The sequence below is a fragment of the Pseudomonas sp. GL-R-26 genome, from assembly GCF_019947365.1.
Classification (GTDB): Bacteria; Pseudomonadota; Gammaproteobacteria; order Pseudomonadales; family Pseudomonadaceae; genus Aquipseudomonas.
Genome location: NZ_JAGYGI010000032.1, coordinates 1 through 57,671, shown reverse-complemented (window position 1 = coordinate 57,671; position 57,671 = coordinate 1). Strand labels below are relative to the sequence as shown.

48 protein-coding genes and 1 pseudogene are annotated in these 57,671 nt (G+C 61.8%); 28 read left to right on the top strand and 21 right to left on the bottom strand.

Annotated elements, in window-relative coordinates; genetic code table 11:
• The first annotated feature begins 12 nt into the window (after nt 1-12).
• Complete coding sequence (locus tag KGA96_RS25190) at nt 13-603, top strand: 2-hydroxychromene-2-carboxylate isomerase (protein WP_046040537.1); 591 nt, start codon at nt 13-15, stop codon at nt 601-603.
• Nucleotides 604-761: 158 nt separating this feature from the next.
• On the opposite strand, the gene KGA96_RS25185 is transcribed toward KGA96_RS25190, so the two are convergent.
• From KGA96_RS25185 to KGA96_RS25170, 4 genes are all read right to left on the bottom strand, one after another.
• Nucleotides 762-2,570: an aminopeptidase P family protein gene (locus KGA96_RS25185; RefSeq protein WP_046040540.1), complete on the bottom strand. Its 1,809-nt coding sequence runs from the start codon at nt 2,568-2,570 to the stop codon at nt 762-764.
• Between the two features lie 65 nt (nt 2,571-2,635).
• A complete protein-coding gene (locus tag KGA96_RS25180) occupies nt 2,636-3,793 on the bottom strand; it encodes a cysteine desulfurase family protein (RefSeq protein ID WP_223515289.1) in 1,158 nt (385 codons plus the stop codon).
• A 206-nt stretch (nt 3,794-3,999) separates the two neighbouring features.
• Complete coding sequence (locus KGA96_RS25175; RefSeq protein ID WP_046040543.1) at nt 4,000-4,614, bottom strand: LysE family translocator; 615 nt, start codon at nt 4,612-4,614, stop codon at nt 4,000-4,002.
• Between the two features lie 101 nt (nt 4,615-4,715).
• Nucleotides 4,716-4,985: a lipoprotein gene (locus KGA96_RS25170; protein ID WP_046040546.1), complete on the bottom strand. Its 270-nt coding sequence runs from the start codon at nt 4,983-4,985 to the stop codon at nt 4,716-4,718.
• A 288-nt stretch (nt 4,986-5,273) separates the two neighbouring features.
• Between KGA96_RS25170 and KGA96_RS25165 the strand changes: the two genes are divergently transcribed.
• The 9 genes from KGA96_RS25165 to KGA96_RS25125 all read left to right on the top strand — a co-directional run bounded on the left by KGA96_RS25165 (nt 5,274) and on the right by KGA96_RS25125 (nt 12,263).
• On the top strand, nt 5,274-5,732 hold the full coding sequence (locus KGA96_RS25165; protein ID WP_046040548.1) for a VOC family protein: 459 nt from the start codon (nt 5,274-5,276) through the stop codon (nt 5,730-5,732).
• Between the two features lie 288 nt (nt 5,733-6,020).
• Nucleotides 6,021-7,223 carry a PepSY-associated TM helix domain-containing protein gene (locus tag KGA96_RS25160; RefSeq protein ID WP_046040549.1) on the top strand — a complete coding sequence of 401 codons (1,203 nt, stop codon included), beginning with the start codon at nt 6,021-6,023 and terminating at the stop codon, nt 7,221-7,223.
• Nucleotides 7,220-7,762: a hypothetical protein gene (locus tag KGA96_RS25155; protein ID WP_046040550.1), complete on the top strand. Its 543-nt coding sequence runs from the start codon at nt 7,220-7,222 to the stop codon at nt 7,760-7,762. The genes KGA96_RS25160 and KGA96_RS25155 overlap by 4 nt, the downstream gene beginning before the upstream one ends.
• The gene (locus KGA96_RS25150; protein ID WP_046040551.1) at nt 7,759-8,088 is read left to right on the top strand and encodes a hypothetical protein; all 330 of its coding nucleotides are present in this window, start codon (nt 7,759-7,761) and stop codon (nt 8,086-8,088) included. Before KGA96_RS25155 ends, KGA96_RS25150 begins: the two co-directional genes overlap by 4 nt.
• On the top strand, nt 8,085-8,657 hold the full coding sequence (locus tag KGA96_RS25145) for a DUF6162 family protein (RefSeq protein ID WP_046040552.1): 573 nt from the start codon (nt 8,085-8,087) through the stop codon (nt 8,655-8,657). The genes KGA96_RS25150 and KGA96_RS25145 overlap by 4 nt, the downstream gene beginning before the upstream one ends.
• Before the next feature lie 35 nt (nt 8,658-8,692).
• Complete coding sequence (locus KGA96_RS25140; RefSeq protein WP_046040554.1) at nt 8,693-9,619, top strand: metal ABC transporter substrate-binding protein; 927 nt, start codon at nt 8,693-8,695, stop codon at nt 9,617-9,619.
• A 140-nt stretch (nt 9,620-9,759) separates the two neighbouring features.
• Nucleotides 9,760-10,461, top strand: coding sequence for a metal ABC transporter ATP-binding protein (locus tag KGA96_RS25135; protein ID WP_185754778.1), 702 nt, complete (start codon nt 9,760-9,762; stop codon nt 10,459-10,461).
• Nucleotides 10,461-11,360: a metal ABC transporter permease gene (locus KGA96_RS25130; protein ID WP_046040558.1), complete on the top strand. Its 900-nt coding sequence runs from the start codon at nt 10,461-10,463 to the stop codon at nt 11,358-11,360. The genes KGA96_RS25135 and KGA96_RS25130 overlap by 1 nt, the downstream gene beginning before the upstream one ends.
• Entirely contained in the window at nt 11,361-12,263 is a 903-nt protein-coding gene (locus KGA96_RS25125; RefSeq protein WP_223515287.1) for a metal ABC transporter substrate-binding protein, read from the top strand.
• Between the two features lie 176 nt (nt 12,264-12,439).
• Here KGA96_RS25125 and KGA96_RS25120 read toward each other — a convergent pair whose 3' ends face one another.
• The 4 genes from KGA96_RS25120 to KGA96_RS25105 all read right to left on the bottom strand — a co-directional run bounded on the left by KGA96_RS25120 (nt 12,440) and on the right by KGA96_RS25105 (nt 16,430).
• Nucleotides 12,440-12,667, bottom strand: a complete 228-nt coding sequence (locus KGA96_RS25120; RefSeq protein WP_046040562.1) for an MbtH family protein — start codon at nt 12,665-12,667, stop codon at nt 12,440-12,442.
• Nucleotides 12,668-12,748: 81 nt separating this feature from the next.
• Nucleotides 12,749-14,149: an aspartate aminotransferase family protein gene (locus KGA96_RS25115; protein ID WP_046040564.1), complete on the bottom strand. Its 1,401-nt coding sequence runs from the start codon at nt 14,147-14,149 to the stop codon at nt 12,749-12,751.
• Between the two features lie 278 nt (nt 14,150-14,427).
• Entirely contained in the window at nt 14,428-15,753 is a 1,326-nt protein-coding gene (locus KGA96_RS25110) for an ATP-binding protein (protein ID WP_046040566.1), read from the bottom strand.
• Nucleotides 15,750-16,430 carry a response regulator gene (locus tag KGA96_RS25105; protein ID WP_046040568.1) on the bottom strand — a complete coding sequence of 227 codons (681 nt, stop codon included), beginning with the start codon at nt 16,428-16,430 and terminating at the stop codon, nt 15,750-15,752. Before KGA96_RS25105 ends, KGA96_RS25110 begins: the two co-directional genes overlap by 4 nt.
• 154 nt (nt 16,431-16,584) lie before the next feature.
• Between KGA96_RS25105 and dsbD the strand changes: the two genes are divergently transcribed.
• The 3 genes from dsbD to dsbG are packed head-to-tail and all read left to right on the top strand — an operon-like array spanning nt 16,585 to nt 19,918.
• Complete coding sequence (dsbD, locus tag KGA96_RS25100) at nt 16,585-18,321, top strand: protein-disulfide reductase DsbD (protein ID WP_223515285.1); 1,737 nt, start codon at nt 16,585-16,587, stop codon at nt 18,319-18,321.
• Nucleotides 18,321-19,175, top strand: coding sequence for a TlpA disulfide reductase family protein (locus KGA96_RS25095; RefSeq protein ID WP_046040572.1), 855 nt, complete (start codon nt 18,321-18,323; stop codon nt 19,173-19,175). The genes dsbD and KGA96_RS25095 overlap by 1 nt, the downstream gene beginning before the upstream one ends.
• The gene (dsbG, locus tag KGA96_RS25090) at nt 19,151-19,918 is read left to right on the top strand and encodes a thiol:disulfide interchange protein DsbG (RefSeq protein WP_046040574.1); all 768 of its coding nucleotides are present in this window, start codon (nt 19,151-19,153) and stop codon (nt 19,916-19,918) included. The genes KGA96_RS25095 and dsbG overlap by 25 nt, the downstream gene beginning before the upstream one ends.
• Nucleotides 19,919-20,012: 94 nt before the next feature.
• Here the strand turns inward: dsbG and KGA96_RS25085 are convergent, their stop codons facing one another.
• The gene (locus KGA96_RS25085; RefSeq protein WP_223515283.1) at nt 20,013-20,825 is read right to left on the bottom strand and encodes an alpha/beta fold hydrolase; all 813 of its coding nucleotides are present in this window, start codon (nt 20,823-20,825) and stop codon (nt 20,013-20,015) included.
• Nucleotides 20,826-21,047: 222 nt separating this feature from the next.
• On the bottom strand, nt 21,048-34,046 hold the full coding sequence (locus tag KGA96_RS25080; protein WP_223515281.1) for a non-ribosomal peptide synthetase: 12,999 nt from the start codon (nt 34,044-34,046) through the stop codon (nt 21,048-21,050).
• 373 nt (nt 34,047-34,419) lie between these two features.
• Between KGA96_RS25080 and KGA96_RS25075 the strand changes: the two genes are divergently transcribed.
• Entirely contained in the window at nt 34,420-34,968 is a 549-nt protein-coding gene (locus KGA96_RS25075) for an RNA polymerase factor sigma-70 (RefSeq protein ID WP_046040580.1), read from the top strand.
• 133 nt (nt 34,969-35,101) lie between these two features.
• Here KGA96_RS25075 and KGA96_RS25070 read toward each other — a convergent pair whose 3' ends face one another.
• The 3 genes from KGA96_RS25070 to KGA96_RS25060 all read right to left on the bottom strand — a co-directional run bounded on the left by KGA96_RS25070 (nt 35,102) and on the right by KGA96_RS25060 (nt 37,729).
• Complete coding sequence (locus tag KGA96_RS25070; RefSeq protein ID WP_223466152.1) at nt 35,102-36,115, bottom strand: GNAT family N-acetyltransferase; 1,014 nt, start codon at nt 36,113-36,115, stop codon at nt 35,102-35,104.
• Between the two features lie 75 nt (nt 36,116-36,190).
• Nucleotides 36,191-37,009 carry a substrate-binding periplasmic protein gene (locus KGA96_RS25065; RefSeq protein ID WP_046040583.1) on the bottom strand — a complete coding sequence of 273 codons (819 nt, stop codon included), beginning with the start codon at nt 37,007-37,009 and terminating at the stop codon, nt 36,191-36,193.
• Between the two features lie 93 nt (nt 37,010-37,102).
• Nucleotides 37,103-37,729 carry a TetR/AcrR family transcriptional regulator gene (locus KGA96_RS25060; RefSeq protein ID WP_046040584.1) on the bottom strand — a complete coding sequence of 209 codons (627 nt, stop codon included), beginning with the start codon at nt 37,727-37,729 and terminating at the stop codon, nt 37,103-37,105.
• A gap of 178 nt (nt 37,730-37,907) precedes the next feature.
• Here KGA96_RS25060 and KGA96_RS25055 point away from each other — a divergent pair, with 178 nt between their 5' ends.
• From KGA96_RS25055 to KGA96_RS25020, 8 genes are all read left to right on the top strand, one after another.
• On the top strand, nt 37,908-39,710 hold the full coding sequence (locus tag KGA96_RS25055; protein WP_223515278.1) for an acyclic terpene utilization AtuA family protein: 1,803 nt from the start codon (nt 37,908-37,910) through the stop codon (nt 39,708-39,710).
• A 12-nt stretch (nt 39,711-39,722) separates the two neighbouring features.
• The gene (locus KGA96_RS25050; protein WP_046040587.1) at nt 39,723-40,592 is read left to right on the top strand and encodes an SDR family oxidoreductase; all 870 of its coding nucleotides are present in this window, start codon (nt 39,723-39,725) and stop codon (nt 40,590-40,592) included.
• Between the two features lie 3 nt (nt 40,593-40,595).
• Nucleotides 40,596-42,212: a geranyl-CoA carboxylase subunit beta gene (atuC, locus tag KGA96_RS25045; RefSeq protein ID WP_046040588.1), complete on the top strand. Its 1,617-nt coding sequence runs from the start codon at nt 40,596-40,598 to the stop codon at nt 42,210-42,212.
• A 24-nt stretch (nt 42,213-42,236) separates the two neighbouring features.
• Complete coding sequence (gene atuD, locus KGA96_RS25040) at nt 42,237-43,394, top strand: citronellyl-CoA dehydrogenase (protein WP_046040590.1); 1,158 nt, start codon at nt 42,237-42,239, stop codon at nt 43,392-43,394.
• Complete coding sequence (locus KGA96_RS25035) at nt 43,391-44,188, top strand: enoyl-CoA hydratase/isomerase family protein (protein ID WP_223515275.1); 798 nt, start codon at nt 43,391-43,393, stop codon at nt 44,186-44,188. The genes atuD and KGA96_RS25035 overlap by 4 nt, the downstream gene beginning before the upstream one ends.
• 119 nt (nt 44,189-44,307) lie before the next feature.
• The gene (locus tag KGA96_RS25030) at nt 44,308-46,269 is read left to right on the top strand and encodes an acetyl/propionyl/methylcrotonyl-CoA carboxylase subunit alpha (RefSeq protein WP_223466158.1); all 1,962 of its coding nucleotides are present in this window, start codon (nt 44,308-44,310) and stop codon (nt 46,267-46,269) included.
• A 70-nt stretch (nt 46,270-46,339) separates the two neighbouring features.
• Nucleotides 46,340-46,882 (top strand): exonuclease domain-containing protein, encoded by a 543-nt coding sequence (locus KGA96_RS25025; protein ID WP_046040593.1) that lies wholly within the window; start codon nt 46,340-46,342, stop codon nt 46,880-46,882.
• A gap of 69 nt (nt 46,883-46,951) precedes the next feature.
• Nucleotides 46,952-47,236, top strand: coding sequence for a pyrimidine/purine nucleoside phosphorylase (locus KGA96_RS25020; protein WP_007940055.1), 285 nt, complete (start codon nt 46,952-46,954; stop codon nt 47,234-47,236).
• Nucleotides 47,237-47,307: 71 nt separating this feature from the next.
• Here KGA96_RS25020 and KGA96_RS25015 read toward each other — a convergent pair whose 3' ends face one another.
• Complete coding sequence (locus KGA96_RS25015; RefSeq protein WP_223515273.1) at nt 47,308-48,114, bottom strand: MOSC domain-containing protein; 807 nt, start codon at nt 48,112-48,114, stop codon at nt 47,308-47,310.
• Between the two features lie 170 nt (nt 48,115-48,284).
• On the bottom strand, nt 48,285-49,220 hold the full coding sequence (locus KGA96_RS25010) for a chemotaxis protein CheV (RefSeq protein WP_046040596.1): 936 nt from the start codon (nt 49,218-49,220) through the stop codon (nt 48,285-48,287).
• A gap of 464 nt (nt 49,221-49,684) precedes the next feature.
• Between KGA96_RS25010 and KGA96_RS25005 the strand changes: the two genes are divergently transcribed.
• From KGA96_RS25005 to KGA96_RS24985, 4 genes are all read left to right on the top strand, one after another.
• On the top strand, nt 49,685-50,155 hold the full coding sequence (locus KGA96_RS25005; RefSeq protein ID WP_046040597.1) for a hypothetical protein: 471 nt from the start codon (nt 49,685-49,687) through the stop codon (nt 50,153-50,155).
• Nucleotides 50,156-50,631: 476 nt separating this feature from the next.
• Nucleotides 50,632-51,525: a sensor histidine kinase gene (locus KGA96_RS25000; RefSeq protein WP_046040598.1), complete on the top strand. Its 894-nt coding sequence runs from the start codon at nt 50,632-50,634 to the stop codon at nt 51,523-51,525.
• Complete coding sequence (locus tag KGA96_RS24995) at nt 51,522-52,181, top strand: response regulator transcription factor (RefSeq protein WP_223515270.1); 660 nt, start codon at nt 51,522-51,524, stop codon at nt 52,179-52,181. The genes KGA96_RS25000 and KGA96_RS24995 overlap by 4 nt, the downstream gene beginning before the upstream one ends.
• 294 nt (nt 52,182-52,475) lie before the next feature.
• Complete coding sequence (locus KGA96_RS24985) at nt 52,476-52,790, top strand: hypothetical protein (protein ID WP_223466159.1); 315 nt, start codon at nt 52,476-52,478, stop codon at nt 52,788-52,790.
• A 64-nt stretch (nt 52,791-52,854) separates the two neighbouring features.
• Here KGA96_RS24985 and glp read toward each other — a convergent pair whose 3' ends face one another.
• On the bottom strand, nt 52,855-54,081 hold the full coding sequence (gene glp / locus KGA96_RS24980; RefSeq protein WP_046040602.1) for a gephyrin-like molybdotransferase Glp: 1,227 nt from the start codon (nt 54,079-54,081) through the stop codon (nt 52,855-52,857).
• A complete protein-coding gene (gene moaB / locus KGA96_RS24975) occupies nt 54,065-54,604 on the bottom strand; it encodes a molybdenum cofactor biosynthesis protein B (protein WP_046040604.1) in 540 nt (179 codons plus the stop codon). Before moaB ends, glp begins: the two co-directional genes overlap by 17 nt.
• Nucleotides 54,605-54,685: 81 nt before the next feature.
• On the opposite strand from moaB, the gene mobA reads away from it, so the two are divergent.
• Nucleotides 54,686-55,288, top strand: coding sequence for a molybdenum cofactor guanylyltransferase MobA (gene mobA, locus KGA96_RS24970; protein WP_046040606.1), 603 nt, complete (start codon nt 54,686-54,688; stop codon nt 55,286-55,288).
• A gap of 77 nt (nt 55,289-55,365) precedes the next feature.
• Nucleotides 55,366-55,587 carry a YgdI/YgdR family lipoprotein gene (locus tag KGA96_RS24965; protein WP_223466160.1) on the top strand — a complete coding sequence of 74 codons (222 nt, stop codon included), beginning with the start codon at nt 55,366-55,368 and terminating at the stop codon, nt 55,585-55,587.
• 84 nt (nt 55,588-55,671) lie between these two features.
• Here the strand turns inward: KGA96_RS24965 and KGA96_RS24960 are convergent, their stop codons facing one another.
• From KGA96_RS24960 to KGA96_RS24945, 4 genes and pseudogenes are all read right to left on the bottom strand, one after another.
• Complete coding sequence (locus KGA96_RS24960) at nt 55,672-56,562, bottom strand: pseudouridine synthase (RefSeq protein WP_046040608.1); 891 nt, start codon at nt 56,560-56,562, stop codon at nt 55,672-55,674.
• Between the two features lie 125 nt (nt 56,563-56,687).
• Nucleotides 56,688-57,005, bottom strand: coding sequence for a hypothetical protein (locus tag KGA96_RS24955; protein WP_008020364.1), 318 nt, complete (start codon nt 57,003-57,005; stop codon nt 56,688-56,690).
• Nucleotides 57,006-57,177: 172 nt separating this feature from the next.
• Entirely contained in the window at nt 57,178-57,414 is a 237-nt protein-coding gene (locus KGA96_RS24950) for a glutaredoxin family protein (protein WP_046040611.1), read from the bottom strand.
• 105 nt (nt 57,415-57,519) lie between these two features.
• A pseudogene (locus KGA96_RS24945) lies at nt 57,520-57,671 on the bottom strand (ammonium transporter); the annotation flags it as partial.

The window sequence follows — 57,671 nt, the reverse complement described above, 5'->3', positions numbered from 1 at the left end:
AGTGCACAGAACATGAGCAAAACCGTGGAATTCCTTTTTGACCTGGGCAGCCCCACCACCTACCTGGCGTACACCCAGCTACCGGCAATCTGTGAGCAAACCGACAGCCAACTGATCTACATCCCGATCCTGCTCGGCGGTGTGTTCAAGGCCACGGGCAACGCCTCACCGGCGACCATTCCGGCCAAGGGCCGCCACATGATTCAGGACCTCGACCGTTATGCCCGACGCTACGGCGTGCCACTGAAATTCAATCCGCACTTCCCGATCAACACCCTGTTGCTGATGCGTGCCGTGACCGGCATTCAATTGCACCATCCCGAGCGTTTTGTCGCCTTCATTGACTGCCTGTTCAAGGCCCTGTGGGTCGAAGGCCGCAACCTCAATGACCCGGCAACCGTGGCGGCGGTGTTGAGCGACAACGGTTTCGATCCCAATGAAGTGCTGGCACTGACCGCCGACGAAACAGTCAAGGCAACGCTCAAGGACAACACCGAGAAAGCGGTGCAGCGCGGCGTATTCGGCGTACCCAGCATGTTTGTCGATAACCAGCTGTACTTCGGCCAGGATCGACTGGACTTCGTGCTCGAAGCCTTGAGCTAAGCCCCGACCACCAACCGCCCCGTCGCCGCTCCCGACAAGAGCCGCAGATGGGCGGTTTTTGTGGTTTGCCCCGGCGAATCGTCGCCAATTCGCCAGGGGCAGAGCCTTTGTCGACTAAATAAGCCAAGCGCTGGAGACAGCGCCCGGGCTACAGCCAATCAGATAGCCGCGGTGCGGGTATTGAGCCACTCAAGCGCGGCATCCTCGACCAACGGACTCAGGCGCTCGCGCACTTCGGCGTGGTAGGCGTTGAACCACTGCTTTTCCTCGACCGACAGCAGCGAGGTTTCCAGGCAGCGCGTATCTATCGGGCACAGGGTCAGGGTTTCGAACTTGAGGAACTCGCCGAATTCGCTTTTGCCTGCCTCACGGTTCATCGCCAGGTTTTCGATCCGCACACCCCAACGACCCGGACGATAGGTGCCCGGTTCAATGGACGTGATCATGCCGGGTTGCATCGCGGTTTGCGGTGCAGGTGCGGCCTGATAAGCGATGACTTGCGGACCTTCGTGGACGTTCAGGAAGTAACCGACGCCATGACCGGTGCCGTGACCGTAGTCGACACTTTCCGCCCAGATGGGCGCACGGGCGATGGCATCGAGCAGCGGCGACAGGATGCCTTTCGGGAACTGCGCGCGGGACAAGGCAATCACGCCCTTGAGCACGCGGGTGCAATCACGTTTTTGCTCATCGGTCGGTGTGCCCACCGCAACCATCCGCGTGATGTCGGTGGTGCCGCCCAGGTACTGGCCGCCGGAGTCGATCAGCAGCAGACCGTCCCCTTCGATCACCGCGTGTTCTTCTTCGGTGGCGTGGTAGTGCGGCATCGCGCCATTAGCGTTGAACGCGGCGATGGTATTGAAGCTCAGCGACACATAATCCGGACGGCGCTCACGGGCGGCGGTGAGTTTTTCATCAATGGTCAGTTCGGTGATGCGCTCACGCCCCAACGCCGAGTCCAGCCAGGCGAAGAATTCGCACAGCGCTGCGCCGTCCTGTTCCATGGCCTGACGGATGTGTTCGGCATCGGCCAGGCTTTTTTGCGATTTGGCCAGGGTGGTCGGGTTCAGGCCTTCGATCAGCTTCACCCCGCTGTTCAGGTTGTCCAGCAACCCCGCCGTGACCCGCGCCGGGTCGACTTGCAGGCTCGCACCGCTCGGCACGGCGCGCAGTGCGGCGGCGACCTCGCTGTAATCGCGCAAGGTCACGCCGTCCTGTTCGAGGATGGCGCGCAGCTCGGCGCTGACTTTGCTCAAGGCGACAAACAGCGTGGCCTGCTGTTGATTGATCAGGGCGAAAGAAACAAACACCGGGTTGAACGACACGTCGCCGCCACGCAGGTTGAACAGCCAGGCGATATCATCCAGGGTGGCGATGAAATGCCAGTCGGCACCCCGCGCCTGAAGGGTTTCACGCAGTTTGGCGAGTTTTTCGCCACGGCTGACGGTCGCCTGTGGAGGCAGGTGCTGATAGATCGGTTCGTTCGGCAGGCCTGGGCGGTCGCTCCAGACGCCGCTCAACAGATCGATGTCGGTGCGCAGGCGAGCGCCGCGCTCTTCAAGCTTGGTGCCCAGGGTCCGTGCCGAAGCCACGGCCATGACCGCGCCGTCGACTGCGACAACGCCACCCTCGGGGGTTTGCTCGGCCAGCCATTCCAGTGGCCCGGGTTGACCCGGTTGCAGCTTGACCAGATCAATACCGCTGCCCTTGAGTTCCTTGGTCGCCTGCTCCCAATAACGGCTGTCGGCCCAGACGCCGGCAAAGTCCGGGGTCACGATCAGGGTGCCGACCGAACCATGGAAACCCGACAACCACTGGCGCCCTTGCCAGTAACCCGGCAGGTATTCGGACAGGTGCGGGTCGGCCGACGGCACCAGCAAGGCGTGAATGCCCTCCCGGCTCATCAGTTCGCGGGTTTGCGCCAGGCGCTGGGGCACCGAGCCATTGATCGAAAGCTGCGTATTCATCGTGTCTCCTGCTAATCACTTGTTCATTATTGTTGAGTGCCGATCAACGTCGGCACTTCGTCGCCCTATTGCCAGAATGCCGGAGCACTGGCGCAGGCTGCCTTGATCAGTTGAACCGCCTGGTCGATGTCCTGCTCGGTGGTGAAACGCCCGAGGCTCAAGCGGATGGTGCGGCCGGCCGAGCGGGCATCGAGCCCCAGGGCCAGCAGTACATGGGATGGGGTATTGCTCGCGGAATTGCAGGCCGACGTCGCGGAAAACGCGATCGAGGCCAGCAACGCCGCCGGGTTGAACTCGCCTTCGCTGAAGGTAAGACTCAGGGTATGGGGAATGCGCTGGGTCGGGCTGCCGTTGAGACGCACGCCGGGAATACTCTGCAATTGCTCGAGCAAGCGTTCACGCAAACGCACGATGGTGGCTTTCTCTTCATCGAACGCAGCCGCCGCCAATGCAAAGGCCGCGCCCATGGCCACAATCTGATGGGTCGCCAGTGTGCCGGAACGCAAACCGCCCTCATGCCCGCCGCCATGGATCTGCGCCTGCAAACGCTGTTGTGCACGCGGACCGACGTACAACGCGCCGATACCTTTGGGGCCATAGAGCTTGTGCGCGGAAAACGACATCAGGTCCACCGGCCACTGCCCGAGATCGATCGCCACTTTGCCCGCGCCCTGTGCGGCGTCGACATGGAACAAAGCCCCGCGATCACGCACGACCTGACCGATGGCGGGAATGTCGTTGAGGGTACCCAGTTCGTTGTTGACCAGCATCAGCGACACCAGGAAGGTGTCCTCGCGCATGGCTTCGCTGACCGCTTGCGCGGTGATCCGGCCCTCGGCGTCCGGCACCAGATAGGTCACCGCGACACCGGCATCCTGCAGTTGCCTGGCGGTATCAAGAATGGCCTTGTGTTCGATCTGGCTGGTGATGATATGGCCGCCGCCAGTGCCGCGGGCCTGGGTCACGCCTTTGAGCGCAAGGTTGTTGGATTCGGTGGCGCCGGAGGTCCAGACGATCTGCCCGGGCGTCGCGCCGACCAGTTCGGCGACCTGGTGTCGCGCCTGTTCGACCGATTGCCGGGCCTGCTGGCCGAAGACGTGGGAGCTGGAGGCCGGGTTTCCGAAATTGCCGGTAAAGCCCAGACACTCGACCATCACCTTGATGACCCGCTCATCCACCGGCGTGGTGGCGGCGTAATCGAAATACAACGGACGTTTATTCATAAAAGACTCGCAGAGCGTGTTCCGGGATCAGGAAGCTCGTGACTGCAAACGGCAAAGCGCAGCCTTGTGAGCTGCGCGCTGTTTTCAGAACGCTACCAATACCTGATCGGATGCCGTTAAAGAAGAACTACTTCATTTAATAGTGCGTAGGAACGCTCCTGAAAACTCAGCTTAACAGGCATCGGGCAAGCGGTTGAAGCAATGCGTCAGCTAAAGCTTTCGAGCAACAGCGGATACAGCGAACCCACGAGCAGCGCGGCCATGCCCCAATTGAACAGGCGCAGCCAGCGGCGATCTTTCAGAACATTGCGCAACAGCGTGCCGCAAGCGGCCCAGACACCGACGCTCGGCAGGTTGATGATCGCAAAGACGGCCGCGATCACGATCACATTCGTGAAGTAACCCTGCATCGGTGTGTAGGTGCTGATGGCGCCAATGGCCATGATCCAGGCCTTGGGATTGACCCACTGGAACGCGGCGGCACCCAGATAGCTGATCGGTTTCGCCTCGCCCTGCTGACTCTCCGACATGGGCCCGGAATGGGCGATTTTCCACGCCAGATACAGCAGATACGCCGCCCCCGCATAACGCAGAACGGTGTAGAGCAAAGGGTAAGTCTTGAATACCGCACCAAGGCCAAAGCCGACCGCCACCACCAGTACAAAGAAGCCACAAGTGATGCCGAGCATGTGCGGAATCGTGCGGTTGAAGCCGAAGTTCACCCCGGATGCCAGCAACATGGTGTTGTTCGGGCCGGGTGTGATCGAGGTGACGAGGGCAAACAGGGCGAAGCCCAGCAGCAGGTCGAGTGAGAGCGTCATGGGTGGCAGTCCGTCAGGGTCGGTCAGGTGTTGACCCTATCGCACACCCCGGACGAAACCCATGGACAGTTACGCGAAACTTGGAGCAGTACAGTTTCGCTTCAGCTTGAACGACCGTGAAGCTGTACAGATCGCCCGGCGTTCATTTCACCCTGATTGTCGAAGTTGAACGACTTTTGCGGCTGGCCGAGCAGTTCGGCTTTTTTCGCGTGGTATTCGTCGAAGGACAGACCGCGGCGGTTCAGCGCCTCCAGTGCCAGTTCCTTGCTTTCTTCAGCCGTGTAAGGCCGAAGCTCAGGGGAAACATGGCTGGCACATCCGGTGAGTACTGAGACGGCGAGCATCAGCAAAGTGGCAATCATCGGTTTCATTTTGGCGTCCTGGCGACTGGGTTCAAGGCAATGAACACAGGCTACTCGCGCCTCCCGGCCAGCAGAAATCAACGCTTTCAATAGTGGCTATCAAGAAATGGCGATCATTGTCGATTGCCGGGAGAACGCGGGCCGGGAGCGCACTGGTTGGAGCCGGCCTGATGGCACTTGAATGGCGCTGCTGCTCGTCGGGCAGTCGGTGAGGCGAAAAAGGCTGGCCTATATTTATTCGGTCGTACAACGGCACAGGTACTTTCCATTCACAAAACAACAACAGGGAGATCCATCATGAGCGTCAAACCCATTCCAGAGGGGTATCACAGCGTCACCCCCTATCTGGGCATCAACAAAGCCGCCGAAGCCATCGCGTTCTACAAAAAAGCCTTTGGCGCCGTTGAAATCATGCGCCTGGACATGCCCGGTGGCAGTGTCGGCCACGCTGAACTGCGCATCGGCGATTGCCCGATCATGCTGGGCACACCGTGTGATCAAGGGCCGCTGAGCAACCCGGACAACTCGCCGTCCGTGGGTCTGCATTTGTACGTAACGGATGTCGACAAGTCCTATAAACAGGCGATCGATGCCGGCGCAACCGTTGTATCGGAGGTCAAGGATCAGTTTTACGGCGACCGTTCGGGCACCTTGAAGGATCCCTACGGGCACCTGTGGTTCCTGGCCACGCGCAAGGAAGACCTGACCCAGGAACAGATCGAGCAACGGGCGAAGGAGATGTTTGCCCAAAGTTGAAATCCCAGGTGTTGGAGCGGGCCGCTTCTCGAGCAGGCTCGCTCCAACAGGGACCCCGCCTTCAACAGCACCGCCGACTTGCTGATCACTTGCGCAAGCAAGCCCGCCCACAAATATCGGCAATGAGAAACATTTTCTTTCATTTCCCCTTTCGGGATTTCCCCTGCTCATCCGTCCTACCTAGATGCAGTCCTTTCGCGTAGGCAAAAGCCACGACTGGACCTTCAGGGCGCTCATCCCTGCGAAGCCCGCAGCCGAGCTGCCTCTCATCGAGCCAAGACCTCCAACATGTCAAAGAAGTCCCGTTCAAAAATCTGGTTCCTGGTCCATAGTTGGCTGGCATTGCCGATCTGGTTTTTCGTGCTGATCGTCTGTGTGACCGGAACCCTGGCCGTCATCAGCCAGGAGATCGTCTGGCTGGCCAACCCGCCAATGCGCGCCAGCCAGCCCTCGGACGATGCTCCGCTGCTCAGCTACCAGCAGGTCATCGAGGCCATCAACAGGGCCGAACCGCAGACCGTGGTGCAGAGCATCAGCCGCCCCGACGAGTCGCACTTCGCCCTGGATGTCGAAGTCAGCTACCCCGACGGGCGCTCGGTGGTGATTTATGTCAATCCGTACAGCGGCGTGATCCAGGGTGTCGCGCCGGAGTTCAACTTCCGCGCCTTCACCCGCGCCCTGCACGCTTGGTGGCTGGTGCCGTTCACCAATGGTTACAGTTGGGGCTGGTACCTGGTGTCGTTTCTCGGCTTGCCATTGCTGGCGTCGCTGATCACCGGGCTGGTGGTCTACAAACGCTTCTGGAAAGGCTTCTTCCGTCCGACCCTGCGCATTCGCCACGGCGCGCGGATTTTCTGGGGCGACTTTCACCGCTTGAGCGGCATCTGGTCGATCTGGTTCATCGCGGTGATTTCCGTCACCGGCACCTGGTTCCTGATCCAGGCATTGCTGTCCGATAACCAGATTTCCATTTCCACGGAACAGATCATCCCGGCGATGTCCCGCGAAGCGGTGCCGCTGTCAGCCGATGGCTCGCCCCCACCGCGTATCGACCTTGATCGCGCGATTGAAATCGCCACCCAGGAAATCTCCGGGCTGGAGGCCAGTTTCGTCAGCCTGCCGGGTAATGCCTACAGCCACCTGGATGTCGGCGGACGCGGTTGGTATCCCTTGATGTTCCAGACCGCCACCATCAACCCGTACAACGGCGAAATCGCCGCCTCGCGCCTGATCTCGGACCGTTCGGCCCTGGAGTTCGTCACCGAGTCCATGCGCCCGCTGCACACCGGCGATTTCGGCGGACTGTGGATCAAGCTGATCTGGGCATTCTTCGGCCTTTTGCTGAGCATGATGGTGCTCAGCGGCCTGCTGATCTGGACCAAGCGCACGGCGCTGGCCACGGCCAATGCCTTCAAACGCAACAACAAGAAACAGCTCGACACCGCGATACAACCGGCCACGAATAACGAAGTGTCGGGGGTCGAACTGTGAGCAAAGACATTGCAGCCCCGCAACCCTCGCGCCTGAGTCTGTTCTGGCACAAATGGCGCTTTCACCTGAACGTCCTGTTGCTGCTGATTCCACTTGGTTTCATGCCCAAGTACTTTGCCGACGAGGCATTGATGCGCGGCGACAGTGGCCTTGGCGAACGGGAAGTCGGCGAAGTCCGGGTCGGTCCCTGGAGCCTGCGCCTGGCGGAATTGCGCAATTCAGCCCCGATGCTCGAAGGCCCCGCCGGCTACATGAAGGGTTTCAACGCCGCGCTGTGCGAGGCCTGTATCGGCCAGGTCAAGGCCACTTACCTGCGCATCGGCAAGCCCCGCAGCCTGCGCGCCGCCGGGGTGATTTTCTTCGGCGCCCCGTACCGCATGGGCGCTTCGCTGCCCGTCCCGGAAAAGACCACGGCCGACGCCGAACTGTGGATCACCATGGAAGGCTGGGACGGCGCCATGCATCAGGCATCCATTCCTTTGAGCCAGGCCTCCCCCGCCACCATCGCCTGGTTGAACAAACAAGGAGGCAAACCATGATCAACCCTCTTCGCCCGCTCAACACCCTGTTGCTGGTGCTCTGCGCCGGCTTCAGCCCCAGCGCCCTGGCCCACAACCCGATGTGCGAATGCAAGGCCATCGACGCGGAGCAGATCAAGTGCACCGGCGGTTTTTCCGACGGCAGCGGCGCTCCGGGCGTGACCCTCGATGTGATCGGCTACGACGAAACCATCCTGGTGCCGGGCAAGCTCGGGCCTGATTCGACCCTGACCTTCAAGAAGCCCGGCACCGAGTTCTATGTGCTGTTCGATGCCGGTCCCGGTCACGTCGTGGAAATAGACCAAGCGGACATCGAGGCACCATGAGCACTCCAACGACCCAAGTCGTGCGCCCGGCCGGTGCCGGTCACGAAACCCTCTACGTTCTGCTGTTGTGCCTGATGATCTTGACGGTGGCCGGCTCGGTGGTGCTCTGGCGCGGTGAGTCCCTTGAGGTGAGCAGCGTCAGCAGCCATCAACTGGATGCGCGCCGTGACCTCAGTGCATCCGAGCAAGGTATCTATGCCGATCTGCGGGTGACGCTGGACGAGATCCATTTGCTGCGCCAGGAGCAGCAAACGTTGCCGACTCCCGAGGCCCTCGCCGAGGAAGGTTTTGCCCCGTTTGCCCAGGATGCCAGCTCCGTCAGCCGGGGCGGCCATGCCTGGCAATTGCTCGACGCCAAGGCCTATTTCGGCCAGAGCCAGACGCCGACGGTCACCGGTTCATTCCTGATGCGTCTGGCCGCAGCCAATGGTGCACCGGACATCTGGCTCAACCGCGCCAGCACGCTCACGGCACCGGCCGACCTCAGCGACGTCGCGCTCGAAAGCGCCGGCTGGCAGCAGGTCGTCGCGCAATTCGATGCCGGCGTGACCCGCCAGCACCGGCACTGAACCCTCGCCTTTTTCCGAGAGAAGACCGCTTTCCCATGCCCAATTCATCTCACCGTTGTTTTTTGCGCCTGCTGCTGGTCGGCTTGTTCGCCTGCCTGTTGCCATCACTGGCCAGCGCCGACGAAGCCAAGCGTCTGCGCATCGGCATCACCCTGCATCCTTACTACAGCTACGTGGCGAACATCGTCGGCGACAAGGCCGAGGTGGTGCCGCTGATTCCGGCCGGTTTCAACCCGCATGCCTACGAGCCCCGCGCCGAAGACATCAAGCGCATCAGCGGGCTGGACGTGATCGTGCTCAACGGTGTCGGCCATGACGATTTCGCCGACCGCATGATCGCCGCCAGCGAAACCCCAAAGGTCCCGGTGATCGAAGCCAACGAAAACGTACCGCTGCTGGCCGCCACCGGCGTGGCAGCACGCGGTGCCGGTAAAGTGGTGAACCCGCACACCTTCCTGTCGATCAGCGCCTCGATCGCCCAGGTCAACAACATCGCCCGGGAGCTGGGCAAGCTCGACCCGGCCAACGCCAGGACCTATACCGAAAACGCCCGCGCCTACGGCAAGCGCCTGCGCAAGATGCGCGCCGACGCCCTGGCCAAACTGACCCAGGCACCGAACGCCGAACTGCGGGTGGCCACCGTGCACGCGGCCTACGACTACCTGTTGCGTGAGTTCGGCCTGGAAGTGACAGCTGTGGTCGAGCCAGCCCACGGTATCGAGCCAAGCCCGAGCCAGCTGAAAAAAACCATCGATCAACTGCGTGAGCTGGACGTGAAGGTGATCTTCTCGGAGATGGATTTTCCTTCCACTTACGTCGACACCATCCAGCGCGAGTCCGGGGTGAAGCTGTATCCGCTGTCGCACATCTCCTACGGCGAATACACCGCCGACAAGTACGAAAAGGAAATGACCGGCAACCTCAATACCGTGGTGCGGGCGATTCAGGAGTCGGGGGCATGACATCGAAGGAAACCATCCTGGCCGATGCAGAATCCCCTGTGGGAGAGAGCCTGCTCGCGAAGGCGTCCAGTCAGTCAATATCATCGTTGACTGACACACCGCTATCGCGAGCAAGCTCGCTCCTACAGAGTTCGGGGCCGATGCTGGATTTTGCTGACGTCAGCCTGGCCCTTGGCCGCACGACGATCCTCGACCAGGTGACCTTCAAGGTCCGCCCCGGCAGTGTGCATGCACTGGTCGGCCCCAACGGCGGCGGCAAGAGTTCGCTGATCAAGACCCTGCTCGGGCAAATGCCGCACCAGGGTCGTTTGAGCCTGCAATGGCCCGCCGGGCCGGGGACCATCGGCTATGTGCCACAGGCGCTGGAGTTCGACCGGGGCTTGCCGATGACCGTCGAGGATTTCATGGCCGCCATGTGCCAGCGTCGCCCGGCCTTTCTCGGCTTGAGCAAACACTACGCGCCAGCGATTGGCGAGGCGCTGGAGTGGGTCGGCATGCAGGACAAACGCAAGCGCCGCATGGGCGCGCTGTCCGGTGGCGAACGGCAACGGGTGTTGCTGGCCCAAGGGCTGATTCCGCCTCCGCAATTGCTGGTGCTCGACGAACCGATGTCCGCCCTCGATGAGGCCGGCATCCAGGTGTTCGAACGCTTGCTCGGCGACTGGCGAGCGGCGGGCATTACCGTGCTGTGGATCGAGCACGACCTGGAAGCGGTCGGGCGCCTGGCCGATCACGTCACCGGGCTCAATCGCCGGGTGCTGTTCGACGCCACGCCGCAACAGGCGCTGACACCGGAGCGTCTGTTGACGCTGTTCTCGACTCACCCACGGAGCCCTGCCTGATGAGTTACGAAGCTTTTCGCCTGATGGTCCAGGGCTGGGCGTCGTCGGGTTATCTGCCCGAGGCGCTGGCCTATGGGTTCGTGGTCAACGCCTTGATCGCCGGACTGCTGATCGGCCCGGTGCTGGGTGGCCTGGGCACGCTGGTGGTGGTCAAGCGCTTCGCGTTTTTCTCCGAGGCGGTCGGTCATGCTGCGCTGACCGGCGTGGCCATCGGCATCCTGCTCGGCGAACCCTATACCGGGCCTTACGGCAGCCTGTTCGGCTACTGCCTGCTGTTCGGCATCCTGCTCAACTACCTGCGCAACCGCACCGGCCTGGCGCCGGACACCTTGATCGGTGTGTTTCTCTCGGTGTCGCTCGCCTTGGGCGCGAGCCTGCTGCTGATTCTGGCGGGCAAAATCAACGTGCACATTCTGGAAAACGTACTGTTCGGCTCGGTACTGACGGTCAACGGCAATGACCTGCTGGTGCTGGCCATTGTCGGTTCGCTGGTCATGGCCCTGGCCTTGCCTTTGTACAACCGCATCATGCTCGCCAGTTTCAATCCGCAACTGGCGGCGGTACGCGGGGTGGCGGTGAAAACCCTGGATTATCTGTTCGTGATTCTGGTGACGCTGATCACCGTCGCCGCCGTGAAGGTTATCGGCGCGATTCTGGTGGGCGCCCTGCTGGTGATTCCGGCCGCCGCGGCACGCCTGCTCAGCCAATCGCTGAAGGGCTTTTTCTGGTGCTCGGTACTGATCGCCACCGTCAGCACCCTGTGCGGGATTCTCGCGCCGATCGTCTTCGACCTGCCGATCCCGTCCGGTGCCGCGATCATCCTCGTGGCCGGCATCGCCTTCGCCCTGGCCGCCTTCGCGCGCGGCGTCGTCCCCAGCCTGAAAGGGAACCTTGGATAAATGACTTTTTCACTGCGCCAACTGACCCTCGCCGTCGCCCTGTGCGGGCTGGCGACAACGACCATGGCCGCCGACAACGGCAAACCGCTGCGTGTACTGGCCTCCTTGCCGATTACTTATGGGCTGGGTGAAGTCTTGCTCAAGGGCACCGATGTCAGACTCGAACGCGCCGCGCCGGCCAACCTGCCCGGCAGCCGCCAGACCGCCTACTTCACCGGCCGTGGTGCCCCGGCGCGGGCCAAGCTGGCGAACGATGCCGATGCGGTGATCGGCCTGCGCTCACTGTGGCCGGATGACCCGCTTTACCCGATCTCCCGGCGCAGCAACATCCGCATCGTCGAAGTCGACGCCGCCCGCCCGTTGGACGGCGCCCTGCCCGGCATAGCCGTACAGCCCGACAACAAGGTCGACGGGCTGAACAGTCAGCCGTGGTTCTCCAGCAATAACATGGGGCGCATGGCCGATGTAATGGCGGCGGACCTGGTGCGCCTGGCCCCCGAGGCCAAGCCGAAAATCGACGCCAACCTGGCAGCGCTCAAGCAGCGTTTGCTCAAGCTCAGTGCCGCCAGCGAGGCGCGGCTGGCCAATGCGGACAACCTCAGTGTGATGAGCCTGAGCGATCACTTCGGTTACCTGATCAGCAGTCTCAATCTGGAATTGATCGGCCTGGACCCACGCGCCGATGCCGAGTGGACACCGGAGGCGCTAAAGCAGTTGGGCACAACCCTCAAGGACAATGACGTGGCGGTGGTGCTGCATCACCGGCAGCCGTCAGATTCGCTGAAAGCGGTGATTGCCGGGTCGGGTAGCCGGTTGGTGGTGTTGAGTACCGATGCCGAGGATCCGGTGGCGGAGCTGGAGGGGAATGTGGATCTGGTCATCAAGGGGCTTAGTGGCGTGTAACCTCAGTTGGACCGCGTTATCGTTCTTCGCGAGCAAGCCCGCTCCCACATTGGAAATGCGGTCCCCTGTGGGAGCGGGCTTGCTCGCGAAGGCGGCCTTACAGACAACACAAACTCCAGACCTGAAAAAGCCCGCCGACTGTTACCAGTCCAGCGGGCTTCTTTTGGCGTGACGGATCAGTGCGCCAAAGCCGCCGGCTCGTCCATTTTCTGCCGCAGGCTCAACGGACGCATGTCGGTCCAGGTCTCTTCAATATAAGCCAGGCATTCCTTTTTCAGCCCGCTTTTGCCCACGGTGCGCCAGCCTTGTGGCACGGCTTTGTAGTCGGGCCAGATCGAGTATTGCTCTTCGTGGTTGACCACGACCTGAAAGAGGATGTCCTCGCGGTCGAATACTGACGTCATGGTGTCTCTCCATCGTTTTCGGGCGGGCTGCGCTGTGTGCGCAGCCGCTATGTAGAAAGAACGTTCCGCAGGGCGGAAAATTTAAGGATTGGCAGTGGCGGCGACCAGGGCCCGGCCGAAGATTTCGGCCACGCGATCGATCTGCACAGCGGTAATCACTAATGGCGGCAGGAAGCGCACCACCGCGCCATGGCGACCACCGAGCTCCAGGATCAAGCCACGCTTGAGGCATTCGCGCTGCAGCAGGGGTGCCAGGCGGGCGAAGGCCGGCGGATGGCCTTGGGCATCCAGTGCGCCGGTCGGGTCGACCAGTTCGATGCCGAGCATCAAGCCACGCCCGCGAATGTCACCCAGTTGCGGGAAGTCCCGCTGCAGGATGCGCAGGTGCTCGGCCAGGCGCTCGCCCATCGCGGCGGCATGCTCGCAGACCTTGTGCTCCACCAGATAACGCATCACCGCGGAACCGGCGGCCATGGCCATCTGATTGCCACGGAACGTCCCGGCATGGGCGCCCGGCAGCCAGGTGTCGAGCCAGTCGCGATAGACCACGACCGCCAGCGGCAGACTGCCGCCGATGGCCTTGGACATCACCACGACATCGGGAATGATCCCGGCATGCTCGAAGGCGAACATCTTGCCGGTGCGAGCGAAGCCACTCTGGATTTCATCGACGATCAGCGCGACACCAGCCGCTTCGGTGATCCGCCGCACACCGCGCAACCAGTCCAGATCCGCCGGGATCACCCCGCCCTCGCCCTGCACCACTTCCACGATCACCGCCGCCGGCAATTGCACGCCAGCCTCGGGATCATTGAGCAGGTTTTCCAGGTAACTCAGGTTGGCTTTCACCCCTTGCGCGCCGCCGAGCCCGAACGGGCAGCGGTAATCGTAAGGGTACGGCATGAACTGCACGCCGCTGCCGAGCAAGGCGCCCAGGGGCTTTTTCGGCCCCAGGCTGCCCATCAGGCTCAACGCGCCCTGACTCATGCCGTGATAACCACCCTGGAAAGACAGCACGGTGCTGCGACCAGTGGCGGTACGCACCAGTTTCAGTGCTGCTTCCACGGCGTCGGTGCCGGTCGGGCCGCAGAACTGGATCTTCGCTTCAGCGGCCAGGGCTGCTGGCAGCAAGCCGAACAAGTCCTGGACAAACCGGTCCTTGACCGGCGTGGTCAGGTCGAGGGTATGCAGCGGCAGTTCATCGGCCAGCACTTGCTGGATGGCTTCGATCACCACCGGGTGATTGTGTCCCAGGGCCAGGGTCCCGGCTCCGGCCAGGCAATCGATGAAGGTTCGACCTTCGACGTCTTCGACATACAGGCCCCTGGCGCGCTTGAGTGCCAGGGGAATGCGCCGTGGATAGCTGCGGGCGTTGGATTCCTGCCGGCTCTGACGGGCCAACAGCGGCGATTCGTTGAATTGATAAAGCGTCTCGGCGGGCGTCGCCGGCTGCTCTTCGATAAGGCTGGTAGCGACTGACATCTCTCGACCCCTCAATACGCTGCTGATAGTGACCAAAACTGCACACCGGGCAGGTGCGCGGTCCGGTCACGGGGCGCACTTGTCAGGTTTTCCTGTTCTGGAAACGCATCAGCGCTGGAAGGATTTAGGCGGATGGAGAGAAGTTACAGTCGACGGCAAACACAGTTCCCCGGTGGGAGCGAGCCTGCTCGCGAAAGCGGTGTATCAGGCAACATTGATGTCGACTGACACGACGCCATCGCGAGCAAGCTCGCTCCCACAGGTTTTTTCAGTGCTTTTCAGATCGGTTGCAGTGGCATAGTCAGTTCAACCCGCAAACCGTCCGGCCGGCTATCGAAATGCAGCGTGCAACCGCAACGCTGAACGATGGCCTGGACAATCGCCAGCCCCAGACCACAACCGGTGCTCTGACCGTTGCGCCAGAAGCGCTGGGTCAGGTGTTGCAGATCTTCTTCGGCAATCCCCGGCCCATGGTCGCGCACCACGAACTGCACACGATTGCCGGTGGTTTCCAGGCTCAACTCCACCGTTTTGTCCGCAGGGGTATGGCGCAGTGCGTTGTCGAGCAAGTTGCGCAGCGCGGCAATCGACAGCACGGCGGGCATTTGTACAGGCGCGGCGGAAACCTTACCGGGCGCCTGAAACCTGATGCGCTGGCGATCGCCGCTCGCCGCGTCCTGGATCGCCAGTTTCGCCACTTGCTCGGCGTTGCACTGCACACCATCGTCAAACGACAGACTGCCCTCGACTCGCGCCAGCAACAGCAACTGTTCGAGGGTCCGGTGCATGCGGTCGGCGCCCTCTTCGGCCCGGGCCAGGGACTGATCCCGGGCGCTACCTTCAGTCATCCGCGCCACTTGCAGGTGGGTCTTGATCGCGGTCAGCGGGCTACGCAGTTCGTGGGCCGCGTCACCGGTCAGGCGACGTTCGCGCTCGATGGTCTTGCCGATGCGCTGGAGCAACTGATTCTGGGTTTCCAGCAAGGGCTGCAGCTCGCTGGGCAGCGGCTGGATCTGCAAGGGTTCGAGGGAGTCGGCGCTGCGGCGCATCAAGGCGTCGCGCATGCGGTTGAGCGGCGCCAGCCCCTGGCCGATGCCCAGCCAGAGCAGGCACAGGCAACCGAGCAGCGCCACGCCCACCGGCACCGAAGCGGCCAGCAGGATCGACATGTTCAACGCCTCGCGCTCGATCTGCCGGTCGGCGGTGGTGATACGCAGATCGCCCCGGGCCAGTGTGAAACTGCGCCACGGCGCGCCGTCGATCATCTGATCGTGAAAACCGAGTTTCTCGGCCTCCAGGGTCTGCTGCGGCTCGGTGTGACTGCGGGCGAGGATTTCACCGCGCAACGAACTGACCTGACAGGCCATGCCACCCGGAATGTTCAGTTGTTCGGCGCTGAAATGGGTGCCCTCGCCCTTGCTCGGCACGGGCGGCAGTTGCTCCATCAGGCCGGCGACCATGCGCGCCGAGGCCACCAGGCGCTGGTCGAGGGAAAACATCATTTGATTGCGCAAATCGCTGAGCATCCAGGCCGCGGCCAGGGCCCAGATCAAGGCAAATGCGGCGCCGAGCGTCAGGCTCAGGCGCAAACGCAGACTCATCACTTCGATTCTTCTCCGCCATCAGCCGGCCCCAGGCGATAACCCAGGCCGCGCACCGTCTCGACAATGCCGTTGCCGAGCTTGCGCCGCAGGTGATGGATATGGACGTTGAGGGCGTTGCTTTCCAGTTCGTCGTTGAAACCGTAGACGCTGTCCTTGAGTTGCTCGGTGGACAACACGCGGCCACGGTTATGCAGCAAGGCCTGCAGCAATGACTGCTCGCGACGCGACAGGTCCACCGGCTGCCCCGCGAGCGTGGTTTCGCGGCTGCTCGGGTCGTAGGTCAGACGACCGTGCTCGATCAGATTGACGCTGCGTCCCGCTACCCGCCGTAATAGGGTATGTAAACGCGCGGCGAGTTCGCGCAGGTCGAACGGTTTGAGCAGGTAATCGTCGGCGCCGGCTTGCAGGCCGTCAACCCGGTCGGTGACCGAATCCCGCGCGGTGAGAATCAGCACCGGGATTTCCAGGCCATGGTGACGCAACTGCTGCAGCAACTTGAGGCCATCTTCATCGGGCAGGCCGAGATCGAGCACCATCACGTCGAACTCCGCGACCTTGAGCATCGCCCGGGCGGCGGACGCCGTGGCGACGTGTTCCACGGTCAGGCCTTGGGCGGTCAGGCCGGCGACGATACCGCTGGCGATCAATTCATCGTCTTCGCAAACCAGTACGTGCATGGGGAGCCTCGTAGAAATAAAGCCTATTAAGCCGTTGACCGATTAAGTCGACATTATGCCGCAAGCGCCATCGCTACAAGGCCAGGGCGGTTAATCATCGGTTAATCGCCACCCGCCACTGTGCACCTCATTAGCACAGGGCAAAGGCTTATCCATGCGTCGTCTGTTTTTACTTTTTACCCTCTTGATCGCGGGCCTGGCCCAGGCGGGAACCAATCCGTTCGACACCAAACCTGAATTTCTCCCGGTTGATAAAGCCTTCACGTTTACCTCTGAACGTCTTGAATCCGGTGAAACCCAGCTCTATTGGCAGATCACCGACGGCTACTACCTGTACCAGAAGCGCCTGAAGTTCGACGGATTGCCGGTCGGGCAGCATCCTGCGTTGCCGGTAGGTGAAGCCCACAGCGACGAGTTTTTCGGTGAACAGCAAGTCTACCGCCAGGGCCTGGAACTGAAGATTCCGGCTGGCGCGAGCGGTCAGGTCAAGGTCAGTTACCAGGGCTGCGCCGATGCCGGTTTGTGCTATCCGCCACAAACCAGAGTCGTGGACCTGGGCAATGCCAATGCGCTGAATGCGGCCACTGAAGCACCGGATCAGGCGCTGGCCAGCAGCCTGCAACAACGGGCGCTGGGCTGGAGCCTTTTGCTGTTCTTCGGCTTGGGCCTGTTGCTGGCCTTCACGCCTTGTTCATTGCCGATGCTGCCGATTCTGGCCGGGTTGATCGTCGGCAGCGGCGCCACGCCCAGACGTGGATTCGCCCTGGCCAGCAGCTACGTGATCAGCATGGCGCTGGTGTATGCGGCAATGGGTGTCCTGGCCGCCTCCCTCGGGGCGAACCTGCAAGCCTGGTTGCAGAACCCTTGGCTGCTGGGCAGTTTCGCGGCGATTTTCGTGCTGCTGGCGCTGCCGATGTTCGGCTTCTTCGAACTGCAACTGCCGGTGGCCTTGCGTGATCGCCTGGAAAACGTCTCGCGCAATCAACGCGGCGGCAACCTGATCGGTGCCGGGGTGCTGGGGGCGCTGTCCGGTCTGCTGGTGGGCCCGTGCATGACCGCACCGCTGGCCGGCGCCCTGCTCTACATCGCGCAAAGCGGTAACGCGTTGCATGGCGGATTGATTCTGTTCGCCATGGGCATCGGTATCGGTGTGCCACTGCTGTTGCTGGTGACCGTCGGCAATCGCTTCATGCCCAAGCCTGGCGCCTGGATGAACCTGGTCAAAGGCATTTTCGGCTTCCTGTTCCTCGCCACCGCCTTGTTGATGCTGCGCCCGGTGCTGGACGAATCCCTGTGGGTCGGCTTGTGCGGTGCACTGCTGTTGATCGCGGCCTACAGCGCCTGGAAACAGTCGGAAGGTTTTGGCCGTATCGCGCACCTGTTTGGCGCCAGTTCGTTGCTGCTCGGTTTGTGGGGTGGCCTGTTGGTGATCGGTGCGGCCGGTGGCGGCGATGATCCGTTCAAGCCATTGCAGGTCTACCGCGCCTCGAACCAAGCGGTGGCCGCCGTGCCGGTTGGCCACGATGCCTTCACCACCGTCAAGGATCCACAGGCACTGCAACGGGAACTCGACGCCGCACATGCTCAGGGCCAGTGGGTGCTGCTGGACTACTACGCCGACTGGTGCGTGTCGTGCAAGGTCATGGAAAAACAGGTCTTCGGCAAAACCCGTGTCCTTGAAGCCTTGGGCGATGTGCGCTTGCTCCGACTGGACGTCACCGCCGACAATGCCGCCAGCCGCGAACTGCTCGGCCGTTACAAAGTGCCAGGGCCGCCGAGCCTGCTGTGGATTGGCGCGGACGGTGAAGAGCGGCGCAGCCAGCGCATCACCGGCGAGGTCGATGCCGATACTTTCCTGCAACGCTGGACCATCACCCGAGACGCCCGTTAATGCTGACCTTCACCCTCGGCACCTTTGCCATCGCGCTTAATCACCTGCTGCTGATCAGTGCGCTGGCACTGGCCACTTTTGTCGGCTGGCGGGTTGCCAAGCGTGGTGGTGAAAACCCCGAGTCGGTGCTGTTCAGCCTGTTTCTACTGGGCATGCTGGCGGCCCGAATCAGTTTCGTGGCGGTCTATTGGGTGCACTATCGCAACGACCCGTGGCAGGTCATCGACCTGCGCGATGGCGGTTTCCTCGCCTGGCCGGGGGTGGTCGTGGTTTTGCTCGCCACGCTGTATCGCGGCTGGCGTCGCCCGGGCCTGCGCCGTCCATTGGGCTTTGGCGTAGCTAGCGGCCTGGCGTTCTGGCTGTTGGCGACCTTCTCCCTGTCGATTTATGAACAAGGCACACGCCTGCCGGAAATCACCCTGCGCAACGCCGCCGGCGAAACCGTGCAACTGGCCGACTACAAGGGCGGCCCCTTGGTGATCAATCTCTGGGCCACCTGGTGCCCGCCGTGCCGCCGGGAAATGCCGGTGCTGGAAAACGCCCAGCAACACCGGCCGGACCTGACGTTCCTGTTCGTCAATCAGGCGGAAAGCATGCAAAGCGTCGCGACCTTCCTGGAAACCCAGGGCCTGAGCCTGTCCAACGTGCTGTTCGACGGCAGTGGGCGTCTGAGCCAGGCCGTCGGTTCCATGGCGTTACCGACTACGCTGTTCTACAACCCCGAGGGTCGCCTGCTGGGCAGCCATCTGGGCGAGTTGTCGGAAGCCAGCCTGGCCCGCGCACTGGAAAATTTCGACACCGTACCCGCCACCTCTTCAAGGAAATTGCCATGCCCCGCCTCCGCCACCTGCTGACCCTGAGCCTCGGTGCTGCCCTGTTGCACCTGCCATCGGTGCAGGCCGAAGAGTTGCCCGATGCGATCAAGAAAATCGAGGCCAAGGGCGCGAAAATCGTCGGCCAGTTCGACGCCCCCGACGGCTTGCGCGGTTATGCCGCGCAATACCAGAACCGCGGCATGGCGCTGTACCTGACCCCGGATGGCAAACACGTGTTGCTGGGCAACCTGTATGACGCCGAGGGCAATGACCTGAGCAGCGCACCTTTGCAGAAACTGGTGTATGCCCCGATGGCCAAGGAAGTCTGGGCCAAGTTCGAAACCAGCAACTGGATCGGCGACGGCAAGAAGGATGCGCCACGCGTGGTGTACCTGTTCAGTGACCCGAACTGCCCCTACTGCAACATGTTCTGGGAACAGGCCCGGCCGTGGGTCAAGGCTGGCAAGGTGCAGTTGCGCCACATCATGGTGGGCATCATCCGCGAAGACAGCCCAGGAAAATCCGCCGCACTGCTCGCCGCCAAAGACCCGGAAAAAGCCCTGCAGGACCACGAAGCCGCTGGCAAGGACAGTTCGCTCAAGGCCTTGAAGGAAGTGCCGCCGGCGATTCAGGCAAAATTCGCGGCCAACATGCAATTGATGGAAGAACTTGAGTTGCAGGCGACACCAGCGATTTTCTACATGGACGACAAGGGCAATCTGCAACAGCAGCAAGGCGCGCCGTCGCCGGACAAACTGGCAAAGATTCTCGGGCCGAAGTGACTTCAGCGCCGCCATCGCGAGCAAGCTCGCTCCCACAGGGAAAGGTGATTACCTGTGGGAGCGAGCCTGCTCGCGATGGCGTCGGTAGATTCAACTAAGCCCGGCCGGCCAAAAATGCCAACAAGGTTTGAGTCACAAACGCCGGATTCTCCAGATTGGAAATATGCCCCGCCTCCGGCACCAACACCCACGGGCAGCCAATCAGCTCAGCCATTTCACGGGCTTCACTCGGTGGCCGAGGCTTGTCCTGATCGCCGCACATCACCAGTGTGGTCGTTGCGTCCAGTTCGCCCAGACGCGATAACTGGTCATCCCGTCCAAACGTAATCCGCCCCATCGGCACGATACTTTCACGCAGACGATCCGCAGGCAGAGCCGCGAGGGAAGCATGAAAATCCCGGTAGAGCGCCGACTGCGGATCAATGCCCGGCCGGAAGAAAATCGGCACCACGATATCCAGCAGCGCTGGAGTGATGACACCCGCCTCTTCGATCTGCTTCAACAGTGAAAAGTAATACTGGCGAGTCGGCTCCGGTTCGGCGCCGACGTAGGTGTCCATCAACACCAGGCCATTGAGCCGGTGCGCAGCCGACAGCGCCAGGCGCACGCCCCACATGCCACCGACCGACAGGCCGACCAGCGTGACCCGCTCGATGTCCAGATGGTCGAGCAGGACCAAGGCCTGACGCGCCAAGTCATCCAGCGACGTCGTACCGACAGGCAATGACCCGGATTGGCCGTGCCCCCACAGGTCCAGTGCTATCACCCGATACTGCTGCGACAGCGCAGCAATCTGCGGCGCCCACATGGCCTGGTCCCACAGATAGCTGCCGGCCAGCAGCACCGCCGGGCCGGTGCCTTGATCGATGTAGTGAAGGGGTTGTCCGTCTATCGTTACGAAGGGCATCGACTGTCTCCGCGAGTAAAAATGGAGCCGGAAGACTGAGCGGCAGACAGTCCCTCGTCAATCGCTGGAGTGTGTGCGTTTGTGCCACCGCCTTCGCGGGCAAGTCGGATCGCCGCACCGCCGCTCCCACAGGAATTTATGCTGATCACAGATGATGTGTTCGCCACAAACTACTGTGGGAGCGAGCTTGCTCGCGATGGGGCCATTACTGACGCCAGGGAATCAAAGCCCCTCCAGCTCCGCCATCAGGTCATTCAAGCGATCCACCTTCTCCTCGGTGAGCTCGCTGGCCGCCAACCCGTCGATGTACCCGGCCAATTCTTCCACCGTGCTGCACTCGAACATCGCTCGTAGCGGCACCTCCCGTTGCAGGGTTTTCTGCACCCGCGAGGCGATCTGCGTGGCCAGCAGAGAGTGCCCGCCCAACTCGAAGAAGTTGTCGCGAACGCCCACTTTCTCGACCTTCAATACCTCGGCCCAGATGCCGGCCAGGGTCTGCTCCAGCTCATTGCGCGGCGCCTGGTAATCCTGGCTTTGCAGTTGGCCGATCTCCAGCGCCGGCAGGGCCTTGCGGTCCAGTTTGCCGTTGGCGTTGAGCGGCAGCTTGTCCAGCCATAGCCAATGCAGCGGCACCATGTATTCCGGTAACTCGGCACGCAGGCGCTGCTTGATGCGCTCCAGGCGTTCAGCCGGATTGAGCGCTGAATCGACCGCCACCAGATAGCCCACCAGATGCTTGCCGTTCGCTCCCTCCTGCACACCCACCGCCGCATCGCGGACTTCCGGCTGTTCATGCAGGCGAGCTTCGATTTCACCCAACTCGATCCGATAACCGCGGATCTTCACCTGATGGTCGACCCGGCCGACGTATTCCAGCACACCGTCACTGCGACGGCGGGCCAGGTCGCCGGTGCGATACAGGCGCTCACCCGGTGCGCCGAACGGGTTCGGCACAAACACCGGGGCGGTGCGCAGCGGATCGCTGACATAGCCGCGACCGACCCCGGTCCCCGCAACGCACAGTTCACCCACCGCGCCCAGCGGTACCAGTTCCAGTGCTCCGTCGAGCAGGTACAACTTGTTGTTGTCAGTCGGCGTGCCGATCGGCAGGTAGCTGCCGCGAGTCGAAGCCATATCAACACGGAAGAACGCCACATCATCCGAGCATTCCGCCGGGCCGTAAGCATTCACCAGGCCGATCTGCGGATAGCGCAACAGCCATTGATGCGCCAGCTCAGGCGGCATCGCCTCACCCGTCGGCAGCATCCAGCGCAAGCCATCAAGGCTCATGCGCTCCAGGGCGAGCATGCCCTGGATCAGCGACGGCACGCTTTCCAGCACGCTGATGCCCTGGCTTTGCACATGGGCGAGCAAACCCTGGGGATCGTGGGCGATGGTGTTCGGCACGATGTCCACCCGGGCGCCGAACAACGGCGCGGCGAGGAACTGCCAGACCGAAATATCGAAGCTTTGCGACGCGGTTTGCGCGATCACATCGGCGTCGCTCAGGTTCAGGTACGGCACCTTGCTCAACTGGTTGTTGAGCATGCCGCGCTGTTCGACCATCACGCCTTTGGGCAAACCGGTGGAGCCGGAGGTGTAGATCACGTAGGCGAGGTTGTCCGGGCCGCTGTAGACGCCAGGATTGTCCGCCGACAGCGCAAGGGCCTGGACTTCCTCCCAGACCAGCAGCCGTGGCCGGCTGGCGCAGCCGAATTCGTCGAGCAAGGCCTGCGCCTGTGCATGGCACGCTTGCGTGCACACCAGCAATGGCGTGCGGCTCAGATCGATGATCCGACTCAAACGCTGACTTGGCAAACCCGGATCCAGCGGCAGGTAACCTGCTCCCGCCTTGAAGCTGCCGATGATCATGCCCAGCAAATCGAGGCTGCGTTCGGCCAGCAAGGCTACCGGTTGATCGCGCCCGACACCGGCTGCGATCAACGCATGGCCGAGGCGGTTGCTGCGCTGGTTCAGCTCCAGATAACTGTACTGCCGGTCAAGGCAACTGGCGGCAATCCGCTGCGGGTACCGGGCGACTTGCGTTTCAAACAATGCGACGTAGCTCTGCTCCAGCGGATAATCCTGTTCGCTCTGGTTGCAGCCATGGAGTAGGAAGTCCTGCTCCTCGGCCCCCAGCAACGGCAGGTCGGCCATGTCGCCATGGAAACCCTCCACCAACGCCAGCAGCAGACGCTTGAACTCACCGAGCATGCGCTCGACCGTAGCCTCATCGAAGTAGCGCTGGTCGTAGGACAGGTGCAAGCCCAGGTCATCTCCCGGATAGCACACTGCCGTCAGCGGGAAGTTGGTATGGGTCCGGCCCGAATCCGAGGTCGCGTTGAGGCTCTGCGCACGGTCCAGCACCGAGACCTCCACCGGGGCGTTTTCGAACACGAACAGGCTGTCGAACAGCGGCTGGCCTTTGGGCAGTTCGCTTTGCTCCTGAATGTTCACCAGTGGCAGGTATTCGTATTCACGCAATTGCATGTTGTGGTCGAGCAGACCACTGAGCCACTGGCGCACGCTGCAACGCTGGCCGTCCTCGGGCATTTTCACCCGCAGCGCGATGCTGTTGATGAACAGGCCGACGGTGCGCTGCATCTGCGGCATGTCCACCGGACGCCCGGCCACGGTGACGCCGAACAGCACGTCGCGATCACCGCTCAAGCGCCGCAGCACCAGCGCCCATGCCGCCTGGGCGAAGGTATTGATGGTCAACTGATGGGCCTGGGCCAGTTCGCGCAATCGCGCGCCGTCACGGGCATCGAGCCTTGTATAGCGGTCACCGACTATCATGCCGCCGCTGTCGCCGGCATGTTCGCGCAGCAATGGTCGGTCGCTCGGGATCGGCGTGGTCCGTTCGAATCCCTGCAGGTTGGTTTTCCACCACTGCCGTGCTTCGGCCAGGCTTTGGTGTTGCAGCCAGCCGATGTAGTCGCGATAACGTGGCGGCATCTCCAACTGCGCATCCCGGCCTTCGCCGAGGGCACTGTAGATCTCGAAGAAATCATTCATCAGCAGCGAACGGCACCAGGCATCGATGAGGATGTGGTGGTTGCTCATCATGAACCAGTAGCGCACCTCGCCCACCCGGATCAAACGCAAGTGGAAAGGCGCCTGGTTGAGCAGGTCGAACCCTGCCTCGCGTTCGGTCTTGAGCAAGACTTGCAGCTTCGGCTCTTGCTCGGCTTCGGCGAGATCGCGCCAGTCGAGGTATTCGATCGGCGTGCTGCCCGGTTTGTGGATCACTTGCAGCATGTCTTCGCCCACGTTCCAGCAGAACGACGCACGCAAGGCTTCGTGGCGGGCGATCACTGCTTGCCAGGCCTGGGCGAAACGCTGCGGGTCGAGATCGCTGTTGATACGGTAGCGGTCCTGCATGTAGTACAGGCCGGTGCCCGGCTCCAGCAAGGTGTGCAGCAGCATGCCTTCCTGCATCGGGGTCAGCGGGTAGACATCTTCGATGACGGCGGCCGGGACCGGCAGCGCATCCAGTTGCGTCTGGCTGAGATTCGCCAGCGGGAAGTCCGACGGCGTCAGGCCGCCCGCGTCGTCGCGCAGGCAATGCTCGATCAGGCTGTTCAACTCACCGAGGTAGGCATCGGCCAGCTCGTTGATGGTTTGCCCATCGAAGCGTTCGGCACTGAAAGTCCAGCGCAGTACCAGTTCACCGCCATACACCTGACCGTCGACGCTCAACTCGTTGGGCAACGGGGCATTGCCATCGTGGGCCGCGCCGATGGCTTCATCCAGTGGATGGAACAGTGCGTCCACCCCGAAGCTCTGGTCGAACTGGCCGAGGTAGTTGAAGGTAATCGGCGCCACCGGCAACCTGGCCATGCGCTGACGACTCTGGTCATCGGCGAGGTGGCGCAGCACGCCATAACCCAGGCCTTTGTGCGGCACGGCACGCAGTTGCTCCTTGATCGCCTTGATCGACGCACCCTGCCCCGCGGCTTCTTCGATGTTCGACGGGGTCAGGCGCAGCGGATAGGCGCTGGTGAACCAGCCGACGGTGCGGGTCAGGTCGATGTCGTCGAACAGCGCTTCGCGGCCGTGGCCTTCCAGTTGAATCAGCGCCGATGGCTGACCGCTCCAGCGGCACAGCACGCGGGCCAATGCAGTCAGCAGCAAGTCGTTGACCTGGGTGCGATAGGCACTCGGTGCCTGTTGCAGCAACTGTCGCGTGCGCTCGCTGTCGAGACGCACGCTGACGGTTTGCCCATGCCGGTTCTGCCGCCCGCCCTCGGGATGATCGCAGGGCAAATCGGCAGTGGGGCCGGCCAGTTGCGCCTGCCACCAGCCCAGTTCTTCGCGCAGGGACTCGCTGCCGGCGTAGGCTTGTAAGCGTGCGGCCCAGTCCTTGAAGGCGCTGGTTTTCGCCGGCAGTTTCACCGACTGCTGCGCATCCAGTTGGCGATACACGGTTTGCAGATCGTCCAGCAGCACGCGCCATGAAACGCCATCGACCAGCAAATGATGAATCGCGATGAACAGCCGTTGCTGACCGTCGGGACCATCGACCAGCAACACGCGCAGCAACGGCCCTTCTTCAAGGTCAAGGCTGCGCTGGGCATCGGCGAACAAGGCCGCGCATTTGTCCATGGACGAAACGCGTACCTGCCACAACACCGGCGCGTCGGAAATCCCCTGGTGTGTGGCCTGCCATTGGCCGGCGACCTTGCTGAAACGCAGGCGCAAGGCGTCGTGCTGTTCGATCACCGCCAACAGCGCTTGCTCCAGGCGATGGGGTTCGAGGGCGACAGTCGGTTGCAGCAACAACGCCTGGTTCCAGTGCTGGCGCTGCGGGATGTCGGTGTCGAAGAACCAGTGCTGGATCGGCGTCAGATGCGACTCGCCCATGATCAAACCCTGCTCGGCGCTGACCTGCTCGCTGCGGCTGGCCACGGCGGCGAGGGTCTGCACGGTCTGGTGCTGGAACAGGTCGCGAGGGCTGAAGTGGATGCCCTGCTGCCGCGCCCGGCTGACCACCTGGATCGACAGGATCGAGTCGCCGCCCAGCTCAAAGAAGTTATCGTTGAGGCCGACCTGTCCGACGTTCAGCACTTCGCACCAGATCTGCGCGAGGGTGACTTCAAGCTCGTTGCCGGGCGCCACGTAGTGTTGGCGATTCAGCTCCGGATCCGGTGCCGGCAGCGCGCGGCGGTCGAGCTTGCCGTTGGCGGTCAGCGGCATGCTGGCCAGCAGGATCAGGTGCGTGGGCACCATGTAGTCTGGCAGTTGCGATTTCAGATGCGCCTTGAGGGCTTCGCGCAAGACCGATTGCTGCGCTTCATTCTGTTCAGCGACGTCAGTCACCAGATAGCCGACCAGTTGCTTGCCGCTCGGGGCATCGAGGGCCAGCACCACTGCTTCACGGATCGATTCGTGCTCCAGCAGACGGGTTTCGATCTCGCCGAGCTCGATGCGGAAACCACGGATCTTCACTTGATGGTCAATGCGTCCGAGGTATTCCACCAGGCCGTCAGCGCGCTGGCGCACCAGATCGCCGGTGCGGTAGATACGCCCGCCGCTGGCGGCAAACGGATCGGCGACAAAGCGCTCCGCGGTCATGCCCGGACGCTGGTGATAACCCTGCGCCAGGCCCGCGCCACCGACGTACAACTCACCCGTCGCGCCTTGCGGCACCAACGCCAGGTCGGCGTCGAGAATGTAGGCCACGCGGTCGCCGATCACGCTGCCGATCGGTACGCTGCCGGCGCCCTCTTCCAGTACTTCAGGGGCAAGACTGGCCAGCGGCATGACCACGGTTTCGGTCGGGCCGTAGGCGTTGAAGAACTGGCTCGGCTGGAAGGCTGCGCGAATGCGCGCCAGATGTTCACCAGTCAGCGCTTCGCCGCCGGTGATGATCATGCGCACAGGCAGGGTTTCATTTTGCGTAGCCAGCCATTGCGCCAACTGGCTGCCGTAACTCGGGGTGAAGCCGAGGATGTTGATGTGATGACGACGGATCAGGCCACAGATTTCTTCCGCGTCCCACTGCCCTTGAGCCCGCAGCACCACTTGCGCACCGCTGAGCAACGGCACCAGCAAGCGCTCGGTGGCGGCGTCGAAGTTGATCGAATAGAAGTGCAGTTCGCAGTCGTCGGCGCGCATGGCGAAACGCTCGATCACCGCGCGGCAGTGCATGGCGATTTCGCCGTGGGTCACCACCACGCCTTTCGGTTTGCCGGTCGAGCCCGAGGTGTAGATCAGGTAGGCCTGATGCTGCGGCAGGCTGATCAACGGCAGCTCGGTGTCCGGGTAGCTGGCCAGTGCAGCGGCATCTTCTTCAAGGCACCAGCGGCCGACGGTCGCCGGCAACTCGCCCAACGCCTTGAACATCGCCGCATCACTGAGCAGCAAACCGATACCGCTGTCTTCGATCATGTAATGCAGGCGGTCCAGCGGGTATTCCGGATCCAGCGGCACATAGGCGCCGCCGGCCTTGAGGATCGCCAGCAGGCCGACGACCATCTCCAGCGAGCGCTCCAGCGCCAGGCCCACGCGCACCTGCGGACCGACACCGCGGTCACGCAGCATCCACGCCAGGCGGTTGGCGCGGCTGTCGAGTTCGGCGTAGCTCAAAGTCTGCCCGGCAAAGGTCAGGGCCGGAGCGTCTTGGCGCAGCAAGGCTTGCTCGGCGAACAGGTGATGGATGCATTGATCCAGTCGATGCTCGCCCGGCTCGACGCCGAGGCTGTCGAGCAGGTGTTGTTGTTCACCGCACGCCAGCAGCGGCATTTCGCTCAAGCGCTGCTGCGGATCGGCAATCAGCGCCTCCAGCAGGTTGCGCCAATGCCCGGCCATGCGCGCAATGCGCGGTTCGTCGAACAGATCGGTGCTGTAGGTCAGGCAGCAACCCAGGCGATGGTCGAGGTCGGTGACTTCCAGGTTGAGGTCGAACTTGGTCGCGCGGGCATCGTTGGCCAGGTACTCGACCGTCATGCCGGCCAGGCTGCGACTTTGCTGGAATTCCCAGCGCTGCACGTTGCACATTACCTGGAACAACGGGTTGTAGGCCGCGCTGCGGGGTGGTTGCAAGGCTTCCACCAGATGATCGAATGGCAGGTCCTGATGGGACTGGCCTTCGATCACCGTGTGGCGCACCTGCTCGAACAACTCGCCCACGGACATCTGCCCGTCGAGCCGGCAGCGCAGCACTTGGGTGTTGAGGAATGCACCGATCAGCCCCTCGCTTTCCGGACGAATGCGGTTGGCCACCGGCGCGCCGATGCGCAGATCGGTCTGACCGCTGTAGCGGTACAGCAGCGTGGCCAGGGCGGCGGTCATGGTCATGAACAGGGTCAGGCCGTTTTTCGCGTTGAAGGCGCGAACATTTGCCGCGAGCTCATCACTGAGGTCAAAGCGATACAACTCACCCTGATGGCTTTGCACCGGCGGACGCGGTCGGTCGGCCGGCAGCTCCAGCAGTGGATGTTCACGGCCCAGTTGCGCGGTCCAGTAATCGAGCTGGCGCTGACGCTCGCCGGACTCCAGCCACTGACGCTGCCACACGCTGTAATCCAGGTACTGCACCGGCAATGGCGCCAGCGGTGATTCACGATCATCGACGAACGCTTCGTACAGCGCGCTGAGCTCCCGGGCAAAAATGTCCATCGCCCAGCCTTCGGTGACGATGTGGTGCAGGGTCAGAACGAAGTAGTGTTCCTGTTCGGCGGTCTTGACCAGGCAGGCGCGCAGCAGCGATCCGGTTTCCAGATCGAACGGCTGGTGCGCTTCGTCGTCGGCCAGTTGCTGGACCTGCCACTCGCGGACTTCAGCCTCCAGCGCGGTGAAATCCTTCCACGCCATGCGCACGCCGCTTTGTGCGTGTACTTGCTGGCGGGCGACGCCGTCGATGCTCGGGAACGTGGTGCGCAGGGTTTCATGACGCAGGATCAGGGCTTGCAGCGCCGCCTCGAAACGCGCCACGTCGAGCACGCCGCGCAGCCGCGCCATGCCGCCGACGTTGTAGGCCGGGCTGTCGGGCTCCATCTGCCAGAGGAACCACATGCGCTGCTGGGAATAGGACAGCGGCACTGGCTGGCTGCGGTCGATTTTTTCAATCGGCGGCTGCTTGTTGGTACTGCCGCTGGCCTGGATCAGGCGAACCTGTTCGGCAAAGGCACCGAGTTCGCTGTGTTCGAACAGCGCCCGCAGCGGCAACTCGACGTCGCAGGCCTGGCGGGTGCGGGAAATGATTTGCGTGGCCAGCAGCGAGTGGCCTCCGAGGGCAAAGAAATCATCGCGCAAACCGACTTGCGCCAAACCCAGCACTTCGCGCCAGATGCCGGCGATGCGTTGTTCCAGTTCAGTCACTGGCTCGACGCGTTCGCGAACCTGCCACTGCGGTTCCGGCAAGGCGCGGCGGTCGAGTTTGCCACTCGGGCTGAGGGGCATTTCATCCAGGCGCATCAGTTGCGCCGGCACCATGTATTCCGGCAGTTCGGCGGCCAATGCGCTTTTCAGGCGCGCGGTTTGCTCGGCTTCCTCCCCGGCATTTTCCGTAGTGGTGTAGTAACCGATCAACTGCGCCCCGGCCACGGTGTCGCGCACCAGCACCACGGCTTGCGCAACGCCGTCCTGGGCCAGCAGCCGCGCCTGGGTTTCTTCCGGTTCAACGCGGAACCCGCGCAACTTGACCTGCTGATCGAGGCGACCGAGGTATTCGATCACGCCGTCCGCCGTCCAGCGCGCCCGGTCGCCGGTGCGATACAGGCGTGCGCCCGGCTCGCCCAACGGATCGACCACGAAGCGTTCGGCGGTCATCGCCGGGCGACCGAGGTAACCACGGGCCAGGCCAACGCCGCTGATGCACAGCTCACCCGGCACGCCGGCCGGTACCGGGTTGAGATCGCTGTCGAGTACACGGCAGATCACATTGCCCAGCGGCCGGCCAATCGGCGAGCGTTCACCATCGGCGCTGGAGCAATGCCAGTGGGTGACGTTGATTGCGGTTTCAGTCGGGCCGTAGCGGTTGTGCAGTTGCACCGCCGGCAGCTGCGCCAGCACCCGGTTGCGCAGCTCCGCCGGCAAAACCTCACCCCCGGAGAACACCCGGCGCAGGCTGGTGCATTCAGCGCTCAGCGGTTCGTCGATGAACAGCGAAAGCAGCGGCGGCACGAAGTGCAACGTGGTCACGCCGTACGCTTGCACCAGCTGCGCGATGCGGTGCGGATCGCGGTGTTCGCCGGGACCGGTGATCAGCAAACGCGCGCCAGTGATCAGCGGCCAGAAGCACTCCCACACCGACACGTCGAAACTGATCGGTGCCTTTTGCATCAGCACATCGGTTTCGTTCAGGCGATAGGTGTCCTGCATCCATTGCAGGCGCTCGGCCAGCGCGGCGTGGGTGTTGCCGACGCCTTTGGGCTGGCCGGTGGAACCGGAGGTGTAAATCACATAGGCAAGGTTGTCGCCGTGCAGGTGCAGCCCCGGCGCATGGCTTGGCCAGCTGTCCAGGTGCAGGGTGTCCATGGCGATCACGCTGACGCCGTCAGTCGCTGGCAGGCGCTCAAGCAATCGGGTTTGCGTCAGCAGCAATTCAACACCGCTGTCGCTGAGCATGTAGGCCAGGCGTTCGGCCGGGTAATCCGGGTCCAGCGGCACGTAGGCGCCACCGGCCTTGATGATCGCCAGCAGGCCGATCAGCAGCTGCGGCGAGCGCTCGCAGGCGATGGCCACGCAGACGTCCGGACCGACGCCTTTGTCGCGCAGGTAATGGGCCAGACGGTTGGCCCGGGTGTGCAGTTCGGCGAAGTCCATCTGGCCGCCGTCCCACACCAGCGCAGTGCGTTGCGGGGTCTGGCGTGCCTGCTCGTTGAGCCATTCCGGCAGCCATTGGCTGGCCATTGCGCAGGGTGCAGTGGCCCAGTCCGATTGCTGACGGTGCTCGGCAGCCGTCAACAGAGGCAGGTCACCGATGGCGGTGTCCGCTTGCTCGCAGACAGCCCGCAGCAGGTTGCTGAAATGCTCGGCCAGACGCCCGATGGTCGCGGCGTCGAACAATTCGCTGGCGTAGTCGAAGGACAAGGTCAGGCGACCGTTACGGTCCTCTTCGCTGTGCAACTGCAAATCGAACTTGGCTTCGCGGCTATGCCAGGGCAACTCTTCGGCCAACAGCCCCGGCAAGCGCTTCAAGGCGCCGAGGTCTCGTTGCTGATGGTTGAACATGACCTGGAACAGGCCCTGCTCGCGGGCCTGCGGGAAGGCTTCCAGCAGTTGCTCAAACGGCAGGTCCTGATGCGCTTGTGCACCCAACGCGGCCTGCCGGGTCTGCGCCAGCAGCTCAACGAATGGCAGGCGTGAGTCCACCTCGGCACGCAGCACCTGGGTATTGATGAAGAAACCGATCAGGCCCTGGATTTCCAGGCGCGGACGGTTGGCATTGGGCACGCCGATGCGGATATCTCGTTGGCCGCTGTAGCGATGCAACAAGGTCTGGAACGCAGCCAGCAACAGCATGAAGGCGGTCGATTCATGGGCCTGGGCGGTCTGACGAATCGCATCGCTCAGGGGAGCGCTCAGACGCAGGGTATGGCGAGCGGCGCTGTGCAGTTGTTGCGCCGAACGCGGATGGTCGGTGGCCAGGCTCAGGGTTGGATGCTCATCACCCAAGCGGTCTTTCCAGTAGGTCAGTTGACGTTCGCCCTCCCCTTGTGCCAGCCATTGGCGCTGCCAGTTGCCGTAATCGGCGTACTGCGTCGGCAATGGCGCCAGCAGCGCTTGCTGGCCTTGGGCAGCCGCCGCGTACAACCGGGAGAGCTCATCGATCAACACATTCAGCGACCAGCCGTCAGCGATGATGTGGTGCATCGTCACCAACAACTGATGGTCTTCGTCGTCGAGGCGAACCAGCGTCACCCACAGCAGCGGGCCTTTCTCCAGATCGAATTGGGTCCGCGCTTCGTCCTCGCGGATCTGCTGCGCCCAGGCCTCACGCTCGGCGACCGGCAGATCGCTGATGTCGATCAGTTGCAGGTTGAACTCACCGGCCGCATCCACCTGTTGCAACGCCACGCCGTCACGTTCGAAGAATCGCGTGCGCAGGGATTCGTGGCGCTCGATCAACTGCTGGAAACTGGTGCGCAAGGCGTCCACATCCAGCTCACCGCGCAGGCGCAAGGCACCGGGAATGTTGTAGGCGCTGCTGTGCGGATCGAGTTGCCAGGTGATCCACAGGCGGTTTTGTGCCAGGGATTGCGGCATCGGTTGCTGGCGCGACAGCGCCATGATCGCGCCCTGGGCCAGGCCACCGTCCTGTTGCAGACGCGCCACGACATCGGCGAATGCGCCGAGGGTCGGCGCTTCGAACAGCAGGCGCAGGTTCAACTCCAGCCCCAGTTCTTCCCGCAGGTGCGCCACTACCTGCGTCGCCGCGATGGAGTTACCGCCGAGCAGGAAGAAATGATCGTCGGCGCCCACCTGCGCCACTTGCAACTGCTCACACCAGATCCGGCCGATCAGGCTTTGCAGTTCGGAGCCCGACTCGACCCGGTCTGCACTTTCGGTGGCGGCCGACGGGAACATCGCGTAGCTGTCGAGACTGCCGTCCGCCAGGCGACTGCGGCACGCCGAGCGTTGCAATTTGCCGCTGGACGTCTTGGGCAGCGCGCCCGGATTAAGCAGCACCACCACGCTCGGCGCTTGCTGATATGCCTCGGCAACGGCTTGGCGAATGGCTTTGATCAAGGATTCCGGCGGCAGGATTTTCTGCACACTGCGGCTGATTTCGGCGGCGATGCCGATGCCTTCCTGTCCATCAACCGTGACGGCGAAGGCTGCAACCCGGCCTTTGCGCACCACTTCCACTTCGCGCTCGACGGTCTGCTCGATGTCCTGCGGGTACAGGTTGTGCCCGCGCACGATCAGCATGTCCTTCAGGCGCCCGGTGATGAACAGCTCGCCGCTGCGCAGGAAGCCCAGGTCACCGGTGCGCAACCAGGTCTGGCCGGCGTGCCGGACGAAGGTCTTGGCGGACGCCTCGGGGTTGCGCCAGTAACCGGAGGCGATACTCGGCCCGCTGGCCCAGACTTCACCGACGACGTTGTCGGCCTGTTCGGTGAGGGAGACCGGGTCGATGATCAGCACCGCGTGCGCCGGTTGGCTGATACCGCAACTCATGAGCGGGCTGCCCTCGCCCACTTCGACACGGTTCTGCGCCAAGGCCTGATCGTCCACCCGCAGGTTGCCGATGCCTTGGCCGCGCGCTGTGCCGGCCACGAACAAGGTGGCTTCGGCCAGACCGTAGGAGGCCATGAAACTGTCCGCGCTGAAGCCGCAGGCTGCGAACTTCCCGGCGAAGCGTTCCAGGGTGTCGAGGCGAATCGGCTCGGAACCGGAATACGCTACGCGCCAGCCACTCAGGTCGAGCCGCTCCAGGGCCGACTCGCTGACTCGCTCACTGCACAAGCGATAGGCAAAATCCGGCCCGCCGCTGATGGTGCCGCCGTATTCGCTGATCGCCTCCAGCCAGCGCAACGGCCGGCCGAGGAAATACGCCGGGGACATCAACACGCAAGGCACGCCACTGAAAATCGGCTGCAACAGGCCGCCGATCAGGCCCATGTCGTGGTACAGCGGCAGCCAGCTGACGATGACGTCATCGGGGTTCAGGTCAATGCCGAAACCGTGGCGAATCAGCAATTCGTTGGCCACCAGATTGCCGTGGCTGACTTGCACGCCTTTGGGCAGCGCGGTGGAACCGGAAGTGTATTGCAGGAAGGCGATGTGATCGGCCTGCAAGTCCACCGCGAGCCAGCGCTCGGCCAATGCACCGTCGAGGGTATCGACACACAGCAGCGGCGGCGCCCCTTCGATTTGCTGCAACCCATCGCGCAGCCCGGCACTGGTCAACAGCAAGCGTGGCTGGGCATCGCTGATGATCGACAGCAGGCGCTCCTGATGATGACGGCGCGTCGACTCCGGCGGATAAGCCGGCACCGCGATCACCCCGGCGTACAGGCAACCGAAGAACGCCGCGACGTAATCCGGGCCGCTGGGGAACAGCAACACGGCGCGGTCGCCAACTTCTGCCTGGGACTGCAACGCGCCGGCAATTGTCCGCGCCCGCAGATCCAGTTCGCGATAGCTGAGCACCACCGCCTGGTCCGGGGTCTCGGCGAGAAAGCGCAGGGCCACCCGATCCGGCGTCAGGGCCGCGCGGCGCTGAAGGGCTTGGACCATTGTGCTGGGGAGTTCGAACGCGTCGGTCATGAGGTTTCCTGCCTGAATTCGGCTTGCATGTGGAATCGGTTTTCTGACGTCGCACCCTGGTGGAGGGCGCGCAGGACGCGGTCTTCGCCGACCGCGCAAGGCATTGGCAATGCGGTTGTGACCCGGGCTGCTGCCCGGTTCCATTCACCAATGAGAACGGATGACGTCTGGAAATAATTAGTCGCGAGCCGGAACACAAAGCGGTCTGAAGTGAGTCAGCGTGTCGCAGTTCTCACTCCGCACCTTTAGAGCGCACTAGTTCTTTTTCTCATTTGACAATCATTATCATTAAGCCTAATTTGTCGCTCGATGTGTAGGACGGCCCCCCGGTTTTTCGCCGTCCCACTAACCTTTTGGCAGCAGGGTGATTTCCATGATGGAACCAGTATCCACAAGCAGGTGCGATACACCGCTACTTCAGGCATTCGTCGACAATCGACTGATTCTGGTGAAGATCGCAGCCCGAATTACCGGTTGCCGCTCACGTGCCGAAGATGTTGTGCAGGATGCATTCTTCCGGTTGCAATCGGCCCCGCCCATCACCAGTTCGATCAAGGCTCAGCTCAGCTACCTGTTCCAGATCGTGCGCAACCTGGCGATCGACCACTACCGCAAGCAGGCGCTGGAGCAGAAGTATTCCGGCCCTGAAGAGGAAGGGCTGAATGTGGTGATCCAGGGTGCGTCACCGGAAACGTCGCACATCAATTTCTCGACGCTGGAGCACATTGCCGATGCTTTGACCGAGTTGCCGAGCCGCACCCGCTACGCCTTCGAGATGTATCGCCTGCACGGCGTACCGCAAAAGGACATCGCCAAGGAACTCGGCGTCTCGCCGACCCTGGTGAACTTCATGATCCGTGATGCGCTGGTGCATTGCCGCAAGGTGTCGGGCAAGCGTGGGGATATGGCTGCCCGCCAATAAGATCCGAGATCTGCGGCGCGCCCTTCGCGAGCAAGCTCGCTCCCACAGGGTCCTGCGAACACAGGGCAAATGTAGGAGCGAGCCTGCTCGCGAAGACTGACTCAAGACCACAACGAATCTTGAATCTCAAGCATCAGGCCAGTCTGCACCGATCAAAAAACCGCTCCCGCCCCAACACCATCAAGGCCGCGCGCTTGTGCGGGAAGTCGAACTCTTTCTCGCAGTGAAAGCGCTGCTCCTGCATGTACCTGATCATCTTCGCGTTATCGGCACGCGGCTCGGCAACCACGCGCTGGGTGCGCGGATCATCGAGAAACAGGTAATGCACCAGCGCCGATAACCAGCTCTCCACCTTGTGCGGACCGCGATGGTTTTCTTCGCCCACCAGCATGTGAATGCCACGGTCGTAATTCCCGACCTCGTAGAACGGTGCGATGCGATCTTCCCTGGCCCAGTAGGCTTCAAAATAAGCGAACGGCTGGTCGTCAAAACAACCGATCAGCGTCAGCGTGTGCGGGTCGGCGTCGAGTTTGCTCAGGTATTGGCGATGCTGTTCGAGGCTGCCCTCCTCCTGCCAGAAACTCGCGACGCGCGGGCTGTTCTGCCAGCGGTTGAAATGTGCCAGGTCTTGCTCGATGTCCAACGTGCGAAGAGAAACCCGGGCGCCCAAACGCGCATCGAAACGTCGATACACTTCACCCCGGGGCTTGACCGGCCGCCGTGGATGACGCTTGCCGTCGGTGATGAGCATTTGCTGCGGGTAGCTACCGGTCAGGGAATGCCCCAGCCACGGCTGCGGCAACTGCCAGAACACGGTGCGCTCGCAGAGATACTGGCCACTGACGGGAGCCGGAATCAGCAGACCGCTGGACACGGCTTCGTCCGGCACGTCTTGCAGTTGCCAGGTCAGACGCTGGCAGTCGGGGTCGCGAGCGAACAACCAGTAACAGGCCGCCCACAATGCCGCCCCTTCAGGGCGACTGAAGCGCTCCTCCAATTGCACGTGCAACTCTGGGCCACGACTGAGCCACAGGGCCGGCAACGGCTGCCCTTCCAGGCTGAGGCTCAGGCGGCAATCGGTTTCATCAGCGGCAAGACGACTGCCTGTCGGCAGACACAGGGCAGTCAGGTCATTCAGATTGGGCATGGGTCGGGCTCACGATAGTCGTCGACAGTTCAACGAAGTGACGTGAGCCAGGGCGGGAAATTTAGCCAGAGACCATCAATTGGCGACTTGTGGTTCCGGTGCTTTGTGCGGGATCGGCACCAGCGCAATCTTGTACGGATCGAAAATCCTCAGCATCTGGCCGTTGTCCCGCAAGCCTTGCAACAGCTTGCCGAAGGCTTCGCCAGTGATGGGCGCGGCCGGACGCAGAATGGCGTAGTGGTGATAGACCTGGTCGACGCGTTGGGACGCCAGCAACTCGCTGGCGACTTTTTCATTGCGCAGGAAGTAGTCGCTCAGGTACGAACGCGTGACCAGGGCGATGTCGGCCCGGCCGCGCAATACCATCAGCAGATTACTGTCATGGGAATAGGTCAACGTGGCGTTGTAGTTTTTCGCAAGGTACTGGGGGTCGGCATTGAAGTTGGCGAACTCGTAGTGATAGCCGCTGAACAGTGCCAAGCGCTTGCCGCTCAGGTCGGCAAAATAGCTTTGCTGTCGATCGGGCAGGCGTTGCGCGACAAAAATTTCGGCGTCCTCCAACCCCATGTCGACGGCCGTGTGGGGGATCTCTTCCCAACCCCAGGCGGGATTCTCGAAGATGGCCATGTCGACCCGGCCCTGCTTGAAATCACCGAAGCGCCGGGGAATGGAAGTGGGCACCAGGACAAACTGGTAGTCAGTTTGCGATGCGTTCAGGGCCTCGACCAGTTGCGGCAGCAACCCGGTATCGGCCCCGGATTCCGGGCGCACGGTGTAGGGCGGAAAGTGCGCGGCACCTATGCGCACCAGTTGCGCTGCCTGGGACGGCATCATCGTCGACGCCGCAAGCATCGCCAGCAAAAGCCGCGAGGCTGACCGAATTGGCGAACCCATCAAAACGCCCCCACTCCCCAATAAAACGGTACCAATGCATTCAAGCTAGGCGGTTTCGGCAAGTTAGCCAGTTTAATGCTGGCCAATACAAGCTTATTGCCGGTCTTCGAGCACCAGAATCAACGCCTCATCGGCCAACTGATCGAGGCTCATGCTGCCGCCGGCACGAAACCAGGTGGTGGTCCAGGACAATGCACCGGTCAGGAAGCGGCGGGTGATGAACACATCACCACGGATAAACCCGGCGGTCTTGGCTTCACCCAGCACCTGCAGCCAGATGTCTTCGTAGATGTCCCGCAGCGCCAGGACCTTGGCCTGACCCTCCTCGGACAGCGAGCGCCATTCGTAGACCAGCACGGCCATGGCCTCGCCGCTACCGCCCATGATCGACTGCAACTCACAGCGGATCAGCGCCAGCACCTGCTCGCGCACACTGCTAGCCTCGGCGATGGCCGCACGCATCAACGCGGTGTTGTAGCGGATGGTCTCCTCCATCACCGCCCGCAGGATTTCGTCCTTGCTCTTGAAGTGATGGAAAATACTCCCGGACTGAATACCCACGGCGCCGGCCAGGTCGCGCACAGTCGTGCGCTCATAGCCTTTGTTGCGGAACAGGTGGGCCGCCACTTGCAGCAGCTTGCCGCGGGCGCTGTCCGGGTCGGTCAATTGGCCGTCGTCGACCAATTGGCGCATCACCCTCAGGGCTTTTTGCTCGTCCACCCGTTCTCTCCTACAGTCGTTCAATCAATAACGCCGATCCCCCCGAAAACAGCGGGGTTGCGCGGGCAATTTAAGCGCATGGATGCAGCCAAGCAAGCGCTTGGGCAGAAGATAATCAAGTCATTTACAAACCAAGCGCTTGCTTGGTAATGTCGACGCACTTCGGTTGGAGGTGGCTATGGAATGGACTGCGCCTAAAACAATTCGCATCGGATGTGCCAGCGCCTTCTGGGGCGATACCTCGACCGCTGCCGCGCAACTGGTCGAACACGGGCAACTGGACTATCTGGTCTTCGATTACCTGGCTGAAATCACCCTGTCGATCATGGCTGGCGCACGGATGAAAGACCCCAAGGCCGGCTATGCGGGTGACTTCATCGAAGTGCTGGCGCCCTTGCTGCCGCAGCTCGCACAGCAGAACATCCGGGTCATCAGCAATGCCGGCGGGGTCAATCCCCAAGCCTGTGCCGCCGTCCTGCAAGCGGCCTGCGACAAGGCCGGGGTGGCGCTGAAGATCGCCGTGCTGCTGGGTGACGATCTGCAACCGCAATTCAAACAACTGGGCAACCTGGGCATTCGTGAAATGTTCACTGGCGCGCCCCTGCCATCGATGTGCGTCTCGACCAACGCCTACCTCGGCGCACCCGGCATTGTCGAAGCCCTGCGCCTGGGGGCGGACATCGTGATCACCGGGCGCGTGGTCGACAGTGCGGTGGTCAGCGCTGCGCTGGTACATGAATTCGGCTGGTCGTGGCACGACTACGACAAGCTCGCCCAGGCGGCATTGGCCGGACACATCATCGAATGCGGCGCCCAGTGCACCGGCGGCAACTTCACCGACTGGCGCGACGTACCCGACTACGAACACATCGGTTTTCCCATCGTCGAAGTCAGCGCCGACAGCCAGTTCATCGTCAGCAAACCCGAAGGCACCGGTGGGCTGGTCACGCCGCTGACGGTGGGCGAACAGATGCTGTACGAAATCGGTGACCCCCGCGCGTATCTGTTGCCCGACGTGGTGTGCGATTTCACTCAGGTCAAACTGCTGCAACAGGGCAAGAACGCGGTGCAGGTGCACGGTGCCAAAGGCCTGCCGCCGACCGCTCAATACAAAGTCAGCGCCACGTACCCTGATGGTTTTCGCTGCACCGCCAGTTGCCTGATCGCCGGCATCGATGCCGTCGACAAGGCGCGGCGAGTCGGTGATGCGATCATCAACAAGACCTCGGAAATGTTCCGCCAGTGCGGCTGGGCGCCGTACAGCGATGTGAGTATCGAGTTGCTGGGCAGCGAGGCCACCTACGGTCCCCACGGCCAGCGTCAGGACAGCCGCGAAGTGGTGATCAAACTCGCGGTGCGCCATCCGGACAAACAGGCATTGATCGTGTTCTCCCGGGAAATCGCCCAGGCCGCCACCGGCATGGCGCCGGGGCTGACCGGCATTGTCGGTGGCCGGCCGACGGTGTATCCGCTGATCCGACTGTTCTCGTTCCTGATCGACAAAACCGCCTGCACGCTGGACATTGATTGCATGGGCCAGCGCCACCCGTGTGCCCTGCCCGCCCTCGATGTGCTCGACCCGCTGGACCTGCCAGCCCTGCTCGCGCCACCGAAACCGCTTGGCCTGGCCGACGCCAGCGTGGCCCTGGTCAAACTGGCGGTCGCCCGCTCGGGCGACAAGGGCAACCACAGCAACATCGGCGTCATGGCCCGCGCACCCGATTTCCTGCCATGGATTGCAGAAGCCTTGACCCCGGAAGTGATCGTCGACTGGATGGGCCACGTCCTCGATCCAATCCACGGGCGGGTCGAACGCTGGTACTTGCCCGCCAGCCACAGCCTGAATTTCCTGCTGGAAAACGCCCTCGGCGGCGGCGGTGTCGCCAGCCTGCGCATCGATCCGCAAGGCAAGGCCTTCGCCCAGCAACTGCTGGAAATCCAGATCCCGGTGCCGCAGCGCATCGCCGACCAATTCAACTAGAGGATTGCCGCCATGGCCTACGATTCGATTTTCAAAGCCGATTTGTTTGCCGGCCAAAACATCATCGTCACCGGTGGCGGCAGTGGCATCGGCCGCTGTACCGCCCACGAACTGGCGGCCCTCGGCGCCCATGTACTGCTGGTCGGGCGCAAGGCCGACAAGCTGAAAACCGTTGCGGCGGAGATCGCCGAGGACGGCGGCAAGGCTGATTGGGCAGTTTGCGACATCCGCGAGGAAGAACTGGTGCAGCACCTGGTCAGCGAATTGATCCGCAAGCATGGCCCCATTCACGGCCTGGTCAACAACGCTGGTGGGCAGTACCCGTCGCCCCTGGCCTCGATCAATCAGAAGGGTTTCGAAACTGTGATGCGCACCAATCTGGTGGGCGGCTTCCTGATGGCCCGGGAAGTGTTCAACCAATCCATGAGCAAGCACGGCGGGGCCATCGTCAACATGCTCGCCGACATGTGGGGCGGCATGCCCGGTATGGGCCACTCCGGCGCGGCACGTTCGGGCATGGACAACCTGACCAAGACCGCCGCGTACGAATGGGGTCATGCCGGGGTGCGGGTCAACGCCGTGGCGCCGGGGTGGGTTGCCTCCAGCGGCATGGACACCTACGAAGGCGCCTTCAAGGCCGTGATCCCGACCCTGCGCGAACACGTGCCGCTCAAGCGCATCGGCACCGAATCGGAAGTCAGCGCGGCGATTGTTTTCCTGCTCAGCCCGGCAGCGGCGTTCGTCAGCGGCAGCACCTTGCGCATCGACGGCGCCGCCAGCCTCGGCGGCCGCGCCTGGCCGATCCACAAGGCGACCAACAGCGAGTCGTACAACGGTTTCCACCGCGCCTACATACCAGACGTGTTGAAGGACAAGGAATAACCCATGCCGGTGATTCAGTCGCAACTCGATCCCCACAGCCAGCCGTTCGCCCAGAACCGTGCGGCGATGCTGAGCGCCATCGAGCAAGTTCGCGTGCTCGAACAGAACCTGCTGAACAAGGCGGCCGAAGCCAGGCCGAAGTTCGAAAAACGCGGCCAGTTGCTGCCCCGCGAACGTCTCAATCTGCTGCTGGACCCCGGCGCGCCGTTTCTCGAACTGGCCAGCCTGGCCGGCTACAAGCTGCACGACGACAAGGATGGCAGCTCCGCCGGTGGCGGCTTGATTGCCGGCATCGGCTATGTGTCTGGCGTGCGTGTGCTGGTAGTCGCCAACAACAGCGCGATCAGGGGCGGGACAATCTCCCCCAGTGGGTTGAAGAAATCCCTGCGCCTGCAACAGATCGCCATGGAAAACAAATTGCCGGTGATCACCCTCGCCGAAAGCGGCGGCGCCAACCTCAATTACGCGGCGGAAATTTTCGTCGAAGGCGCGCGCAGCTTTGCCAATCAGGCGCGAATGTCGGCCATGGGCTTGCCGCAGATCACCGTGGTGCACGGCTCGGCAACGGCGGGTGGTGCCTATCAGCCGGGATTGTCGGATTACGTGGTGGTGGTGCGCGGCAAGGCCAAGTTGTTTCTCGCAGGTCCCCCACTGCTCAAGGCCGCCACCGGCGAAGTCGCCACCGATGAAGAACTGGGCGGCGCCGAGATGCACGCACAAACCGCCGGCACCGCCGAATACCTGGCTGAAAACGACGCCGACGGTGTGCGTCAGGTACGCGAGATTGTCAGCCTGCTGCCGTGGAACGAGCAGTTGCCTCCACTACCCGAACGTCGCTGGGAGGAACCGCTCTACCCCATCGACGAACTGCTGGGCTTGATCCCTGATGATCCGAAAAAGCCCTACGACGTGCGCGAAATCATTGCCCGTCTGGCCGACGCTTCGAACTTTCTTGAATTCAAGGGCGAGTTCGATCAGCAGACTGTGTGCGGTCATCTGAAAATCCAGGGCCGCGCCTGTGGCTTCATCGGCAACAACGGCCCGATCACGCCAAAAGGTGCGAGCAAGGCCGCCCAGTTCATCCAGCTGTGCGACCAGAGCCAGACGCCGCTGCTGTTTTTCCACAACACCACCGGGTTCATGGTCGGCACCGAATCGGAACAGCAAGGCGTGATCAAGCACGGCGCGAAGATGATTCAAGCGGTGGCCAACGCCCGGGTGCCGAAGCTGACCATCGTCGTCGGTGGCTCCTACGGCGCGGGCAACTATGCGATGTGCGGACGCGGCCTGGACCCGCGTTTTATCTTCGCCTGGCCCAACAGCCGCACCGCCGTGATGGGCGGCGCGCAAGCGGGCAAGGTGCTGCGCATCGTCACCGAGGCCAAGCAGGCCAAGGACGGCCTGGTGCCCGACCCGAAAATGCTCGACATGCTCGAGCAGGTCACCGCGCAGAAACTCGACAGCCAGTCCACGGCGCTCTACGGCAGCGCCAATTTGTGGGATGACGGTTTGATCGACCCGCGCGATACCCGGACCTTGCTGGGTTACTTGCTGGATATCTGTCACGAGGCCCAGGTGCGGCCATTGCAAGCCAACAGCTTTGGCGTAGCCCGGCTCTAGGCCGGCTCAAGGAGAACAATAAAAATGATCTTCACCCAGGAACACGAAGCACTGCGCCGCACCGTACGCCAGTTCGTCGAGCACGAGATCAACCCCCACGTCGATGAATGGGAAAAGGCCGGGCGCTTCCCCATCCACGAAATCTTCCGCAAGGCCGGCGACCTCGGTTTGCTGGGCATTTCCAAACCGGAAAAATTCGGTGGCATGGGGCTCGACTACAGCTATTCGATCGTCGCCGCCGAAGAGTTCGGCACTATCCGTTGCGGCGGCATTCCGATGTCCATCGGCGTGCAGACCGACATGTGCACCCCGGCGCTTGCACGGTTCGGCTCTGATGAGCTGCGCGAGGAATTCCTGCGCCCGGCCATCAGCGGTGAGCAGGTCGGCTGCATCGGCGTCTCCGAAGTCGGTGCCGGTTCCGACGTGGCCGGGCTGAAAACCACGGCGCGCAAGGACGGCGACGATTACGTGATCAACGGCAGCAAGATGTGGATCACCAACTCACCGAGCGCCGACTTCATCTGCCTGCTGGCCAACACCTCGGACGACAAACCGCACATCAATAAGTCGCTGATCATGGTGCCGATGAACACGCCGGGCATCAGCTTGAGTTCGCACCTGGACAAGCTCGGCATGCGCAGTTCGGAAACCGCCCAGGTGTTTTTCGACAATGTGCGCGTACCGCAGCGCAACCGCATCGGTCATGAAGGCGCGGGGTTCATGATGCAGATGCTGCAGTTCCAGGAGGAACGCCTGTTCGGCGCGGCCAACATGATCAAGGGCCTGGAGTATTGCGTCGACAGCACTATCGAATACTGCAAGGAGCGCAAGACCTTCGGCAACGCGCTGATCGACAATCAGGTGATCCACTTCCGCCTGGCTGAACTGCAGACCGAAATCGAATGCCTGCGGGCGCTGGTCTATCAGGCCACCGAGCAATACATCAAAGGCCAGGACGTCACGCGCTTGGCCTCCATGGCCAAGCTCAAGGCCGGGCGGCTGGGCCGCGAAGTCAGCGACAGCTGCCTGCAGTATTGGGGCGGCATGGGCTTCATGTGGGACAATCCGGTGGCCCGGGCTTACCGTGATGTGCGGCTGGTTTCGATTGGCGGCGGCGCCGACGAAATCATGCTGGGGATCATCTGCAAACTCATGGGCATTCTGCCGGGGAAAAAGAAATGAACAACCTGCCGGTTTGCCAGACCTTGCTGCTGGAGCTGCACAACGGCGTGTTGCACATCACCCTCAACCGCCCGGAATGCCGCAATGCGATGAGCTTGCAGATGGTCGCCGAGTTGCGCTCGGTGCTGGCTGCGGTACGCGATAAACCTGGGGTTCGCGCCCTGGTGATCGGCGGCGTCGGCGGGCACTTCTGTGCCGGCGGCGACATCAAGGACATGGCCAACGCCCGCACTCAAGGCTCGACTGCGCACCGGGACCTGAACCGGGTGTTCGGCGCGCTGCTGCAAGAGGTGCAACACGCACCGCAAGTGGTGATCACGGTGCTGCAGGGTGCGGTACTCGGCGGCGGTCTAGGCCTGGCCTGCGTCAGCGATATCGCCCTGGCCGATCACCAGGCGCAATTCGGCCTGCCGGAAACCAGCCTCGGCCTGTTGCCGGCGCAGATCGCGCCGTTCGTGGTGCAACGCATCGGCTTGACCCAGGCCCGGCGCCTCGCCCTGACGGCGGCGCGTTTTGATGGTCACCAGGCGCGGCGCATGGGGCTGGTGCATTTTGTCGAGCATGATCCGCAGGCCCTGGCCGAACGTCTCGATGAGGTGTTGGCCCATGTGTTGTGTTGTGCGCCGGGGGCGAATGCGGTGACCAAGAAACTCCTGCTGGCCAGTGCTTGGCAGCCCTCGGATGCCCAGCTTGATCAAGCGGCTGAATGGTTCAGCGAAGCGGTGACCGGAGCCGAAGGCATCGAGGGAACGATGGCCTTCGTACAGAAGCGCAAACCGGGGTGGGCCTCCTGAAAAGCATCGCGAGCAAGCTCGCTCCCACCATGGATTTATGTCGTTCATAAACCCTGTGGGAGCGAGCTTGCTCGCGATGAGGCCCGACCAGACACCGCTAAAAATCAGAGAGCCTACCCATGCCCGGACTCAAAAAAATCCTCATCGCCAACCGCGGTGAAATCGCCTGCCGCATCCAGCGCACGGCCCAGGCGCTGGGCTATCGCACGGTCGCCGTGTTCAGCGACGCCGACGCCGATGCACTGCACGTGCAGATGGCCGACGAGGCGGTCAACATCGGCCCGGCCCCGGTGCAACAGTCTTACCTGAACATCCCGGCCATCCTCGACGCGGCCCGGCGCACGGGCGCGGATGCGATCCATCCGGGCTACGGCTTCCTCTCGGAAAACGCCGGGTTTGCCCTTGCTTGCCGGGATGCCGGTATCACCTTCATCGGCCCCAGCCCCGAGGCCATCGAACTGATGGGCAGCAAGCGCCTGTCGAAGATCGCCATGATCGAAGCCGGAGTGCCGTGCATCAACGGTTATCAGGGCGCCGGGCAGGACGACGCCACCCTGAGCTGCGAAGCCGAGCGCATTGGCTATCCGTTGATGATCAAGGCCAGCGCTGGCGGCGGTGGACGCGGCATGCGCCTGGTGCACGACGCCAGCGACTTGCTGGAACAGGTTCGCACCGCGCGCTCCGAAGCCCTGAACGGCTTTGGCAGCGGCGAACTGATTCTTGAACAAGCACTCATCGAACCCCGCCACGTCGAGATCCAGTTGTTCGGTGACCGGCATGGCAACCTGATTTACCTCGGCGAACGTGATTGCTCGGTGCAGCGCCGGCATCAGAAAGTCATCGAGGAAGCGCCCTGCCCGGTGATGACCACTGAGTTGCGTCAGGCCATGGGCGAAGCGGCGCTCAAGGCCGGGCGAGCTGTGAAGTACGTCGGTGCGGGCACTGTGGAGTTTTTGCTGGATGCGCGCGGGCAGTTCTATTTCCTGGAGATGAACACCCGACTGCAAGTGGAGCACCCGGTGACCGAACTGATCACCGGGCTGGACCTGGTGGCCTGGCAGTTGAACATCGCCGAAGGGCAACCACTGCCCTTGCGCCAGGAACAGGTGCAACTCACAGGCCACGCCATGGAAGTACGCCTGTATGCCGAAGACCCGGCCCAGGGCTTCCTGCCGCAAACCGGGCGCGTCGTGGCCTGGGAGCCGGCATTGCAGGACGGCGTGCGGATCGACCACGGCCTGATCGAAGGCCAATTCATCAGCCCCTTCTACGACCCGATGCTTGGCAAGCTCATCGCCCACGGTGCAACCCGCGAGGAAGCCCGGCGCAAACTGCTGCGGGCGGTACAAGACAGCGTGCTGCTGGGCCTGCAAAGCAATCAACGCCTGCTTGCCAGCCTGCTGGAGCACCCGCAGTTCGCCTGCGGTGATTTCAGCACCAGTTTCATCCCGCAGCACTTCGCCGACCACCCCTGCCTGCATCCCGAAACCCCAAGCGCGCAGCACTTGGCCATCGCCGCCGCCCTGTTCTATCAGGCCGCGGCGCAGGCTCACCCGGCCCCGCTTGGCGGTTGGCGCAACAACGCCAGCGTGCCGTTGCACTATCGCATCGGCCTTGAGGATCAGGACTGGCCGGTAGCATTGCAGGCGATCCCGGGCGAGCCGTTGCGCATTCAGGTCGCCGAGCGCAGCCTCGAACTGAAGATCATCCATAGCGACGGACGCTGGGCCACCCTCGAAATCGAAGGCGTTCGCCAACGCCACGCCTACCGTCTGGAGGCCGGGCGTCTCTGGCTGTTTACCCGGCCGGGCAGCCTGCAGTTCGTGGATCGCACTCAGGCGCAGGTTACCGGCCAGGCCAGTGTCAGCTCCGGCACCCTCAAGGCACCGATGGACGGGGCGATTGTCGACGTCCTGGTCAACGAAGGCAGCAAGGTGACCAAGGGCCAACTGCTGGTGGTACTGGAGGCGATGAAAATGGAGCATCCATTGAAGTCGGGCATCGACGGTGTTCTGAAACGCCTGCAAGTCAAAGTCGGGGATCAGGTGAAAAACCGGCAGATTCTATTGGAGGTCGAATAAGCCGCTAGGCGGAACCGCCGGGTTTGGCTACGCTCAAACCCTACAGGACGCGGATACCAGGAACCCTGCAATGCCTCATTGGCTGGTCATTGATCTGGAGGCCACCACCGATGAAGGGGGTTGGCCCGTAACGGATATGGAAATCATAGAAATCGGCGCCACCCTGGTGGACCGCAAGGGTCGCGAACTGGACCAGTTCCAGCGCTTCGTCCGGCCTTTGCGGCGGCCGTTGCTGACGCCGTTTTGCCGGGAGTTGACGCACATCACCCAAGCCAACATCGACGCCGCGCAACCGCTGGGCGAAGTCTGGCCGGCATTTGAACGCTGGCTCGGCCAACACCAAACGCGACTTGAAGGCTGGGTCAGCTGGGGCGATTACGATCGCAAACAACTGCTTCAGGATTGGCAGCAGCTGGGACTCGCCAGCGTGCTGGCCAACGTGCCGCACATGAACCTCAAACAGCGCTTTGCCAAGGCCCGGCGCCTGGAACGCCCGCTGGGGCTCAACGGCGCCCTGCAACTGGCCGGCCTGCAGTTCACCGGCCAGCAACACCGGGCGCTGGAAGATGCGCGCAATACCGCACGCCTGCTGCCGCTGGTTCTTCCGCTTTAGACAGGTGACGACTCCCGGGGCCTTGTGCATACTGGCCGGCCCTTTTTAGCCCTTTTCGAGGAATCGCCCATGTTTAAAGTCAACGAGTACTTCGACGGCACCGTCAAGTCGATCGCCTTTGGCACCGCAGAAGGTCCAGCGACCATCGGCGTCATGGCTCCGGGCGAGTACGAATTCGGCACCAGCCAGCGTGAAATCATGCACGTGGTCAGCGGCGCACTGACCGTCAAACTGCCGGACAGCAGCGACTGGGAAACCTTCGCCGCCGGCAGCCAGTTCAACGTGCCGGCCAACAGCAAGTTCCAGCTGAAAGTCGCCGTCGACACCGCTTACCTGTGCGAATACCGCGGCTAAACCTGCCGGGCTTCACTGCAATAAAAAATGCCCGTGTTTTTCGACACGGGCATTTTTTATTCTGCGCAAAATTACTCGAGGATCTCCACCGGCATGCCGACTTCGAGTCGACCGTTGCCCTCGTTGACCAGGTTCTGACCGAACATTGCGCCGTCCGCCTGGGAACGGTATTTCTGCAAGGTGGCCAAGGGTTCGCGGTCTTCGCTGCGCTCCCCGGTTTGCGGGTCGATGGTGGTCAGGATGCAGCGTGAACAGGACTTGACCACGCGGAACTCGACCTCGCCGATACGGATACGCTTCCAGCCGTCCTCGGCGAACGCTGCACTGCCTTCGATCACCAGGTTCGGCCGGAAACGCAGCATCTCCAACGGACGCCCGACCCGTTGCGACAAGTCCTCGAGAGAGGCCTGGCCTATCAGCAACAGCGGATAACCATCGGCGAACGCCACCTGGTCGTCATCCTTGCCGTAACCGGCCTCCGTCATCCGCGCACGATCCAGCGGCACCTGCACCAGGCGAGTCGGTTTGCCAATGAACTGGCTGACCCAGGCCCCAGCTTCATCGCCTGCATCGGGGACTCGCAAGGTATCGCGCCAGATCGTCACGCCACGCAGTTCTGCACCGTTACCGGGCAAGGCTATGTCGATCGGCGAATGGCCGGGCGCGCTGAGGGTCAAGCCACCCTCGGCATTCCACAGCGCCGACAACTGGCTCATCTGCGCCACCGCACGCTGTGTCAGGAAGCGCCCGCTGGCCTCGTCCACCAGCATCCAGCGGCGATCGCCGTCCAGCCCGAGTTTATCGAGACCGATCACCTGCAAGGTCTCGCCCTTGGCGGACTTCAACGGATAACGATACAGCGCACTCAGACGCAACATGGCCAGCTCCCTGGTAGGTAAAAACGCCACCCTATACGAGCTTGATCAGCGAATCAAAGAGCAAAGACCTGTAGGAGCGAGCTTGCTCGCGATGGTGTATCAGTCACATCAGTCCTGGATGTGCCGACGCCTTCGCGAGCAAGCCCGCTCCCACAGTTGTGCGGACCCGCTTAGGCCGGCACTTCGTCAAGCATCAGGCGCTGGCGCACCACGTCGACCAGCTTGTCCGGCTGGAATTTGGAGAGAAAATTGTCGCAACCGACCTTTTTCACCATCGAGTCGTTGAAGCTGCCGGACAGCGAGGTGTGCAGCACCACGTACAAGCCGCGCAGGCGCGGGTCGTTGCGAATCTCGGTGGTCAGGCGATAGCCATCCATTTCCGGCATTTCCGCATCGGTGAAGACCATCAGCAGTTTTTCGGTCATGTTCACGCCGGTATCAGCCCAGGCCTTGAGCATGTTCAAGGCCTTCAACCCGTCGCTGGCGATGTGCATCTTCACGCCCAGCTGTCCCAGGGTATCGCGCAATTGCGCCAGGGCCACGTTGGAGTCATCCACCAGCAGCACCTCACGGCCACGGGCACGTTCCAGCACCGGATCCTCGAGCTTGGCGCGGGAGACCTTGGCGTTGTACGGGACGATTTCGGCCAGGACCTTTTCGACGTCGATGATTTCAACCAGCTGGTCATCGACCTTGCTGATGGCCGTCAGGTAGTGCTGGCGGCCGGCGCTGCTCGGGGGCGGCAGGATGGCTTCCCAGTTCATGTTGACGATCCGGTCCACGCCACCGACCAGGAAGGCCTGAACGGAACGGTTGTATTCGGTGACGATAATCGTGCTGCCAGGCCCCGGCACCAACGGGCGCATACCAATGGCCTGGGACAGGTCGATCACCGGAAGGGTCTGGCCACGCAGGTTGACCACGCCGCACACAAAAGGATGGCGCTGCGGCATCAGCGTCAACTTCGGCAGCTGCAGGACTTCCTGTACTTTAAAGACGTTGATTGCGAACAATTGCCGTCCGGCGAGCCGGAACATGAGAATTTCCAGGCGATTCTCACCCACCAGTTGCGTGCGTTGGTCTACCGTGTCGAGAATGCCGGCCATCAATGACTCCAGGTCTTGTTCGGATGAATTCACTTCAGGAAGGTTATCGGCTGTTTTTGCCGAAGCTTGACCCTCTCTAAAATGCCACGCCCGGCCATTGATGTCATATTAACATCATGCTTTACTGGCGCTGTGATTACATCTGCTGCACTTCTGCGCCAGCGCGACCCTTGTTTGCGCGAAAGGTTCCCCTGCGTAAGGGATTCCCCTATCAACAATCAGGTGCAACCTGATATTCGCAATATCCAATAGCCATTAATGTGACGCCATTCTCATTGCATGAACGGAGTCAGGCTTTTGTGTGCGATCGCAAGTCAGTGGCCAACCACCCTCTCGTGTTCCCCAGCCTGTTTCCGGGCCAGCCACAGTTCGTTCACCCGACGACTCGGCAATGCCGGGGTTCCGACCGCCCTCGTCGACACACACGATATCCCCTCATTTGACATGACGTTGTGGAGATAAGTATGCCGAACGACCGTAAAGAGTGGGCCCAGCGGCTCCCGGAGTTTCTTGTCGAGGCTGAAACACTCCTGGCTAAAACCGAGGAATGCCTGAGCCATCTGCAGTTGATCTGCAATGACAAGGACGCTATCGACTGTCTGCTCAGCACACTGCTCAAGCTGGCCAACAAGGCCGATGCCCTGGCATTGGCGGCCGTGTCTGAATTCTCTCTGCATATTCATGGCCTGCTGAACCACGCACAGAACACCATGAGCCTGCACGACGACGCGCTGAATGCCTTGAAAGACTGCCTGACCCTGATTGCCTGGCAACTCGAACTCATCGACCAGACCACCGGACAGCTCAGTCTCGACGACAGCGAACAGGCCACCCTGATTGAAGCTTTTGCCTTTCAGGTCGGGCAAAGCCGGTTTCAACCACCGGTCAACTCCAGGCCCTTCACCCTCGTAGCCTATTCGGAACGACAGGCCTGAACTTGCCAAACATGCCGTATGGCGTGTTTTTGGTTATCAATACCGCGCTGTAACTTGAGTGCGCACATGTCGCAAATGAATATTTCATAGCTGTAAGCGACATCTTTAAGCAACCACTGTTGCCCATCGACAATTGCGCGCCTGCCTTGACCAGGGTATTGCCTGGTATCAACAACAAAACCCGGGGCAACCGGCATTTTGCAGCGGCAACAACCAACTTGTTCCATTATGGAATCATCGTCCAGACGACTGGACTCCTGACTTTTCGGACATACATACGGACGCGACCAACGGTATCTTAAGTGCTAACATGCCGCCTGTTAGTTGACGCCAATTAATGGCAGTGTGATTGCAGCCGGATACAGCTCGCTGCAGTTCGGACCTGAACGCGTCGGCGCTCCACATTAAAAAAACAGGGGCCTGTCAGCCAGCATGACCGGTCAGCCCGCAGCGAACATCCATTGGCTCCATCCGCTATGCACGCCAGCCTCAAGTCAATCGCCACGTGGCCACCTTCCCGAGCAAATGCACGCGTATTCACGCTGTTGCTATGCGTCTGCTCGACCCTCGGCAGCTTGCTGGTCCATGGCTTGTCCATCCCGTTGCCCCTGTCATTGCTGGTGCTCAATGTTGCGGCGCTGACCAGTGTTGCCGTGCAGTACTGCCTCTCGCGCAAATCGATCAAATTCCAGCCTCAGGAACTGGCCGACCGGCTGTTGCAGGTCCAGGAAAACGAGCGTCACCGGCTGAGCCGCGAACTGCATGACGACATCGGTCAATTGCTGACCGCCGCCAAACTGCAAAGTGACTGGCTCAAACGCCGGATGCCCGAAGAGCTCCAGGAACAATGCACGGTCCTCTGCGACACGCTGGAAGAAACCCTGGCCAAAGTTCGTGACGTATCCGCCATTCTCAATCCCCGGCAGTTGGCCAGCCTTGGGCTGGAAGCCAGTCTGCGGGCGCACCTGCTCAAGACTTTGGCCAACACCCCGGTGCACTGGAGCCTGGAATGCCAGCAGCGCCTGACCGGCATACCGGAGGAAATGGCCGTGGCAGCTTTCCGTATCACCCAGGAAGCGGTCACCAACATCCTGCGCCATGCCCAGGCCAAGAACCTGCTAGTGTGCCTGCAGCGTCTGCCCCAAGGCCTGAAGTTGCAGATCAGCGACGATGGTCAGGGCTTCGCCCCCGCAACAGACCCTGGTCGTGAAGGGCAGCGCGGTATGGCCGGGATGTCGGAACGGATCGATCAACTGGGCGGCACACTGACCGTTACCAGCGAGCCGGGCAAAGGCACTCAAATCGAAGCTCTTTTTCCCTGGGCGCCCCGTGCGCTCGAACGGGCCAGTTCGAATAAGGTTATGCATTGACTTGTAATTTACTACTGGTGGATGACCACTCGCTGATCAGGGCTGGCGTGCGCGCCCTGGTAATGGATCTGCCCGGCTATGCCGTCATCGGTGAGGCCAGTGACGGCTCGCAGCTGCTCGAGATGGTCGGGCATCTGTCCCCGGATATTGTCCTGCTGGATATTTCGATGCGCCAGACCGGCGGCCTCGAAGCCTTGCAGCAGCTCAAGCGGGTGCGCCCGCAGAGCAAGGTCCTGATCCTCTCGATGCATACCGACCCGGCCCTGATCATGAAGGCGCTGGAGTCCGGAGCCCATGGTTACCTGCTCAAGGACACCACGGCGACCGAACTCGAACACGCGCTGGAGGCCTTGCGCAACAACGAGCGCTATCTGAGCCCGGCCATTGCCCACACGGTGATCAACCAGGCGTTGACCCGAAACCAGAAGCACCCACCCGAACCCGCCGACTCGCACAACCTGACGGCACGTCAGCTGGAAATCCTGCGGTTGATCGTTCGCGGAAAATCCACCCGAGAGATCGCCAATGGCCTGGGGCTGAGCGTCAAGACCGTCGAAACCCACCGTTCGCAGATCATGAAGCGTCTGCAGATCTACGATGTGGCCGGCCTGGTACTGTTTGCCGTGCGTGAACAAATCATCAGCCTCGATGACTAGGCACCTCACCGGCACGTAACAGCGGCGAATCGTCTGGCAGATGCACGAGTAACGCCGCCGGGCGAACCGAGAAACGCAGGTTGTCCCCCTTCCAGGGCGGGCGCGCACGAATAACATGCTGTCGACGCCAGATGCCCCCCCCGTTAAAAGTCGAAAGAAAACGAATTGTTTCCAGTCGGAAGGATTTGATCCCTACACGGCAGGATTTTTCTTACAAAACGTGAGGAATCGGCTCAATTGACCACAAATCCGAATTGGTAGACCTTGGGCTGCAAGACATCACAAGGACGTGCCATGCAACGCCAAAACCTCGCATCACCGGCCATTTCGGTCTTGCCGCTCACAGATGATAAAAATGCAGGCCATCGAGCTGAATGCCGCAACAGCACAAAAGCCACGGGAGAAGTTGATATGGAACCTCGCGTCACCGAGCTGGAAACACACCTCAAGTGCATACGCAGGGACATGGAAGAAGCCCGGGATGACGTCAAATCCATCAAGCACCGACTTGCCTATTCCGCCTGCGGAACAGCCGTGATCCTCGGCCTCCTTGGCTGGATCGCCAATAGCCGTTTCGAGCAGGTTATTTCATTGCTTCTGGCACACTGAGTTGCCTTCAACACAAAACCCGGTTCAATCAACCGGGTCTTGTGTGACAAAGCCGCTGAAGCTATCAGCTCAGGACTTCGCTCAACGGAATGAAGAAAACGCTATCGCCCTGAACCAGCGTGCGACCTTCCAGGACTTCCACCAGTCCATCAGCCCAGGCAGCGCTGCGCAGCACACCGGAACTCTGGTTTTTGTAGATCGTCGCCCTGCCGTTTTCCAGCCGTCCGCGCAAATACTCGCGCCGATTGCCGGGCTGGAGCCAGTCAAACCCTGCCGGCACCTGCACCTTCAGCGGCTCAACGTCCTGCACTCCCTGACGACGCAGGAGATAGGGCCTGGTCAACAAGGCAAAGGTCACGAGGGTCGATGCCGGATTGCCCGGCAAGCCAATTACAGGTACACCGCGAAAATGCCCGAACGTCAGCGGTTTACCGGGCTTGATGGCGAGTTTCCACAGCGTCAGTTCGCCCTCTTCGCGCAAGGCGATGCCCAGAAAATCGGCTTCCCCCACCGATACGCCACCGGTCGAGAGGATCAGGTCGACACCCTTCAACTCACCTAATCGGGCGCGAGTGGTTTCCAGATTGTCCGGCAGAATTCCCGCGTCAACGACCTCACACCCCAAACGCTGCAACCAGCTACACAACAACACGCGGTTGCTGTTGTAGATCTGTCCCGGGCCCAGCGTCTGCCCCGGCTCAATCAACTCGTCGCCGGTAGACAGCACCGCCACGCGCACCTTGCGAACCACCTCGAGCTCAGCGCATCCCAAGGAGGCAGCCAATCCTTGCTCGATCGGCCCCAGTTGCGTACCTGCCGGCAAAATCAACTCGCCGACGGTGGTTTCCTGGCCTTGTGGGCGGATGTTCTGGCCTTGGGTCAAGGCTTGAGTGAAACGTACTCGCTCATCGGCCTGAACCTCGGCGTTTTCCTGCATCTCGACGCAATCGGCACCGGCGGGAACAGGCGCCCCGGTGAAAATGCGCGCACAGGTGCCTGGCTGCAACGGACCGGGGGCCTGGCCGGCAAACACCTTCTGACTGACCAGCAACGGCTCTCCCGTCCAGTCAGCCATACGCAAGGCATAACCGTCCATGGCGCTGTTGGGCCAGGGCGGCAGATCAAGCGTCGACACCAGGTCTTCAGCCAGTACGCGCCCCTGTACCTGCGCCAACGGCAAGCGTTCACGCTCGACAATCCTCGAGGCCTCGGCCATTTCCAGCAAGCGCGCCAACGCCTGCTCGACAGGCATCAGGCTGCCAGACTTGCCAGGCTTACCCACGGGATTCACAAGGCGCTGCCTGTTTCAAATGAGGCACGAAATTGCACGGCCGATGCCGCGAATCCAGTTGCTCGGCCAGTATGCCGTCCCAAGCGGTGCGCACGGCATTGGTCGAGCCCGGCAAGCAGCAAACCAGCGTGCCGTTGGCCAGTCCAGCCAACGCCCGGGACTGAACGGTTGAGGTGCCGATATCGGCAACCGAGATCTGGCGGAACAGCTCACCAAATCCATCGACCTGTTTGTCCAGCAGGCAACCGACGGCTTCCGGCGTGCTGTCACGTCCAGTAAAACCGGTACCGCCGGTGATCAGCACCACCTGCACGACATCGTCGGCAATCCAGTTGGCGACTTGCGCGCGAATTTTGTAGAGGTCATCTTTGAGCAACACCCGGGCGGCCAAGTAATGACCGGCAGCGGTCAAGCCGTCGACAAAGGCCTGGCCTGAGGTGTCGGTTTCCAGTGTGCGGGTATCGCTGACAGTCAGCACTGCAATATTCAGCGGTGCGAAAGGTACATCAGCCTTGGCTTTCATAGGCTCGTCCAGTTGTAGGAGAAACAGCCCGGTGTTATATCACAGCGCTCCGTTTTTTCGCCGTCCCCATGGAGGCCTGCCATGACCACGAATTCACAATTGCCACCCTGCTCCATTCTGCTCCTGGCGGGCGGGCGCGGCCAACGTATGGGTGGTCGGGACAAAGGGTTGCTGGACTGGCACGGCGAACCCCTGATTGCACATCTGCATCGCAAGACCCGCCCGCTGACCGATGACCTGATCATCTCCTGCAATCGCAACCTTGAGAAGTACGCCCCCTACGCCGACCAGTTGGTCCACGATGATGAAGGTGACTTCCCCGGGCCACTGGCCGGTATTCGTGCAGGCCTGAAAGCTGCTCGCCATAGCCATCTGCTGGTCATACCCTGTGACGTTCCGGGCATCGATGCGGCGCTGATCGGCACTATGCGCGAGGCCGCCAATCTGCATCCGGACAAGCCGCTGATGGTGCGGCACGATGACCACTGGGAGCCGTTGTTGTGTGTGATTCCCGTGCAACACAGGGCAGCATTTGAAAATGCCTGGAACGAGGGTGAGCGCAGCCCTGGCCGGTTGATGCGCAAGCTCGGCGCAACCGCGCTGCAATGCCCCGACAAGGACCCACGATTGGCCAACCTCAACACGCCGGAACTTTTAAGCGGTCATGGCACTGTGTCAGACTGATATTCATCAGGAACTTGCGCAGACGGTGCACGTCTCAAGTTCAGCAACCACAGAATTCTTATTCGGAGACACAACTCATGAATCAACGGACCCTCGCCACTTTCATGCTCGCACTGGGCCTTGCCACCCTCGCCGGTTGTGCATCGCCTACGGTGATCACCTTGAATGACGGTCGCGAAATCCAGGCCGTCGACACGCCGCAATTCGACAAGGATTCCGGTTTCTACGAATTCGAACAGCTCGATGGCAAGCAGACCCGCATCAACAAAGATCAGGTTCGTACCGTCAAGGAGCTGTAATCCTGGTGCCACCGGATACAGAAAAGCCCGCTTGATGCGGGCTTTTTCATGCCTGGAGAACAGCGCGCCAGGATCGCTTATCAATCACCATTGCAGGGTGATTTCACTCTCGAACTCTCGCGACTGGCCCGTGACCGGATCGATAAACTTCAGCCCCTGAGCCAGCAGTTTCAAAGGATTTGCATAGTCATCCTGCGCATCCTTGAGCACCTCGGGGTAAAACGGGTCGTTGCAGATTGCGGCGCCCAACGCCGCCATATGTACCCGTAGCTGATGTTTCTTGCCCGTCACTGGGTAAAGACCATAACGCCAGAGATCCTCCTGCTTTTCCCTGACTTCGACCGCCGTCTCGGTATTGCTGGCCCCCGGACCTTCCTGCATGCGGAAGAACGGTTCGCCATCGACCAGTCGGCTTTTATGCACCAACGGGAAAGCCAGGTCGGGCAACGCCTTGGCGATGGCCTCGTAGCGTTTTTCGATCTGCCGGGTTGGAAACAACGACTGATAAGCCGAACGAGTCTGCGGGTTGGCGGAAAACAGCACCAGCCCTGCGGTGTGCCGGTCAATGCGATGCAATGGCACCAGGTGCGGATTGTCCAGACGCCGGATCAAGCGCCTGAGCAGCGTCTGTTCGACGTATTCGCCAGCCGGTGTCACAGGCAGGAAATGTGGCTTGTCGGCCACCACAAGATGCTCGTCCGCGTACAGAATCGACTCGATCACCGGGATCGGTTTTTCATCCGGAACTTCGCGAAAATAATGAATCCGCAAACCTTCCCTGTACGCCAGATCGAGGGCAATCGGCATGCCCTGTCCATCGAGGACCCGGCCACGGGCAATTCTGTCCAGCCATTGTTCACGACCGATGGCGCTGAAATGCTCGCACAGGCAATCGACAACGGTCTGCCACGGGCCAGGTGGCAAGTAGAGCGTACTGGCCTGACTGTGTGCCGCGGAAAAAGAAGAAGTGGACATACGAAAGCTCTAGCCTCAGTGCAGAGCGGCATTATCCAACAGCAAGGGGAATGAACCTAGGGGGCGTTCTCAATTAGTTTTCCCGGCGTGAAAACTAATTGAGAACGCCCCCTGGAGGAGATTCCTCAAGCCGGGATCTGTGTGCGCGCCGCCGCTTCGGTGTACTCCTTGAGCCAACGCAGTACATCGACCGCCTCCCAGCGAGCGGGGTCATACAGGGCGTACAACAACCCCTGATAACCCACGACATCGAGTTGCCGGTGATAACCCGCGCGCTGAAACAAGGCTTCGATTTCTGCGAAACAGGTATTGAAATGCGTTTTGTTGAAGGGCGTTTTCCCCTCGGTCACCAGACCATCCAGACGCAACTCAAGGACAGCCTCGCGCACGACGTCCGCGGACATCCGGTTCACGCTGTTCTTCAACTGTTCGACATTGACCACGATTCATCCCTCTGACGCCCGGGCTTGCCAGCTCACTCCCGAAAATCAGGAACGGCAAGGCAGGCACCACGAATAACTGTATACGCATACAGTATCCGATCAACACCGAATAAGCCAAGGGGATCAATCGCAAAGTTCGACAGACGGAACACGCCACCAGCGCAAGAACCGCTTAATGCAGGAACGCCACCACCTGATCGGCACTGAACGGCCAGCCCAGTTCAGCACCGGTATCGACTCGCCGCAACACCGGAATACGCAGGCTGTAGGCTGCGAACCATATTTCATCGTCGGCGATGTCCACCAGTTCCACCAGCAGACCGCGCTCGACGAATTCCATCAACATGGCTTCGGCTACTTCACAGAGATGGCATCCAAGGGTGCCGAACAGCTGACATTCGGGAAGCATGAGCGCTCAACCAGAAAATGAAGTGACCATTCTAGGCCTGCCCCGAAAAACCGTCGAGCCATTGAGGCCCCTGCCCTGATGCCACCGACGATAAAGAGACCCGAGTCAGTCCTGGCTCACGGCGCCGATCTTGTGGATCGACAGGTCCGCGCCGTAATACTCCTCTTCCTGACTCAGGCGCAATCCATGCAGCGCCTTGATCACGCCATACACCGCAAACCCGCCGGCCAGCGCAACCGTGATGCCCAGTGCCGTGC

Bases quoted from the DNA above. Each gene is read 5' to 3' on its own strand.
- dsbG (WP_046040574.1), top strand. From the start codon at position 19,151: ATGCCCCGCCTCCGCCACCTGCTGACCCTGAGCCTCGGTGCTGCCCTG.
- KGA96_RS25165 (WP_046040548.1), top strand. From the start codon at position 5,274: ATGAGCGTCAAACCCATTCCAGAGGGGTATCACAGCGTCACCCCCTAT.
- KGA96_RS25010 (WP_046040596.1), bottom strand. From the start codon at position 49,220: ATGGCCGGCATTCTCGACACGGTAGACCAACGCACGCAACTGGTGGGT.
- KGA96_RS25035 (WP_223515275.1), top strand. From the start codon at position 43,391: ATGAACAACCTGCCGGTTTGCCAGACCTTGCTGCTGGAGCTGCACAAC.
- KGA96_RS25105 (WP_046040568.1), bottom strand. From the start codon at position 16,430: ATGCACGTACTGGTTTGCGAAGACGATGAATTGATCGCCAGCGGTATC.
- KGA96_RS25150 (WP_046040551.1), top strand. From the start codon at position 7,759: ATGATCAACCCTCTTCGCCCGCTCAACACCCTGTTGCTGGTGCTCTGC.
- KGA96_RS25145 (WP_046040552.1), top strand. From the start codon at position 8,085: ATGAGCACTCCAACGACCCAAGTCGTGCGCCCGGCCGGTGCCGGTCAC.
- KGA96_RS25175 (WP_046040543.1), bottom strand. From the start codon at position 4,614: ATGACGCTCTCACTCGACCTGCTGCTGGGCTTCGCCCTGTTTGCCCTC.
- KGA96_RS25185 (WP_046040540.1), bottom strand. From the start codon at position 2,570: ATGAATACGCAGCTTTCGATCAATGGCTCGGTGCCCCAGCGCCTGGCG.
- KGA96_RS25160 (WP_046040549.1), top strand. From the start codon at position 6,021: ATGTCAAAGAAGTCCCGTTCAAAAATCTGGTTCCTGGTCCATAGTTGG.
- KGA96_RS25170 (WP_046040546.1), bottom strand. From the start codon at position 4,985: ATGAAACCGATGATTGCCACTTTGCTGATGCTCGCCGTCTCAGTACTC.
- KGA96_RS24960 (WP_046040608.1), bottom strand. From the start codon at position 56,562: ATGTCCACTTCTTCTTTTTCCGCGGCACACAGTCAGGCCAGTACGCTC.
- KGA96_RS25020 (WP_007940055.1), top strand. From the start codon at position 46,952: ATGTTTAAAGTCAACGAGTACTTCGACGGCACCGTCAAGTCGATCGCC.
- KGA96_RS25125 (WP_223515287.1), top strand. From the start codon at position 11,361: ATGACTTTTTCACTGCGCCAACTGACCCTCGCCGTCGCCCTGTGCGGG.
- KGA96_RS25115 (WP_046040564.1), bottom strand. From the start codon at position 14,149: ATGTCAGTCGCTACCAGCCTTATCGAAGAGCAGCCGGCGACGCCCGCC.
- KGA96_RS25065 (WP_046040583.1), bottom strand. From the start codon at position 37,009: ATGGGTTCGCCAATTCGGTCAGCCTCGCGGCTTTTGCTGGCGATGCTT.
- KGA96_RS25030 (WP_223466158.1), top strand. From the start codon at position 44,308: ATGCCCGGACTCAAAAAAATCCTCATCGCCAACCGCGGTGAAATCGCC.
- KGA96_RS25085 (WP_223515283.1), bottom strand. From the start codon at position 20,825: ATGCCCTTCGTAACGATAGACGGACAACCCCTTCACTACATCGATCAA.
- moaB (WP_046040604.1), bottom strand. From the start codon at position 54,604: ATGAAAGCCAAGGCTGATGTACCTTTCGCACCGCTGAATATTGCAGTG.
- KGA96_RS25075 (WP_046040580.1), top strand. From the start codon at position 34,420: ATGATGGAACCAGTATCCACAAGCAGGTGCGATACACCGCTACTTCAG.
- KGA96_RS25080 (WP_223515281.1), bottom strand. From the start codon at position 34,046: ATGACCGACGCGTTCGAACTCCCCAGCACAATGGTCCAAGCCCTTCAG.
- KGA96_RS25015 (WP_223515273.1), bottom strand. From the start codon at position 48,114: ATGTTGCGTCTGAGTGCGCTGTATCGTTATCCGTTGAAGTCCGCCAAG.
- KGA96_RS25025 (WP_046040593.1), top strand. From the start codon at position 46,340: ATGCCTCATTGGCTGGTCATTGATCTGGAGGCCACCACCGATGAAGGG.
- KGA96_RS25120 (WP_046040562.1), bottom strand. From the start codon at position 12,667: ATGACGTCAGTATTCGACCGCGAGGACATCCTCTTTCAGGTCGTGGTC.
- KGA96_RS24950 (WP_046040611.1), bottom strand. From the start codon at position 57,414: ATGCTTCCCGAATGTCAGCTGTTCGGCACCCTTGGATGCCATCTCTGT.
- KGA96_RS24965 (WP_223466160.1), top strand. From the start codon at position 55,366: ATGAATCAACGGACCCTCGCCACTTTCATGCTCGCACTGGGCCTTGCC.
- atuD (WP_046040590.1), top strand. From the start codon at position 42,237: ATGATCTTCACCCAGGAACACGAAGCACTGCGCCGCACCGTACGCCAG.
- KGA96_RS25070 (WP_223466152.1), bottom strand. From the start codon at position 36,115: ATGCCCAATCTGAATGACCTGACTGCCCTGTGTCTGCCGACAGGCAGT.
- KGA96_RS25095 (WP_046040572.1), top strand. From the start codon at position 18,321: ATGCTGACCTTCACCCTCGGCACCTTTGCCATCGCGCTTAATCACCTG.
- KGA96_RS25000 (WP_046040598.1), top strand. From the start codon at position 50,632: ATGCACGCCAGCCTCAAGTCAATCGCCACGTGGCCACCTTCCCGAGCA.
- dsbD (WP_223515285.1), top strand. From the start codon at position 16,585: ATGCGTCGTCTGTTTTTACTTTTTACCCTCTTGATCGCGGGCCTGGCC.
- KGA96_RS25140 (WP_046040554.1), top strand. From the start codon at position 8,693: ATGCCCAATTCATCTCACCGTTGTTTTTTGCGCCTGCTGCTGGTCGGC.
- KGA96_RS25130 (WP_046040558.1), top strand. From the start codon at position 10,461: ATGAGTTACGAAGCTTTTCGCCTGATGGTCCAGGGCTGGGCGTCGTCG.
- mobA (WP_046040606.1), top strand. From the start codon at position 54,686: ATGACCACGAATTCACAATTGCCACCCTGCTCCATTCTGCTCCTGGCG.
- KGA96_RS24985 (WP_223466159.1), top strand. From the start codon at position 52,476: ATGCAACGCCAAAACCTCGCATCACCGGCCATTTCGGTCTTGCCGCTC.
- atuC (WP_046040588.1), top strand. From the start codon at position 40,596: ATGCCGGTGATTCAGTCGCAACTCGATCCCCACAGCCAGCCGTTCGCC.
- KGA96_RS25180 (WP_223515289.1), bottom strand. From the start codon at position 3,793: ATGAATAAACGTCCGTTGTATTTCGATTACGCCGCCACCACGCCGGTG.
- KGA96_RS25005 (WP_046040597.1), top strand. From the start codon at position 49,685: ATGCCGAACGACCGTAAAGAGTGGGCCCAGCGGCTCCCGGAGTTTCTT.
- KGA96_RS25190 (WP_046040537.1), top strand. From the start codon at position 13: ATGAGCAAAACCGTGGAATTCCTTTTTGACCTGGGCAGCCCCACCACC.
- KGA96_RS25050 (WP_046040587.1), top strand. From the start codon at position 39,723: ATGGCCTACGATTCGATTTTCAAAGCCGATTTGTTTGCCGGCCAAAAC.
- KGA96_RS25135 (WP_185754778.1), top strand. From the start codon at position 9,760: ATGCTGGATTTTGCTGACGTCAGCCTGGCCCTTGGCCGCACGACGATC.
- KGA96_RS25055 (WP_223515278.1), top strand. From the start codon at position 37,908: ATGGAATGGACTGCGCCTAAAACAATTCGCATCGGATGTGCCAGCGCC.